At 53.2% G+C, this 57671-nt stretch carries 53 protein-coding genes and 2 tRNA genes (1 of these 55 only partly in view); 26 read left to right on the top strand and 29 right to left on the bottom strand.

The features are described from left to right. Nucleotides 1–158: 158 nt before the first annotated feature. From RA157_RS14765 to RA157_RS14775, 3 genes are all read left to right on the top strand, one after another. Entirely contained in the window at nucleotides 159–908 is a 750-nt protein-coding gene (locus RA157_RS14765) for an electron transfer flavoprotein subunit beta/FixA family protein (protein WP_350333893.1), read from the top strand. A gap of 20 nt (nucleotides 909–928) precedes the next feature. Continuing rightward, entirely contained in the window at nucleotides 929–1861 is a 933-nt protein-coding gene (locus RA157_RS14770; protein WP_350333894.1) for an electron transfer flavoprotein subunit alpha/FixB family protein, read from the top strand. A 474-nt stretch (nucleotides 1862–2335) separates the two neighbouring features. Then, entirely contained in the window at nucleotides 2336–4177 is a 1842-nt protein-coding gene (locus tag RA157_RS14775; RefSeq protein WP_350333895.1) for a BCCT family transporter, read from the top strand. 286 nt (nucleotides 4178–4463) lie between these two features. Here RA157_RS14775 and RA157_RS14780 read toward each other — a convergent pair whose 3' ends face one another. The 5 genes from RA157_RS14780 to RA157_RS14800 all read right to left on the bottom strand — a co-directional run bounded on the left by RA157_RS14780 (nucleotide 4464) and on the right by RA157_RS14800 (nucleotide 9726). Further along, the gene (locus tag RA157_RS14780; protein ID WP_350333896.1) at nucleotides 4464–4757 is read right to left on the bottom strand and encodes a DUF1330 domain-containing protein; all 294 of its coding nucleotides are present in this window, start codon (nucleotides 4755–4757) and stop codon (nucleotides 4464–4466) included. Nucleotides 4758–4875: 118 nt separating this feature from the next. Continuing rightward, a complete protein-coding gene (locus tag RA157_RS14785; protein ID WP_350333897.1) occupies nucleotides 4876–6771 on the bottom strand; it encodes a PhoX family protein in 1896 nt (631 codons plus the stop codon). A gap of 198 nt (nucleotides 6772–6969) precedes the next feature. Beyond that, entirely contained in the window at nucleotides 6970–7701 is a 732-nt protein-coding gene (locus RA157_RS14790; RefSeq protein ID WP_350333898.1) for a hypothetical protein, read from the bottom strand. Nucleotides 7702–7909: 208 nt separating this feature from the next. Next, nucleotides 7910–9319, bottom strand: a complete 1410-nt coding sequence (gene glnA, locus RA157_RS14795) for a type I glutamate--ammonia ligase (protein ID WP_350333899.1) — start codon at nucleotides 9317–9319, stop codon at nucleotides 7910–7912. Nucleotides 9320–9387: 68 nt separating this feature from the next. Continuing rightward, entirely contained in the window at nucleotides 9388–9726 is a 339-nt protein-coding gene (locus RA157_RS14800; RefSeq protein WP_350333900.1) for a P-II family nitrogen regulator, read from the bottom strand. Nucleotides 9727–10082: 356 nt separating this feature from the next. On the opposite strand from RA157_RS14800, the gene RA157_RS14805 reads away from it, so the two are divergent. The 3 genes from RA157_RS14805 (at nucleotide 10083) to RA157_RS14815 (ending at nucleotide 12337) form a co-directional block, all read left to right on the top strand. Then, a complete protein-coding gene (locus tag RA157_RS14805; protein WP_350333901.1) occupies nucleotides 10083–11633 on the top strand; it encodes an NAD(P)H-hydrate dehydratase in 1551 nt (516 codons plus the stop codon). Between the two features lie 359 nt (nucleotides 11634–11992). Next, on the top strand, nucleotides 11993–12139 hold the full coding sequence (locus RA157_RS14810) for a hypothetical protein (RefSeq protein WP_350333902.1): 147 nt from the start codon (nucleotides 11993–11995) through the stop codon (nucleotides 12137–12139). Between the two features lie 113 nt (nucleotides 12140–12252). Continuing rightward, nucleotides 12253–12337: transfer RNA gene (locus RA157_RS14815), tRNA-Leu, on the top strand. Nucleotides 12338–12384: 47 nt separating this feature from the next. Here RA157_RS14815 and ureG read toward each other — a convergent pair. From ureG to urtA, 12 genes are all read right to left on the bottom strand, one after another. Further along, complete coding sequence (ureG, locus tag RA157_RS14820; protein ID WP_350333903.1) at nucleotides 12385–12993, bottom strand: urease accessory protein UreG; 609 nt, start codon at nucleotides 12991–12993, stop codon at nucleotides 12385–12387. Continuing rightward, on the bottom strand, nucleotides 12990–13634 hold the full coding sequence (locus RA157_RS14825) for an urease accessory protein UreF (protein WP_350333904.1): 645 nt from the start codon (nucleotides 13632–13634) through the stop codon (nucleotides 12990–12992). The genes ureG and RA157_RS14825 overlap by 4 nt, the downstream gene beginning before the upstream one ends. A 20-nt stretch (nucleotides 13635–13654) precedes the next feature. Further along, nucleotides 13655–14101: an urease accessory protein UreE gene (locus tag RA157_RS14830; RefSeq protein WP_350333905.1), complete on the bottom strand. Its 447-nt coding sequence runs from the start codon at nucleotides 14099–14101 to the stop codon at nucleotides 13655–13657. A gap of 12 nt (nucleotides 14102–14113) precedes the next feature. Beyond that, nucleotides 14114–15823 (bottom strand): urease subunit alpha, encoded by a 1710-nt coding sequence (gene ureC / locus RA157_RS14835; protein WP_350333906.1) that lies wholly within the window; start codon nucleotides 15821–15823, stop codon nucleotides 14114–14116. Beyond that, the gene (locus tag RA157_RS14840) at nucleotides 15823–16128 is read right to left on the bottom strand and encodes an urease subunit beta (protein ID WP_350333907.1); all 306 of its coding nucleotides are present in this window, start codon (nucleotides 16126–16128) and stop codon (nucleotides 15823–15825) included. Before RA157_RS14840 ends, ureC begins: the two co-directional genes overlap by 1 nt. 9 nt (nucleotides 16129–16137) lie before the next feature. Then, nucleotides 16138–16440 carry an urease subunit gamma gene (locus RA157_RS14845; RefSeq protein WP_350333908.1) on the bottom strand — a complete coding sequence of 101 codons (303 nt, stop codon included), beginning with the start codon at nucleotides 16438–16440 and terminating at the stop codon, nucleotides 16138–16140. 9 nt (nucleotides 16441–16449) lie between these two features. Further along, complete coding sequence (locus RA157_RS14850) at nucleotides 16450–17268, bottom strand: urease accessory protein UreD (RefSeq protein ID WP_350333909.1); 819 nt, start codon at nucleotides 17266–17268, stop codon at nucleotides 16450–16452. Between the two features lie 19 nt (nucleotides 17269–17287). Beyond that, nucleotides 17288–17983, bottom strand: a complete 696-nt coding sequence (gene urtE, locus RA157_RS14855; protein WP_350333910.1) for an urea ABC transporter ATP-binding subunit UrtE — start codon at nucleotides 17981–17983, stop codon at nucleotides 17288–17290. Between the two features lies 1 nt (nucleotide 17984). Next, nucleotides 17985–18728: an urea ABC transporter ATP-binding protein UrtD gene (gene urtD, locus RA157_RS14860; RefSeq protein ID WP_350333911.1), complete on the bottom strand. Its 744-nt coding sequence runs from the start codon at nucleotides 18726–18728 to the stop codon at nucleotides 17985–17987. Continuing rightward, nucleotides 18725–19903 carry an urea ABC transporter permease subunit UrtC gene (gene urtC / locus RA157_RS14865; protein ID WP_350333912.1) on the bottom strand — a complete coding sequence of 393 codons (1179 nt, stop codon included), beginning with the start codon at nucleotides 19901–19903 and terminating at the stop codon, nucleotides 18725–18727. The genes urtD and urtC overlap by 4 nt, the downstream gene beginning before the upstream one ends. Before the next feature lie 4 nt (nucleotides 19904–19907). Continuing rightward, nucleotides 19908–21899: an urea ABC transporter permease subunit UrtB gene (gene urtB / locus RA157_RS14870; protein WP_350333913.1), complete on the bottom strand. Its 1992-nt coding sequence runs from the start codon at nucleotides 21897–21899 to the stop codon at nucleotides 19908–19910. 72 nt (nucleotides 21900–21971) lie between these two features. Further along, nucleotides 21972–23234 (bottom strand): urea ABC transporter substrate-binding protein, encoded by a 1263-nt coding sequence (gene urtA / locus RA157_RS14875; protein WP_434058508.1) that lies wholly within the window; start codon nucleotides 23232–23234, stop codon nucleotides 21972–21974. 203 nt (nucleotides 23235–23437) lie between these two features. On the opposite strand from urtA, the gene RA157_RS14880 reads away from it, so the two are divergent. Together RA157_RS14880 and RA157_RS14885 are read left to right on the top strand one after the other, a co-directional pair. Beyond that, a complete protein-coding gene (locus tag RA157_RS14880; protein WP_350333914.1) occupies nucleotides 23438–24334 on the top strand; it encodes a LysR family transcriptional regulator in 897 nt (298 codons plus the stop codon). Nucleotides 24335–24608: 274 nt separating this feature from the next. After that, a complete protein-coding gene (locus tag RA157_RS14885; RefSeq protein ID WP_350333915.1) occupies nucleotides 24609–30230 on the top strand; it encodes an SIR2 family protein in 5622 nt (1873 codons plus the stop codon). Here RA157_RS14885 and RA157_RS14890 read toward each other — a convergent pair whose 3' ends face one another. Further along, on the bottom strand, nucleotides 30231–31256 hold the full coding sequence (locus RA157_RS14890) for a LacI family DNA-binding transcriptional regulator (protein ID WP_350333916.1): 1026 nt from the start codon (nucleotides 31254–31256) through the stop codon (nucleotides 30231–30233). A gap of 136 nt (nucleotides 31257–31392) precedes the next feature. On the opposite strand from RA157_RS14890, the gene RA157_RS14895 reads away from it, so the two are divergent. From RA157_RS14895 to RA157_RS14945, 11 genes are all read left to right on the top strand, one after another. Beyond that, nucleotides 31393–31587 (top strand): hypothetical protein, encoded by a 195-nt coding sequence (locus RA157_RS14895; protein ID WP_350333917.1) that lies wholly within the window; start codon nucleotides 31393–31395, stop codon nucleotides 31585–31587. A gap of 11 nt (nucleotides 31588–31598) precedes the next feature. After that, nucleotides 31599–32747 (top strand): TRAP transporter substrate-binding protein, encoded by a 1149-nt coding sequence (locus RA157_RS14900; RefSeq protein ID WP_350333918.1) that lies wholly within the window; start codon nucleotides 31599–31601, stop codon nucleotides 32745–32747. Between the two features lie 129 nt (nucleotides 32748–32876). Continuing rightward, nucleotides 32877–33389: a TRAP transporter small permease gene (locus RA157_RS14905; protein WP_350333919.1), complete on the top strand. Its 513-nt coding sequence runs from the start codon at nucleotides 32877–32879 to the stop codon at nucleotides 33387–33389. A 12-nt stretch (nucleotides 33390–33401) separates the two neighbouring features. Next, nucleotides 33402–34730 (top strand): TRAP transporter large permease, encoded by a 1329-nt coding sequence (locus tag RA157_RS14910; protein ID WP_350333920.1) that lies wholly within the window; start codon nucleotides 33402–33404, stop codon nucleotides 34728–34730. A gap of 11 nt (nucleotides 34731–34741) precedes the next feature. Beyond that, nucleotides 34742–36049: a histidinol dehydrogenase gene (gene hisD / locus RA157_RS14915; protein WP_350333921.1), complete on the top strand. Its 1308-nt coding sequence runs from the start codon at nucleotides 34742–34744 to the stop codon at nucleotides 36047–36049. After that, nucleotides 36042–36803, top strand: coding sequence for an SDR family NAD(P)-dependent oxidoreductase (locus RA157_RS14920; RefSeq protein WP_350333922.1), 762 nt, complete (start codon nucleotides 36042–36044; stop codon nucleotides 36801–36803). Before hisD ends, RA157_RS14920 begins: the two co-directional genes overlap by 8 nt. Continuing rightward, nucleotides 36800–37780, top strand: coding sequence for an alcohol dehydrogenase catalytic domain-containing protein (locus RA157_RS14925; RefSeq protein ID WP_350333923.1), 981 nt, complete (start codon nucleotides 36800–36802; stop codon nucleotides 37778–37780). Before RA157_RS14920 ends, RA157_RS14925 begins: the two co-directional genes overlap by 4 nt. Nucleotides 37781–37807: 27 nt before the next feature. Beyond that, a complete protein-coding gene (locus RA157_RS14930; protein ID WP_350333924.1) occupies nucleotides 37808–38218 on the top strand; it encodes a universal stress protein in 411 nt (136 codons plus the stop codon). Between the two features lie 30 nt (nucleotides 38219–38248). Next, nucleotides 38249–38755: a sulfopyruvate decarboxylase subunit alpha gene (gene comD, locus RA157_RS14935; protein ID WP_350333925.1), complete on the top strand. Its 507-nt coding sequence runs from the start codon at nucleotides 38249–38251 to the stop codon at nucleotides 38753–38755. Then, entirely contained in the window at nucleotides 38752–39306 is a 555-nt protein-coding gene (gene comE / locus RA157_RS14940; protein WP_350333926.1) for a sulfopyruvate decarboxylase subunit beta, read from the top strand. Before comD ends, comE begins: the two co-directional genes overlap by 4 nt. Next, nucleotides 39303–40409, top strand: a complete 1107-nt coding sequence (locus RA157_RS14945) for an alpha-hydroxy acid oxidase (protein ID WP_350333927.1) — start codon at nucleotides 39303–39305, stop codon at nucleotides 40407–40409. The genes comE and RA157_RS14945 overlap by 4 nt, the downstream gene beginning before the upstream one ends. 11 nt (nucleotides 40410–40420) lie before the next feature. Here RA157_RS14945 and RA157_RS14950 read toward each other — a convergent pair whose 3' ends face one another. Continuing rightward, entirely contained in the window at nucleotides 40421–41410 is a 990-nt protein-coding gene (locus tag RA157_RS14950) for an AraC family transcriptional regulator (RefSeq protein ID WP_350333928.1), read from the bottom strand. Nucleotides 41411–41437: 27 nt separating this feature from the next. Between RA157_RS14950 and RA157_RS14955 the strand changes: the two genes are divergently transcribed. Both RA157_RS14955 and tig read left to right on the top strand, forming a co-directional pair. Then, a complete protein-coding gene (locus RA157_RS14955; protein ID WP_434058449.1) occupies nucleotides 41438–42193 on the top strand; it encodes a cysteine hydrolase family protein in 756 nt (251 codons plus the stop codon). 463 nt (nucleotides 42194–42656) lie between these two features. Next, nucleotides 42657–43997: a trigger factor gene (tig, locus tag RA157_RS14960; RefSeq protein ID WP_350336216.1), complete on the top strand. Its 1341-nt coding sequence runs from the start codon at nucleotides 42657–42659 to the stop codon at nucleotides 43995–43997. Nucleotides 43998–44164: 167 nt separating this feature from the next. Here tig and RA157_RS14965 read toward each other — a convergent pair whose 3' ends face one another. Further along, nucleotides 44165–44347 (bottom strand): chaplin family protein, encoded by a 183-nt coding sequence (locus tag RA157_RS14965; RefSeq protein WP_350336217.1) that lies wholly within the window; start codon nucleotides 44345–44347, stop codon nucleotides 44165–44167. Here RA157_RS14965 and RA157_RS14970 point away from each other — a divergent pair. The 4 genes from RA157_RS14970 (at nucleotide 44334) to RA157_RS14985 (ending at nucleotide 49627) form a co-directional block, all read left to right on the top strand. Next, a complete protein-coding gene (locus RA157_RS14970) occupies nucleotides 44334–44966 on the top strand; it encodes an ATP-dependent Clp protease proteolytic subunit (RefSeq protein WP_350333929.1) in 633 nt (210 codons plus the stop codon). The genes RA157_RS14965 and RA157_RS14970 overlap by 14 nt on opposite strands. Before the next feature lie 205 nt (nucleotides 44967–45171). Then, on the top strand, nucleotides 45172–46443 hold the full coding sequence (gene clpX / locus RA157_RS14975) for an ATP-dependent Clp protease ATP-binding subunit ClpX (RefSeq protein ID WP_350333930.1): 1272 nt from the start codon (nucleotides 45172–45174) through the stop codon (nucleotides 46441–46443). A 255-nt stretch (nucleotides 46444–46698) separates the two neighbouring features. After that, nucleotides 46699–49128 carry an endopeptidase La gene (gene lon, locus RA157_RS14980; RefSeq protein WP_350333931.1) on the top strand — a complete coding sequence of 810 codons (2430 nt, stop codon included), beginning with the start codon at nucleotides 46699–46701 and terminating at the stop codon, nucleotides 49126–49128. A 223-nt stretch (nucleotides 49129–49351) separates the two neighbouring features. Then, nucleotides 49352–49627, top strand: coding sequence for an HU family DNA-binding protein (locus tag RA157_RS14985; RefSeq protein WP_350333932.1), 276 nt, complete (start codon nucleotides 49352–49354; stop codon nucleotides 49625–49627). Between the two features lie 79 nt (nucleotides 49628–49706). On the opposite strand, the gene RA157_RS14990 is transcribed toward RA157_RS14985, so the two are convergent. The 7 genes from RA157_RS14990 to RA157_RS15020 form a co-directional block, all read right to left on the bottom strand. Beyond that, nucleotides 49707–50066 carry a translation initiation factor 2 gene (locus tag RA157_RS14990; RefSeq protein ID WP_350333933.1) on the bottom strand — a complete coding sequence of 120 codons (360 nt, stop codon included), beginning with the start codon at nucleotides 50064–50066 and terminating at the stop codon, nucleotides 49707–49709. 169 nt (nucleotides 50067–50235) lie between these two features. Further along, a complete protein-coding gene (locus RA157_RS14995; RefSeq protein WP_350333934.1) occupies nucleotides 50236–51159 on the bottom strand; it encodes a 3-hydroxyacyl-CoA dehydrogenase NAD-binding domain-containing protein in 924 nt (307 codons plus the stop codon). Then, complete coding sequence (locus RA157_RS15000) at nucleotides 51159–51902, bottom strand: SDR family NAD(P)-dependent oxidoreductase (protein ID WP_350333935.1); 744 nt, start codon at nucleotides 51900–51902, stop codon at nucleotides 51159–51161. Before RA157_RS15000 ends, RA157_RS14995 begins: the two co-directional genes overlap by 1 nt. Before the next feature lies 1 nt (nucleotide 51903). Beyond that, complete coding sequence (locus tag RA157_RS15005) at nucleotides 51904–53322, bottom strand: aminobutyraldehyde dehydrogenase (RefSeq protein WP_350333936.1); 1419 nt, start codon at nucleotides 53320–53322, stop codon at nucleotides 51904–51906. Nucleotides 53323–53353: 31 nt separating this feature from the next. Beyond that, the gene (gene kce / locus RA157_RS15010; protein WP_350333937.1) at nucleotides 53354–54283 is read right to left on the bottom strand and encodes a 3,5-dioxohexanoate:acetyl-CoA acetone transferase; all 930 of its coding nucleotides are present in this window, start codon (nucleotides 54281–54283) and stop codon (nucleotides 53354–53356) included. Between the two features lie 14 nt (nucleotides 54284–54297). Continuing rightward, nucleotides 54298–55074 (bottom strand): SDR family NAD(P)-dependent oxidoreductase, encoded by a 777-nt coding sequence (locus RA157_RS15015; protein WP_350333938.1) that lies wholly within the window; start codon nucleotides 55072–55074, stop codon nucleotides 54298–54300. After that, nucleotides 55074–56213, bottom strand: a complete 1140-nt coding sequence (locus tag RA157_RS15020; RefSeq protein ID WP_350333939.1) for an aromatic ring-hydroxylating oxygenase subunit alpha — start codon at nucleotides 56211–56213, stop codon at nucleotides 55074–55076. The genes RA157_RS15015 and RA157_RS15020 overlap by 1 nt, the downstream gene beginning before the upstream one ends. A gap of 120 nt (nucleotides 56214–56333) precedes the next feature. On the opposite strand from RA157_RS15020, the gene RA157_RS15025 reads away from it, so the two are divergent. Beyond that, nucleotides 56334–57344, top strand: coding sequence for a GlxA family transcriptional regulator (locus RA157_RS15025; protein WP_350333940.1), 1011 nt, complete (start codon nucleotides 56334–56336; stop codon nucleotides 57342–57344). 78 nt (nucleotides 57345–57422) lie between these two features. Here RA157_RS15025 and RA157_RS15030 read toward each other — a convergent pair. Both RA157_RS15030 and hemN read right to left on the bottom strand, forming a co-directional pair. After that, a tRNA-Val gene (locus tag RA157_RS15030) sits at nucleotides 57423–57498 on the bottom strand. A 102-nt stretch (nucleotides 57499–57600) separates the two neighbouring features. Further along, nucleotides 57601–57671 carry the end of an oxygen-independent coproporphyrinogen III oxidase gene (gene hemN / locus RA157_RS15035; RefSeq protein WP_350333941.1) on the bottom strand. It continues 1306 nt past the right edge of the window, so 71 of the gene's 1377 nt are visible here — the last part of the coding sequence; the start codon falls outside the window, past its right edge; its stop codon occupies nucleotides 57601–57603.

Here is a 57671-nt window from a genome sequence, read left to right on the forward strand (position 1 = left end):
TCACGCTCATTTTATGCTACGGATTACGGACTGGTCGCAATACGACCAAACTTGCTTATTCCATGTCGAAACGATAACAGCTTTGGGTTTACGGCCCGCGTATATCTGCTGCGGGTTTCGATTTATAACGTGCGACCGAAGTTTGGGAGCTTAGACGAATGAAGGTTTTGGTACCTTGTAAGCGGGTTGTTGACTACAACGTCAAAATTCGCGTGAAAAGTGACGGTTCAGGTGTGGATCTTGCCAATGTCAAGATGGCCATGAATCCGTTTGACGAAATTGCGGTTGAAGCTGCTCTTCGTCTGAAAGAAGCCGGCAAGGCTTCTGAGGTTGTCGTCGTGTCAATCGGCCCGGCTCAGTCTCAGGAAACGCTGCGGACCGGACTGGCTATGGGTGCCGACCGCGCTATTCTTATTCAGTCCGACGACGCTGTTGAGCCTCTTGGTGTGGCCAAGGCTCTGAAAGCCGTTGTTGATGAAGAACAGCCAGGCCTCGTAATCCTCGGCAAGCAGGCAATTGACGATGATGCCAACCAGACAGGCCAGATGCTTTCTGCACTGCTCGGATGGTCCATCGGCACATTCGCTTCCGAGATCGAGCTGGACGGCGACAAGCTGACAGTCACCCGTGAAGTTGATGCCGGCCTGCAGACCGTTGAACTGAAGACACCGTCAATCCTGACTGCTGATCTTCGTCTGAACGAGCCACGCTACGCGTCTCTGCCAAACATCATGAAAGCCAAGAAAAAGCCGCTTGATACCAAAGCGATTGCTGATCTCGGCGTTGATGTTGCCCCGCGTCTGACGGTTCTCAACACCGAAGAACCACCGGCACGTGCTGCTGGTGTGAAGGTCGGATCTGTTTCTGAACTGGTCTCCAAGCTTCGTGATGAAGCTGGCGTCATCTGATCGGGAAGGAGTGAACGATAATGACAACGCTTTTGTTTGCGGATCATGATAATTCCGCTCTTTCCGATGGCACTGCCAAAGCTCTGACCGCTGCTGTTGAACTGGGCTCTGACGTCCATGTTCTGGTTGCCGGTAAAGACTGTGGTGCTGCTGCAGAAGAAGCTTCCAAGCTGTCCGGTGTTGCCAAGGTTCTGGTTGCTGATGCTGCTGAACTGGAAGCACGTCTGGCCGAGCCGACTGCTGCTCTGATCGTTGGCCTCGCTGGCTCTTATGATGCCATCGTTGCTCCTGCGACCACAGACGGCAAAAACGTTCTGCCGCGCGTTGCTGCTATTCTGGATGTCATGCAGATCTCGGAAATCACCGCTGTGAAATCCGCTGATACGTTTGAGCGTCCGATCTATGCAGGTAACGCCATCCAGACAGTTCAGTCCGGTGATGCGAAAAAAGTCATCACGGTCCGGACCGCGTCTTTCGCAGCTGCTGAAGCTGGCGGTTCTGCACCGGTTGAATCCATTGCTGCTGCTGATAACCCGGGTCTGTCCTCTTTTGTTGAGAACAAACTTTCTGAAAGCGAGCGTCCGGAACTGACCTCTGCAAAGATCATCATCTCCGGTGGTCGCGCGCTGGGCTCTGAAGAGAAGTTCCAGGAAGTCATTCTGCCGGTTGCTGACAAGCTTGGTGCCGCTGTTGGTGCGTCCCGTGCTGCTGTTGATGCCGGTTACGCACCAAACGATTGGCAGGTTGGTCAGACCGGTAAGGTGGTTGCACCTGACCTCTATATCGCTTGCGGTATCTCAGGCGCTATCCAGCACCTGGCCGGTATGAAAGATTCCAAGATCATCGTTGCCATCAACAAGGACGACGAAGCTCCGATCTTCCAGGTTGCTGATTACGGTCTCGTTGCAGACCTGTTTGACGCGCTGCCTGAAATGGAAAAAGAACTCGGCTAACCAGCCGTTCCAGTTCTTTCACATCTTTGAAAAAGCCCGGCCTTGGTGGTCGGGCTTTTTTATTACCCGAGAGAATTTCCCTCTCAACGAGGCTGCGGTTGCTCACAAATCACAGGGTGTGAATAAAAATATTCTGTCGGATCGAGGCAATGCAGGACGGTCATAAATCAGGCTGTTTTCCGTCGGATATTCTGTCTGGGCAGCCCCTTAAAAACGTCGTTAAGAGTCGTAAATGGTACATTTGATGTGCCATTCAGGATGTTTTTTGAGGTATTGATCGGTTAAGAATAAGTTACCTCGGTGGAAGCAGCGAGGTATCAGTCAATGGGCACAGCGACAGTCACAAACATGACTGTATATTGACATAATATTTTCATAATTATAGCTGTGTGCATTCTGCGTATGCCCATGAGCGCAGAACCCCCGGAGTGATTTGGGGACAAGTTAAATCTGGGAACGCTCGCGGAGGAAACTATGAGCATTAAACCACCCTTTACCGATCTGGAGATCAAGAAGGCGCCTGGCGGCTTCTACGAAGGCTACAGCCTGCCGATCGCCCTGATCAGTAAAATCAGCATGGCCCTTCTGGTCATTTGGGCGCTGGTCTGGCCTGCAAACGCAAACAGCGTACTTGGCAGCCTGAACTGGCGTATTCTGGGAGACTTCAACGCGTTTTATATCGTGATTGTTGGCTTCTTCTTCTTCCTGGCCGTTGTCGCCATTCTGCCTCAGACCGGCAAGAAGGTGATGGGTCGCCCGGGTGAAGGAAAAGAATTCTCTGACTTTTCCTGGTTCTCAATGATGTTCGGCGCCGGCCTTGGCGTTGGTCTCATGGTTTTCGCGACCGCTGAACCGCTTAGCCTCTGGGGTTCCAACCCTGAGGTTGTTTCCGGTGCTGTTGCTGGCAAAACAGAAGCTGCTGTTGAGTCCGCATATCGCTACACATACCTGCACTATGGCTTCCATGCCTGGGCAATCTATGTGGTGACCGGCCTGTCTCTGGCATACTACGCTTACACACGCGGAATGCCGCTTACCATTCGTTCTGCTCTGACACCGCTCTTCGGTAAGCACGTCAATGGCCCGCTCGGCCATCTGGTTGACGTTCTCGGTGTTGTTGCAACGATCCTTGGTGTGTCCGTGACCATCGGTTTCGGTGTCGCCCAGTTCATCGACGGTGTCTATGCCATCACCGGCATGGAATGGATGATGGATACAAGTGGTGATGCGCCTAAGCCAGGCACTGTTGGCCTGATTGCTGGCCTTGTTGTCATCATGGGCCTGTCGATCATCTCAGCTGTTTCCGGTGTTGGCCGTGGTGTTAAATACCTCTCCAACCTGAACCTGGTTCTGTCGCTGATCCTGCTGCTGACCTTCGTTGTTTTCGGCTCCTTCCTGTTTGCCATGACAACCTATGCAACAGCGATGATTGACTACATCATCCACTTCATCTCGCTGAGCTTTGGTGCATACAATCCTCAGTCAGAAGCTGCATTCATTGCTGGCCTTCCTGCGGAAGCCAAGCCGTTTGCATCTGCTCTGAAAGAGGGTGCAACCAATGCATGGGGTTCTTATGATGCATTCAAGTCCGGTCTGACCGGTGAAGCAGCAGCCCTGTCTGAAGAAACCCTTCAGGCTGCATATGCTGCTGGTAACGAAGGCCGTCAGTTCGGCTGGCAGGCTGGCTGGACCACCTTCTACTGGGCTTGGTGGATCGCGTTCTCCCCGTTCGTTGGTCTCTTCCTCGCACGCATCTCGCGTGGTCGTACGGTCCGTGAATTCATCATCGGCTGTGTGATTGCTCCGGCTCTGGTCTGCTTTGCCTGGATGACCATCCTCGGCGGTACTGCAATTGATCTGGAACTGAACGGTGGTGCTGCTGGTGTCATCTCTGGTGCATCCAACACGGCGAAACTGTTCGTAACCCTGCAGCAGATGCTGTCTGGCGGTCTTCTGTCCGCTCTGACTGTCATGTGTGTGGTTCTGATCATGACCTTCCTGGTAACCTCAGCTGACTCCGGCATCCTGGTGATGAACACCATCATGTCCGGTGGTGAGCAGGAAACAGGCATCAAGCACCGCATCATCTGGGGTCTGATCCTGACTGCTGTTATCGGCACGCTTATCATCGCCGGTAAAACAGGCGGTGGTGCAGATCCGCTGGAAGCTCTGAAGAGCGCCATGATTATCGGTGCACTGCCATTCACCATGGTGATGGGTCTGATGTGTATCGCTCTTGGTAAGGCACTGTTCCGTGACAACCTGCGTGCAAAAGCAGGCGACACGCCAGTGGGCCAGGAAAGCGCTGCTGAATAAGCAACCGCTTGGTAACACGACGAAATAAAGAAGCCCCGCTCTTGCGAGCGGGGCTTTTTCTATGGGAATTCATTAAGCACCAAACCTCTAGCCTGAGTTTGTAGCGGTACTTTAGAGCGTGTTACGCCAAAGTGGGGACCGGTTTGGCGATAAACAACCCGTGTTATCAAAGGCATAGAGCATGCGCATGAATCCTGTTCATCGCAAAATGCTCTAAGAGTTCGTTTTTGCGCGAGTTTTTATCTGAAAAGTCGATCAACTTTTCTGAAACACGCTGTAAGAACAATCAAGATGCTTCGAGAATGAGAATCTCGGCAATCCCGGCATTCTCCCGATGGGCTTTCGCAGCCTGATATTCGTCTGAGTGATAACAGGCGAGGGCGGTCTCCATGTCCTCAAACTCAATGACGACGTTCCGTGGCCTGCCACCTGATCCTTCAAGATGTTCCACACGACCGCCGCGCGCCAGAACCCTGGCATTGTACTTCTCGAACGCTTTTGATGCTCCATCAGCATAGAGCTTGTAAGGCTCTGGATCGGTTACTGTCACATGTGCGATCCAGTAGGCTTTCTTTGGCATATTCCTTATCCTCTTTGGTTGGACCCTAAGAGGAATGATCAACCGACGCTGCACGAAACACAAACAAAAACGGCGGGGCATTGCTGCTCCGCCGTTTTCTTACTTCATGGTGTCGGGTTTAACCGATAATGCCACCGTCATCGCGGTTGATTGCAATGACACAGGATTTCGGCGCACGGCTGCCACCATCCGGGAAGTGGCTGTCGCCTTTTTCGCCTGGATGCTGAATGCCGACAAACAGGGTCTTCCGGTCCGGGCTCCAGGTGATGCCTGTCACTTCACATTCTTTCGGGCCAACCAGGAAACGTCGGATCTCACCGCTTGCGGGATCTCCAACCAGCATCTGGTTGTTGCCCATGCCAGCGAAATCGCCCTCATTGGAATATTTGCCGTCAGTCTGGATCCAGATCAGGCCGTTATTGTCGATGGCGAGACCATCCGGCGAGTTGAACATATTGTCCACATTGATGTTCTCTGACCCGGCATAGTCATCCTGATGAACGCTTGGATTCCCTGCAAGAACGAACAGATCCCAGGTAAAGTCTTTGCCCGTATGATCGCCATCTTTCGGTTTCCAGCGGACTATTTGGCCGTAATTGTTGCCTTCGCGCGGGTTCGGGCCACCAGCAGGGGTCTCGTCACCGCCTGCATTTGGTTTCTTGCCGCGGTTCTTGTTGTTTGTCAGGCAGCAATAGACTTCATTGCGCAGAGGATTAGCCGAGACCCACTCCGGGCGATCCATGGTGGTTGCGCCAACTTTGGAACCGGCCACACGGGCATAGATGCATACTTCAGCCTGAGTGGCGAAATCGGTTGTCTCCGGGTTCAGCTCCAGCCATTCACCAGTTCCATCCTCATTGAACCTGGCAACGTGCAGGGTGCCATCTTCGAGAAGGTCTGAATTGTCGCCACCTTCTGCATATTTGCCTGAAGAAACGAATTTGTAGAGGAATTCGCCGCGCTCATCATCGCCCATATAGACAACAATGTGACCGCTTCCATCCACAACAACTTCGGCATTTTCATGCTTGAAACGACCGAGGCCGGTCCGTTTCTTTGGCGTGCTTGTCGGATCAAGAGGATCGATCTCAACCACATAACCGGCGCGATGACACTCGTTCGGGTGTTTTGAGATATCGAAACGCTCGTCTGTCTTCGCCCAGGCATAGCCCCAGTCTTCGTTGCTGATGCCGTAACGGGTCATTTCTGCAGATGGCTTGTGTTCCGGATCACTGGAAGAGAAGTAACCGTTGAAGTTCTCCTCACAGGCCAGATAGGTGCCCCATGGCGTCCGGCCGTTGCCGCAGTTGTTCCAGGTACCGAGTGAACTCGTGCCGGAGTTGTCTGCTGTGGTTTTCATCAGATCATGTCCGGCCGCCGGTCCTGTGAGGATCATGGGAGTGTCCGGTGTGATACGGCGATTGTAGCGGGAATCTCTGACGATTGACCACTGGCCATCCTGTTCGGCGATCTCGCACACTGTAACACCATGTGCAGCCTTGCCCTTGCGGACGTCATCATCTGTTTCGGGCAAACCGGTTTCACGATTGCCATAAATGATCGGGCGATTGGTGTATTCGTTGTTCACAGCAAGGATCGTGCGATCACCATCAGCAAAAACGGCCATGCCGTCATTATTGTCACCAAAAGCGCGTTCCTGGCTGGCGCCTGTGCCACGTGTTTCTTCATCAAATGGAACACTGTCTGACCAGAGGCCGTCACCCCATTTGGCAACAATCTGCCATCGATAACCGTTCGGTACTGTAACGGTATCCAGTGTGTTGGCGGCTACAGCGTCAAAGCCCAGCCTGCTGGCAGCGCGTGCGCTTGTGGGTGTCAGGGCCGTGCTGCCCATGACAAAGGCCGTCGCGCCAAAAGCAATGGCGCCGGACAGAAAACCGCGACGAGACATGCGGGCGTCCACAACGGCATCAAAATCTGTTTCTTCCGCGCGTGGGAAGCGTTGATCATCAAAATCGTCAAAAGACAATTCATGGGTATCACGATGTGTCATAACCAGGCCTCTGTTTATTTTAAGTTGTACGAAAAGTTCTCCCAATTCCATTCCTAGTCTTAGAAACGGATTGTATCAGCTCTGTGACAACCTGGAAGTGTTCAAAAAATATACGATCCTTGCATGGCAGGTCTCTGCACAACCGGTCTTGAGCCAAGCGCGATTACAAATTTGATGAAGCCGAGAGAGGGGAAGGGATCAGCGTGGTGCCCGCATGACCTTGTAGAACGCGTCAAAAAGATCATCCATCTCTTTGACTTTGACAAACAGCAGACGTCTTTCGTCATTGGCGGGGCGTTTTTTAACCTCTCCATTGACAAGCAAGGTCAGGGCCTGGGCTGCTTCGCTGTTTTTGTTGTTCCGCTTCATAAGGCCGGATACATCGGTCATCAGGTTCTTGATATCCCGTGCGGCCCAATAGTCGACCGTGTCATTGTCGATATGAACGTCCTCATAGGCGGCAGAAATCTTGTTGACGATCCCGGCACCAATACGGGTTCTGATGTAATCTGCAAGAACCGTAGACAGGGCATTTACCCAGTCCTGATCTGCATGCGGCCACTGGCCCGGGCAGACTGCGGAGTAAATATCGGACACGAAATAGTGGACCAGTTTCAGGAAGATTCCTTCCGCGTCACTTGGACAGTCCGGGATAGCCACACGACCATCCGGAAGTGGCATATCACCGGCCTGAGCCAGAGTAGCCGCCGAGCAGGTCCGGAAACTGTTCTCATAAATGGGCGAAAAAATACCATCCGCTTTCAGGAAGGCCTTGGCAAAATCATGAATTTCTGAATGGCTGAGGGAGCCCGTACGTGCCCTGGCTTCGCGCTCAAGAGCGTCGAAGATAACTTCCGCAATCCGCCTGCCGATCATCGCACAATGATGCTGGCCCGGCTTGCTGAAATCTGGTTCCGCCTGTTCGCTCATATCCCTGAGCCCTTAATTCCATTCAGGTTAAATGAGATTAGCCGGAAAACGTTAATAATCTGCACACAAGGTAATTTGTTAAGATTGGCCTAATGAATGCGTCAAATATGTTGCGATGGACTGTGTCTAAATAACGCGCACTCTCGTCAAGGTAGAAAAAAGGCGCCGGTTAAAGGCGCCTTCTTCCAATAGTACTGTGTCTAGAATTTTAGACGGAGTAGTACATGTCGTATTCGACCGGATGCGGGGTCATTTCGTATCGGATGTTTTCTTCCATCTTCAGCTCGACATAGGCATCGATCTGATCATCATCGAACACACCACCGGCTTTCAGGAAGTCACGATCTTCGCTGACAGCTTCCAGAGCCTCACGCAGCGAGCCACAAACTGTCGGGATTTCCTTCAGTTCTTCTGCTGGCAGGTCGTAGAGGTTCTTGTCCATGGCATCGCCAGGGTGAATCTTGTTCTTGATGCCGTCGAGGCCAGCCATCAGCATGGCAGAGAAACAGAGATACGGGTTTGCGGTCGGATCCGGGAAGCGGATTTCGATGCGCTTTGCTTTCGGCGAGCTGGTGAACGGGATACGGCAGGATGCGGAGCGGTTGCTTGCAGAGTAAGCCAGCAGAACCGGAGCTTCATAACCTGGGACCAGACGCTTGTAAGAGTTGGTAGACGGGTTGGTGAATGCGTTCAGTGCTTTGGCGTGCTTCAGAATGCCGCCGATGTAGTAGAGGCAGTCTTCTGACAGGTCGGCATACTGGTTGCCAGCAAAGGCCGGGTTGCCGTCTTTCCAGACAGACTGGTGAACGTGCATGCCAGAGCCGTTGTCACCGAAGACCGGCTTCGGCATGAAGGTTGCCGTTTTGCCGTAAGCATTGGCGACCTGATGAATGACGTACTTGTAGATCTGTGTCTGGTCAGCCATGCGGGTGAGGGTGTTGAAGATGATGGCCAGCTCGTGCTGAGCTGCAGCAACTTCGTGGTGATGCTTGTCGATGCCAACACCCATGTCGCCCATGACGCTGAGCATTTCGCCACGGATGTCCTGAGCGGAGTCAACTGGCGGGACCGGGAAGTAACCACCCTTCATGCGAGGACGGTGGCCGAGGTTGCCGGATTCATAAGCAGCACTCGTGTTGATTGGCAGCTCATCCTGGTTGACCATAAAGCCCGTGTCATACGGCTCGGTGGAGAAGCGAACATCATCAAACAGGAAGAATTCCGGCTCCGGGCCGAAATAGGCTGTGTCACCAATGCCGGTTGACTTCAGATAGGCTTCAGCTTTCTTTGCGGTCATGCGCGGGTCACGGCTGTAGCCTTCACCAGTGCTTGGCTCAAGAATGTCGCAGAAGATAGCCATGGTGGACTGTGCGAAGAACGGATCCATGTGGGCTGTTTCCGGATCCAGCATCAGCAGCATGTCGGACTCGTTGATGGCTTTCCAGCCAGCAATGGAAGAGCCGTCAAACAGAACGCCATCAGCAAACATATCTTCATTGACGGAGTTGGTGTGCATGGTCACATGCTGCATCTTGCCGCGCGGGTCGGTAAAGCGCAGGTCAAGATATTTGATGTCGTTGTCCTTGAGCTGCTTCAGCACGTCATTTGCTGTGGTCATCTCTGATGTCCTTTTAAGACTTGTTACGTTGAAACAAACAGATCGGCAGGGCTTGCCGATTTGGGAGGTTAGACGGCGTCCAGACCGCTTTCGCCGGTCCGGATACGAATTGCGTTTTCGACGGATGAGATAAAGATCTTGCCATCGCCAATACGGCCGGTTTGTGCCGCATTGCGGATTGCTTCCACGGCGCGGTCGACCAGATCTGCAGGCAAAACGATCTCCACCTTCACCTTAGGCAGGAAGTCCACCACATATTCAGCCCCCCGATACAGCTCGGTGTGGCCTTTCTGGCGGCCGAAGCCCTTTGCTTCAGTCACCGTGATGCCCTGAAGCCCGATGTCCTGAAGAGCTTCCTTGACCTCGTCAAGCTTGAACGGCTTGATGATGGCTTCGATCTTTTTCATAGCGTCAGAATCTCCATCTGGCATTGACTACCGTGGTGGTTCGGGAATCTCGACAACCTTTAAAGCACGAAGCGTGCCAAGTGTACCTGGCTGTTCGGTTCAGCAGAAAACGCGGAAAGCATCGCCACAATAAGCGCGGTAAAATCAAGTCGTCAGATGCGAAATGCCTAAAAAATAGGCATGTGCCGCAAAAACAGACAGTGGGGCATTTTTACCCTTAAAGTACCGGACCTTTAACCTGAATTGCCGGTAGGTCTGCAAAGCACGCCGTTAGGTGCATCACAAGGCAGGTGCAACTGCTATGTGAACTTGGTATAGAGAGGAAGCCTTTGTACAGCGTAGCAGGTTCTTTCTTTATGCGTTCTTCCTTTCTTTCAACAGAGACAATCCTGCTGACACCCGGTGAGATGAACAGGGCAGACGCTCTGACGATCGATGCTGGAACCCCCGGTATTGATCTGATGGAGCGGGCAGGACAGGCCATTGCCGATACCGTTGAATCTCTCGGTCCTCAGACTGGCGGGTCTGTTCTGGTTTGCTGTGGCGGCGGCAACAATGGTGGTGATGGTTATGTGGTGGCCCGGCTGCTGAAGGAAACAGGCTGGTCTGTTACCCTTTGCACAAGCGTTGAGCCCGCAAAGCTTAAGGGGGATGCGGCACTTGCCGCAAAAGCCTGGACAGGCGATGTGCTGACACCGGATCAGATAGCGCCTGAGGCTTATGGTGTTGTGATTGATGCCTTGCTTGGGGCCGGGCTGGACCGGGATGTCACAGGACCTCTGGCGGATCTGATAGGGGCAATTAATAACGCCCGTCAAAACCATGGCGCAAAAGTCATTGCCGTTGACCTGCCCAGTGGCATTGACGGGGGCACGGGGCTCTGTCGGGGCATTGCGGTTGAGGCCGATATTACAGTCACGTTCTATCGCAAGAAGCCCGGTCATTGCCTGTTTCCAGGGCGAGGGCATTGCGGGAAAATAGACGTCGCCGATATCGGCATCAGCGATGATGTTCTAAGTGCAGTCGCCCCCTCCATTGCTGAGAACAGACCTGGTGTTTTCCCAAATCCTGCCAATCTGACAACGCATGATACGCACAAATACAAACGCGGCCATGTGATGGTCACCAGCGGCCCGATGATCAGAACAGGAGCCGCTCGCCTTGCCGCAGAAGCTGCATTGCGGAGCGGGGCCGGACTGGTCACTGTGGCAAGTCCGCTGGATGCCCTCATGGTCCATGCCGCACATCTGACTGCTGTTATGATCAGGCAAGTTGATGAAGCTGACGAGCTTCGCAGAACCCTTGCGGACGGAAAGTGTACGGCTCTCGTTGTCGGACCTGCCAATGGGGTTGGGGAAGAGACCCGGGCCAGGGTCGCCGTGGGTCTTATGAGCGGGCTACCGGTTATTCTGGATGCTGATGCACTGACCAGCTTTGAACGTGAGCCGGATTGTCTTTTTGAGGCTTGTGAAACCGCGCTAACGCTCTCGGATATATCCGAAGCCTCAGTTGTGATGACGCCTCACGAAGGAGAGTTTCGCCGTCTTTTTCCTGACCTTGCTTTACGCCTTGGCTCAAAAGGGCGGGTTGACTGCGTGCGGGAAGCGGCGGAACGCGCCTCAGCCGTGATCGTTCTGAAAGGACCGGATACCGTTATTGCTGCTCCTGATGGTCGCACCGCCATCAACACCAATGCGCCGCGCTGGTTGGCTACCGCTGGGTCTGGAGATGTCCTGGCTGGGATAATCGCAGGCGTTGCGGCTCAGGGACTGTCAGTGTTTGAAGCCGCCTGTGCAGGTGTCTGGCTTCATGGTGAAGCGGGCAATGAGGCCAGCTGTGGTCTGACAGCAGAAGATCTGGCAAGGGCTGTGAGCACAATTATGCGCAGGCTTTCAGACGACGGCTGATTCCTTAGGGTCAAAACTCATTGCTGACGTCCATTCTGCGATAGTCATTTTTTCGTCCGGCACGGCGAAGGTCCGCAGGAAACCTTCCGGTTTTCAAGGACCTCCAACAAAGCCGGGTAGTAAAATGACCCTAAAATTCGAATGAAATGGATAAGTCATTGGTTACGCGGAAACGATGTTCAGCGGCATTTTCCCGATGATTTTGCTATACTGAAGCGTGCTGCACCAAGGTAGGAACCGGTTTGGTGAAAACAACTCGCTTCAGCAAAAGCGGTGAGCATGTTGCACGAATTCCATTGAACGCAACCTTGCTCGCGCAACCTGAACTGATGACGTAGAGAAGCAAGGCAGGTGTGCGAATGTTCCAACTGTTTATCATTCTGACCATCGGTTTAGCCGGGGTCTATTATGTGGATCCGACAATCCTTCCCGCGGATGTTCCGGTTCCTGGCCTTCTGTTTGGCTGGGCGACGGTTCTTCTGATCTGGATACTCAGGCGCATCTGAGACGCTTCATCCACAAGGAGAACAAACGCAGGCAGCCAAATGAGTTTTCCCTTGCGTTCCCGAATGTCAGTGCTATAGAAGCCACGCTCTGCCGGTTTTACCGGAAGACATGTGCGGGTGTGGCGGAATTGGCAGACGCACTGGATTTAGGTTCCAGCGCCGCAAGGCGTGGGGGTTCAAGTCCCTCCACCCGCACCATTTTTCTGCTCATTGACACGGTTACCCCGAAGCATAACAGCTTTTGATCAAAGTCCGCCGATTGTCTTTAGCTCAGTAATTATTTCACTGCCTCCAAGCCCGGATCTTATATCTGTAAAAATAACCGGCTTACCCTTTCTCTGCTTGTCCGCATCACGACGCATAACGTCTATGGAAACGCCCACGTGAGGGGCGAGGCTGGTTTTGTTTACGATGAGCAGATCGGATCTCGTGATTCCTGGGCCTCCTTTACGTGGAATCTCTTCCCCCATTGCAACATCAATCACATAGATGGTTATGTCAGCCAGTTCTGGACTAAAGGTTGCAGCAAGATTGTCCCCGCCGCTTTCAATAAGAATTAGCTCCAGATCGGGGAACGCCTCGTTCAGGTCATCAATTGCGGCGAGATTGATAGACGCGTCTTCGCGAATGGCCGTGTGAGGACATCCCCCGGTTTCAACGCCTCGGACCCGGTCGAGTGGTAAAACCTGTTTCCGCATCAGATACTCAGCATCTTCTGATGTGTAGATATCATTAGTAATCACGGCCATGGAATGATCTGAGGCCATAGCCTTGCAGAGATATTCGGTAAGGGTCGTCTTGCCTGCGCCAACCGGACCGCCAATCCCAACGCGCAAGGGGCCATTTGTTTTCATGTCCGATAAATCCTTGTCGTCATGGTTTCGTGTTTCATGGAGGCCAGGTCAGCCAGAAAACAGATCCCGCCCAGATCGTTAAGGCTGGCGGTCAGAGCCTGATGTGAAATCCGGTCAATCCGGTCAAACAACGAGGCCAGCACTTTCTGGCCATCGGTTTGCCCTATGGGGACATGGCGCACGCCAGCCGCAATAATATTGGCGATAAAGCCATGCAGATAGAGTGGGAGAAGAGTATCCAGTGGAATACTCTGCTGGGCTGCTGCCTGACCTATGCAGACGGGCAATGGTGCGGGATCAAGCTCGAGACCCCAAACCTCATGTGTGACTTTGGCAAACGCAGTCCCCTGCGCCATGGTTTCCAGATGCAACTCGCGGCTGGCGGACAGAGCCTCGGTCAGTCTGGCCAGTTCTTTCAACTCTCTTGATGATCTCGCGCGAAAGGCGTGGCAAAGCAGTATCGCATCATTCCAGCCGCTTCCGCGCTCAAGAATATCAGTGAGCCAGAGGCGTAGTTCTTCGCCATTACGGACATTTTCAGCCTCAATGGCATACTCAAGACCATGGCTGTAAGAGAAGGCCCCGATGGGATAGCTCGGGGACAGCCATGCCATCAGCTGATGTAATGCCTGATCAGACATGGTATGTCTCGCAAAGTTTCCTAGTGCTCATGGCTGTGTGTTCTTCCCTGACCATAAGCTCCACCTTCCGGGTTGAAGGGAGCATCCAGAAACTCGACATCCGTTCCCAGTTTGACAAGCATCTCTGCGATGACGTGATCATGCCGCAGGATCAGATGATCCGGGTGGATTTCACAAGGCAGGTGCCGATTGCCAATATGCCAGGCAGTGCGGATCAGGTGATGTTTGTCTCTGGCTGTGGCTTTCATCAAGCGTTCGGGGGCAGCTTTTACCCTGATGTGGCGACCATCTTCCAATAGAAGATCATCACCGTCACGCAGTTCAGTGGCCTGTGGGAGATCCAGAAGAAAAGCCAATCCATTGTCGCAGGTAAGAGCGATCCGCCGACGAAACCGATCATCATAACTGAGGGTGACGATACCTGACGGACTCTCGTGTCGTTGGCTGACATGTGTTGCTCTAATCATAGTTTCATCCTGTCAGAACATGAAGTAGCGCTGCGCCATCGGCAGTTCCGAGGCTGGTTCACAAGTCAACAATTCCCCATCAGCACGGACTTCATAAGTCTCTGGGTGTACCTCGATCTGAGGCCGTGCATCATTGAGGATCATTGAGGACTTGCCGATCGTACGCGTGCCAGATACCGGTAACGTTTTTCTGGATAGGCCAAGTTTACTGGCAATATTTGCGTCCTGTGCAGCCTTGGATACGAACGAGACAGCGGATCGTTCGACAGACCGGCCCATGCTACCAAACATGGGACGCGTATAGACAGGTTGAGGTGTCGGAATGGATGCGTTCGGGTCTCCCATCTGAGCAACAGCTATCGTCCCGCCAAGCAGAACCATTTCTGGTTTCACGCCGAAGAAAGCTGGTGACCAGAGCACAAGATCAGCGCGCTTGCCTTCTTCAACGCTGCCAATGTGCTTGCTTATGCCATGTGCGACAGCCGGGTTGATGGTGTATTTGGCGATATAGCGTTTGACCCGAAAATTGTCGTTCTCTCCGCTTTCTTCAGTCAGACGACCCCTTTGTACCTTCATCTTGTGGGCCGTCTGCCAGGTACGAATGGCAACTTCGCCAACCCGACCCATCGCCTGACTGTCAGAAGCGATAATGCTGAAGGCGCCCATGTCGTGGAGGATGTCTTCTGCCGCAATGGTCTCCTTGCGTATGCGGGATTCTGCGAAGGCAACGTCCTCAGGGATAGACTTGTCCAGATGATGGCATACCATCAACATATCGAGGTGTTCTTCCAGCGTATTGATGGTGTAGGGACGTGTTGGATTAGTCGAACTCGGGATCACATGTTCTTCGCCGCAAACCCTTATAATGTCAGGGGCATGACCACCACCAGCGCCTTCAGTATGGAACGCATGAATCGTGCGTCCTTTCATGGCAGCGATAGTATTTTCCACAAAGCCGCTTTCATTCAGTGTGTCGGTGTGGATCATCACCTGCACATCCATGTCGTCAGCGACAGAGAGACAGCAGTCAATGGCCGCCGGCGTTGTGCCCCAGTCTTCATGCAGTTTGAGGGCGCAGGCACCGCTGTTGACCATTTCCACAAGGGCAGCAGGTTGGCTTGCATTGCCCTTGCCTGAAAGGCCAATGTTCATTGGAACTGTGTCCATGGCCTGTAACATCCGCCCGATATGCCATGGTCCAGGTGTACAGGTTGTTGCCAGTGTTCCATGGGCTGGCCCCGTGCCGCCACCGAGCATGGTGGTGATGCCCGAATGAAGCGCATCCTCGATCTGTTGTGGACAGATGAAATGGATGTGGCTGTCAAAGCCGCCCGCTGTGATAAATTTCCCCTCACCAGCAATCGCTTCCGTGCCAGGCCCGATGATAATATCCACATTAGGCTGGGTATCAGGGTTGCCAGCCTTGCCGATTTTGTGGATCAGACCATCCTTGAGGCCGATATCAGCCTTGTAGATTCCTGTAACATCAACAATAAGGGCATTGGTGATAACAGTATCAACTGCTCCGTCAGCACGGGTCACCTGCGATTGGCCCATGCCATCGCGAATGACCTTGCCACCACCGAACTTAACTTCATCCCCATAGGTCGTCAGATCACGTTCGACTTCAATGATGAGGTCAGTATCTGCGAGACGAAGCCTGTCCCCGGTGGTCGGGCCATACATATCTGCATAGGCGGCGCGAGAAATTCTTGCGGGCATTACAACGCTCCCATGACTTTTTGGTTGAAGCCGAAAACCTTGCGATTGCCGGTGAGGGGAACGAGCGCTACGTCACGTGATTGACCGGGTTCAAAACGTACCGCTGTACCTGCTGCAATATCCAGACGCATTCCGTGTGCCAGGTTGCGATCAAAATCGAGCGCCGCGTTGGTTTCGGCAAAATGGTAATGGCTGCCGACCTGTACCGGCCTGTCACCGGTATTGGACACGGTCAGACTGACGGTCTCGGCCCCTTCATTAAGGATGAGATCACCATCAGCGGGAAAGAGCTCTCCGGGTATCATTGGTCTCTCCTAGCGAACTGGGTGATGAACGGTGACGAGCTTGGTGCCGTCAGGAAAGGTTGCTTCGACCTGAACGTCATGGATCATCTCTGCAATGCCTTCCATACATTGCTCTGCTGTTATGATCTTGCCTCCTTCTTCCATCAACTGCGCGACGGGCTTGCCATCTCTGGCTCCCTCGACGACAAAATCAGTGATAAGTGCAATGGCTTCCGGGTGATTGAGCTTGACGCCTCTCTCCAGTCGACTGCGAGCAACCATAGCCGCAAGGCTCACCAGCAATTTGTCTTTTTCTCTGGGGGTCAATTGCATGACAGCTCCTTACATAAGCCAGACGCGCGGCAGGGGATGAGCGCGAAACCGGGATAGTGTTTTGATCAGGGCAGCGCGCAGGGCCTGCGCATCAGAAGAAATGAAACGAGTAACCAGACAGCCATTCCAGGCACTGGCGGCAGCATGAACATTGTCAAAATCCAGAAGCCGGCGCATGGAATCGAGCCGTTCCTCAGCCTCGGGTGCAATATAGACAAGAGTGGCGAAGGCATTCATGCCATCAAGCGTGGCTTTACTATTCAGATTTCGTGGATCCGTAATGCGCAGGGCATCAGCATAAATCAGTGTGCCATCTCGTATGATACGCCACTGGTCTGACATACAGCATGCGGTCAGTATTTCTCCCATGGCCTTACGACCCAGAATGACTGGCTCCAGCAGAAGAGCCCTTGATGATCCGTGCATGATGACGTCAAGCTTTCGGTCCAGAGCACAACCATCGAACAGGATTGTTTCCTGCGGCAACCAGTCAAGCGAAGATGAAGGACCGAGCTCAAGGCGAGTAGAAATCCGCCCGACCCCTGACGAAGATTTATAAATGCGTTCGGCAGTCTGCGTGGTCAGGCAAAGTGAAGTTTGCTCCTCAAGTGAAGCGGAATATGTAAGGGCATCTCCTCCCGTAACACCACCTGCCGTGTTGATCAGAACGGCATCGGGTCGGCTTGCATGATTGGCGGGGAGAAGTGCCTTGACGCATCCGGACTGGTGCAGGTCCGTGAGAACTGTTTTGCCATTGCGCAAGGCAAAACCAAGATGAGCTCTGCCTTGTGCTCTTTGCAGTTCGATTGTTGGAGATGGGTTCAACATGTTTCGCCGGGCCTGCGCGCTAAACACTAAGTGTGTTCAGAACGTCTTTTTTTGCGACCATTTCCTTGGCACCATCAAGAATGATTTCTCCCCGTCGCATGGAATAGAAATGATCGGCCAGTTCATAGGCAAATTCGAAATATTGCTCCACCAGAAGAATTGCCATATCTCCCTGGTCCTTCAGGAACGAGATGACCCGTCCGATCTGCTGGATAATGTTGGGCTGAATGCCTTCAGTCGGCTCATCCAGCAGAAGCAGTCGGGGTTTCGTAATCAAGGCACGGGCAATAGCCAGCTGTTGTTGCTGGCCACCTGAGAGGTCTCCACCGCGCCGGTGCTGCATTTCCTTAAGAACAGGGAAGAGTTCAAACATCTCTTCCGGAACTGTCCGTTTCGATGTGTCGAGACAGGCAAAAGCCGTCTCCATGTTCTCCCGTACGGTCAGTAGAGGAAAAATGTCACGCCCTTGCGGTACATATCCAACACCGCGCCTGGCCAGTACATATGCAGGTTGTCTGCCTTGGTCCTCTCCATCCAGTCTGTAATTGCCGGCAGAGTGATTATGGGTTCCAGAGACGACCTTTAGCAGGCTTGTTTTTCCGACACCGTTTGTTCCCATCAGGCAGGTGATCTGTCCCCGCTCAGCTTTCAAATCAACGCCGTTGAGGATTTGACTCTGGCCATAGTGAAGTGTGATCTTCTCAAGTTCCAGCATGTTAGCGCCCCAGATAGACGTCGACCACGTTCCGGTCTTTCGTCACGTGATCAAGACTGCCCTCGGCGAGTACCGATCCTTCATGCAGTACTGTCACCTTGCAGTTGAGGTTACGGATAAATTCCATGTCATGTTCTACGACTACGACAGCGCGGGTTTTGGCAGCTTCCTTGAGCAGGGACACTGTATGGTTACGCTCATCAACAGTCATGCCAGCCGCTGGTTCATCTACCAATAGCAACTGAGGGTCCTGAGCCAGTAGCATGCCGATTTCGAGCCATTGTTTCTGACCGTGACTCAGGTCTCCTGCGCGGTGTTGCAAATGCTCGTGCAGGCCAATATCGCGGGCAAGTTCTGACACTTTTGCCCGGTCTTCCACGGTACTTTTGTAAAACAGCACCGCAAAAGGGCCACGTTTGTTTTTCAGCGCCATGGTCAGATTGTCGGTTACGGACTGGTCTTCAAAGACGGTAGGTTTCTGAAACTTCCGACCGATGCCAAGACGGGCAATTTCACTTTCCGATTTGCCAATCAGGCTGGTGATGTTATCTCCCCAGAGAACCTTGCCGCTGTCAGGACGGGTTTTACCCGTAATAATATCCATGAATGTTGTCTTGCCCGCTCCATTGGGGCCAATAATGGCACGCAACTCTCCGGAAAAGATGTTGAAAGACAGGTTGTTTATGGCCTTGAAGCCATCAAAGGACACCGAAATGCCGTCAACCTCCAACAGGGCGCTGGTCATCGGTCATCTCCTTTGGCAAATCTTTCAAAGAGGCCGCCAATGCCTTTGGGAGCATAGAGTGTGACCGCCACAAAACTAAGCCCCAGCAGAACCAGCCACCAGTCAACCCACTTGATTGTATAGACCCCGAAACTGACATCGGGTGCCTGTCCACCGGTAAACCAGCTTGATAACAGCGAGACGATTGCCGCTCCGATAGCAGCACCGTAGAGACGCCCACGTCCGCCGATTGCGACCCAAACCGCTAGATAGATTGAGGCAATGGGAGCAATCTCGGCGGGATTGATAATTCCTGCCTGGGGGTAGTAAAGCGCTCCGGCAATCGCTGAGATAATCGCCGTCAAGGTGAAGATGAAAAGCTTGTAGGTCTCAACATTGTAACCAAGGAAACGCACGCGCGATTCATCGTCGCGAATCCCACGAATAACATTACCGAGCTTGCTCTCGACAATTAACTTTAAGCCAAGATAACCAAAGACAAGCGCAAGGGCTGAGCCCCAGAAGAACCAGAGTGAAATCTGCGCTTGTGGTGTATGCTCCAAGCCCGGCAGGTTCTGCAAACCTGACAAGCCGTTATTGCCTCGCAGACCACTGTCGTTCTGGAACAGGTAGAGAGATAGTGCCAGTGTCATGGCCTGTGTCAGAATGGAGAGGTACACTCCGGTCACGCGAGATCTGAAGGCCAGCCAGCCAAAGACGAATGCCAGCAATCCTGGCACCAGAACCACCAAGATCAACTGTACAGACAGCAGATGGGAAAAAGCCCAGATCGCTGGAAAGTCAGAGCCTCCAACGACTCCAAAGATCTGGGTGCCAATGGCATCAGATATTTCCTGTTGCGTGGGGGGCAGGGGCGCCTTCTGTGCCGCTTCGACCACAATCAGTCGAGTGCGCTCATACATCAGCCACATGCCGACCATATATCCGCCAAGACCAAAGAAGGCAAAATGACCCAGGCTGAGAATGCCGCAGTAGCCCCAGACCACATCCATGGCAATTGCGATCAGACAGAAACAGAGTGTCTTGCCCAAAGTTTTGACAAAGGATGTAGAAATAAAACCGTAACCCAGTGCTTCGCTGCCGAGTGTGATGAACAGGGTGAAACCTGAAACCAGGGCCAGAAAGATTAGGGTACTCGGGTGTTTAATCAGGAATCTTGTCAGTGGTCCGCCCATAATCTCAGTCTCCTGCCGCCCGGCCCTTAAGGGCAATGATGCCGCGTGGTTTGAACTGGATGAAGATGATTATGAAAACGATCATGAAGGTTTGGGCTGCGAGTGTGTTGGAGGGGTTGAACCACTCAATGCCTTTCTGAAGGATGCCGATCATCGCTGCACCTGCCAGTGTTCCCCAGATATTGCCCACGCCACCAACGACCACTGTCATGAACGACTGGACTATGTAATCAGATCCCAATTCGGAAGTTACCTTGGCAAACAGACCGATTGCCACACCTGCAATTCCGGCGATTCCAGAGCCCAAGCCGAAGGTCAGCATATTGATCCTGTCCGGATTGATGCCCATGGATGAGGCCATACGCGGGTTTTGTGTTACCGCGCGGGTCTCAAGACCGAGACGCGTTTTGTTGAGGGTAAACCACAACATGGCAAGAAAGAGAGCTGACAGGCAGAAGATAGCCACGCGTATCCAGCTGATTGAAATAACATCATTAATGACCAGTGCTCCATCCAGCCAGTTAGGTGATGTCAATGGACGGGCCTGGGTGCCGAAGATGTTCTTTGCCAGTTGCTGAAGCGCGATAGACACCCCGAATGTTGCCAGCAGGGTTTCAAGCGGCCGGTGATAGAGATGACGGACCACCAGTCGTTCCATTGCAACGCCAGCAAGAAATGTCACACCGAAAGCCGCCGGGATCGCGAGCAGAATGGAAAGCGTGTAGTTTGTGACAAACTGCTGGACAACGTATCCGGTGTAGGCACCCATCATAATAAACTCGCCATGGGCCATGTTGATGACACCCATTACGCCGAACGTGATGGCAAGGCCAATGGCTGCGAGGAAGAAGATGGAAGCGAGCGACAGACCATCCAGAAACAGATCTATTGCTTCAGACAGTGCTACTCTGGTTTGAATCGCGGACAGGGTTGACCTGGTCGCTGCGATAACATCTGCGGATGGCTCCAGATATTCCTCATAAAAGAAAACTCCTTCGAGAGCGTCCTGGATTTCTTTATCACTTGGATCTCGAGGTGCCAGGCCGTCCTTGACCAATTGCGAGTAAACGGCGTCACGTGCCTCCTGCGTGTCCAGCTCGGCAACCGGTCTTTCGCCAATGCGATCATTTTCAATACGTGAAACAAGTGTTCTTTTTTTGTGGTCCAAAGTGATATCAGGATCTGCCCAACTTTTTAAAACGAGCATGTCGTAGGCTGTATTTATTGGCAAAATGACATCATAGCCGGGCTTAAGGATACGGGCGTAAGTGCCTTCAGTCGGCGCTGTTTTTGAGACCATCAGTCGGGTTTTGAGTATCGGATTAAGGCGGGCTCGAACGTCTAAACCTAAATCATCGGAAAAACTCTCGATTGCCGAAATACGGGCCTCAATATCCTCGTCATGCTGCATCGTCAGGAGGCGTTCCAAGCGCGTCATGCGCTCAACGAGCATGCTGTCATTTTCTCTAGCAATTGCAGTGCGCAGAATTGCCAGATGTGAAGGTTTGGGATCACGAGCAAGGCTGTCTAGGCTTTCTCGGCGGAGATTGGGATCATTGCTGGCGAGCTGAGAGGCCACCAACGATGCACCGAGCAGGGCGCGGAGGCCGGAATTCGGCTTGATTTGTTTGATTTCTTTTTTGGTTGCCTGACCGATCACCTCATTACTGGCGAGGTCAAACAGGATATAGGTCTTTTTGTCGTCGGTCTTGACCGTGACGATCCGCTCATCCGCTTTTCTGTACCAAAGCGCCTTGGACTGCCAGTTTTTCAGAAACGCGCTGGCCGCTGGATGGTCGGTTGCCTGTATTGCGTCGATAACGGGTTGCGCCGTTTTGACCGAACCTCTTTTAATCTTGGAAAAATGGGCCTGCACCACGTCTTGAAAGGAAGGCATGGGGTCAAGTTCTTCGGTGGTTTGGGCAAAGAGAGAAGAGGCAGCAAAACCCGTCTGAAGCAGGACAACAACCAGAAACGCTGCAAGAATACGGAACATGCGGTAGAGACTCTCATTGATGCAGGGGCTGACTGAGCCCCTGCATGTCCTGACCTGATTGAACATTTGATCCTAGTAGTTGGATTTGAGCTGGACGCAGGTCTTGGTCTCGATGTTGTACATTCCACAGCCGAGGCCTTTCCAATCAGCCTTCAGAACCGCAGATTCCGGCAGATAGTCGGTCCAGGCATCGCCTTTCACTTCCTCAGTCTGGCTGATGATGTCGAACTGACCATCTTCCTGTATTTCACCAATGAGAACCGGCTTGGCCAGATGATGGTTCACAAGCATCTCTGCTGTGCCACCCGTCAGGTTGGGGAATTTCTGACCGTACATTTTCTCGCGCACCTGATCGACGTCTGTCGTGCCAGCCTCTTTCACCGCGTTTACCCACATGTTGAAACCGATATAATGCGCTTCCATCGGGTCATTGGTTACACGTGCATCGCCCATCTTCGCTTTCCACGTATTGATGAATTCGGCATTGGCGTCGCCTTCGGCAGACTGGAAATAGTTCCAGGCAGCAAGATGGCCAACGAGATTCTTGGTATCCAGACCCGCCAGCTCTTCTTCTCCGACTGAAAAGGCGACGACCGGGATATCGTCGGCTGACACACCAGCGGCTGCCAGTTCTTTGTAGAACCCGATATTTGCATCGCCGTTGATTGTGGAGATAACACCAACTTTCTTGCCATCAGCGCCGAGTGCTACCACATCCGCGACAATCTTGGACCAATCTGAATGGCCGAACGGTGTGTAATTGACGAAAATATCCTCTGCGGGAATACCTTTGTCTTTGAGATATTGCTCAAGGATCTTGTTGGTTGTGCGCGGATATACATAATCAGTTCCGAGCAGTGCAAATTTCTCCACACCCAGTTCCTCAAGATAGTAATCGGTGGCTGGAATAGCCTGCTGATTAGGAGCTGCGCCGGTGTAGAAAACGTTTTTGGAACTTTCCTCGCCTTCATACTGAACCGGGTAAAAGAGCAGGCCATTCAGCTCTTCAATCACTGGAAGGACAGATTTTCTGGAAACGGACGTCCAGTTGCCGAAGATGACATCAACTTTTTCGACGGTTAGAAGCTCGCGGGCTTTTTCTGCAAAGAGTGGCCAGTCGGATGCCGGATCAACCACAACCGGCACCAGCTTCTCACCAAGCAAACCACCTTTTTCATTCTGCTGCTCAATAAGCATGAGCATGGTGTCTTTCAATGTGGTCTCAGAAATGGCCATTGTCCCGGACAGAGAATGCAGAATGCCGACCTTGATATCAGCCATCGCGCCGCTGGTCATAACGACGGTCAAGGCGGTGGCAAGAAGCAGTTTTTTCATCATGAAGTTCCTCTTGAACTGGACGCGGGAGGATGCGCCTGTTGTTGATTGGTCTTGATTTCAGATCATGCTTTTGAGCGTGATCCCGAGGCTTGGAGAGGAAACTAAGATCAAAATACTGGTGCAGTCTGCCTCAAATATATCAGAAGGCTGTTGCGTTTTTTGCACCGCAAGTGCATTTTCCGCAGAAATAAAGGACTATCATGCGCCATTTACAATCATTCAAGTACGTGAAAGCGATCGCTGAAGCGGGTTCAATCCGGGGAGCGGCAGAAAATCTTGCCATTTCACCATCAGCATTGAATCGGCATATCCAGACGTTGGAGCAGGACCTCGAAATCCAGATTTTCGATCGTTTGACTAAAGGTGTTCGCTTGTCAGTGGAAGGTGAATATTTCTTCCGTTTCGCTCAGAGGCAATTGGCTGGATTTGATAAATTAAAAAGCGAAATCAATGATATAAAGGGGTTGCGCACAGGGCGTGTGCGTATTGGCATCAGTGCGGACCTCGGGCAAAGGTTTATTCACAGCCAGATTGCCACCTATCTGGGAAACCACCCCCAAGTCTCGTTTACACTGACAACAATCAGTCAGGATAACCTTGATCAGGCTTTCGATCGTAATCTGATTGATCTCGCTCTCTTCTACCAGCCGATCCTCAATCGTAATCTGCAGGTCATCCACGCTATTGAGATTTTACCTCATGCAGCATTGCCGAATGGTGCTCCGATCAGGGACAAGTCCGGACTGAGGCTCCACGAGCTGATTGATCATCCTATCGTTATGCCAGATGCAGATACTGAGCTGCGACGCAAGATAGAGGCCGCGTGTGAAAAGCAGGGTCTTGAACTTCGGATTGTCCTGGAATGCACTGATCCGCTCCTCCATCTCAGCGCAACCATGCAATCGCGGATTGCTTTTTTCCTGCCCTTTGAGGATGATTTTGAAGATTTTGCGTTGCGTGGTTACAAACTTGTACCGATGTCCTCACGAGAAATGCTGAATGGTTATGTCAACGTTGTCACATCAACCCATAACCTTTTATCTGTCGCGGCTCAGAAATTTACTGAACAGCTTGTGTCCATTCTGGAAAGCAGGTGAACATAATATGGATCAAAAGTAACTATCTGCGCCGTAAAAAGAGACCGTTACGATGGGCCGCTTTGCCCACGTCGTCTTATAAGGCGAGCAGAACCACCTCATAGCCTTGGTTTGGGTTATTTTCGGTTGTGATGTTTTCCAAAACTACAAATGGTTGACGAAACGGAACTGTTGAAGGAAACTCCCTCAAGTACCGGGGGCATCAGTTTTGTTTACTCACTTACATCCGGAATTGAATCGGGAGAACACAGCAACGTCAATTCGCCGGGAAGGCATGATAGCGATTTGGCGTGCAATCAACCTCAAACGTCTCGTGGCTTTTACCGGCAGTGGCACCAGCATGGTATATGGTCTGCCAGCCTGGAATGAGCTCCCCTTTGTCTATGCCAGATGTGTTAATGAGCAGATTGCGCAAGCATTGCCCGATGTCGGCAATGATGGGCCGAAATCCCAGGCAGAACGCATCAAGCGTACTGAACTGCTGAGACGGATTCAGCCGACGCTTGCACAAATCAATGCAATTACATCGGGCACACAGGAGTCAGTGAACAGGGCTAATCCTGATGCAATAGAGATCTCTTTTTCAAAGCCGTTTGATGGAGATGTTCTGACTTTCTTTGCGCTTTGTGATGAGGTTTTGGCACGATTGCCTGACGATGAAAGTCAAGGTTTGAGCCGCCGCTATCTTGCCCGAGAGGCCTTTGGTCAGACCGTGAGAGCAGAAGAGGCTCTGGTCGTTCGAAACAAATTATCCAAGGTGCTGCGAACTGATTTCAAAGCACCTGAAAAACCAACAACTCATGTCAGAACTGATTGTTATGAAGGACGGTTCCTCCGTAGCATCAAACATCTCATTACCGATGTGAATAATGGGCAGAATCCAAGCGCGCCCAAGTATGATCTGCCAAAGGATTTAAAAGAGCTGTTCCAATCCATTGGGGACCCGGGTGGTCAGACTGGGGATTATGAAAAGAAGCCGGATATCTATGGAACCAAACTAGAAGAGAATAGTGAAAAATCAGAACGCGATATGATCAAGGTTCTGATGTCCGACCTTGGTATTTCGCGGTTTGTGACACTTAATTACGATGTTCAGATCGAGCGCCTTATCCTGCGTGACCAAAGGATGCTTGAGGATGGCGAGACAGAAGCGTTTCGGGATCTGTGCGACGAAACCAAAACCTCCAGGCCACACAAGAAACGACTGGTTATAGAAAGCGGCATCGAAAAAGGAGCCATATCCGGCACTCTGGATCAGGACAACATTGCCGAGGTTGTCAATTTTTCCGCCTATTCAAGACGTTATGCACGACAGGTCATGCATTTGCATGGGCGGTTTGATGACCCTGAAAACCTGATCCTGGCCGGAAGTGACTACCGTAATCTTTATGAAATAAAATCTGTCGCGCGTGACAGTTTCAGTAATGCACAAAGGACCCTGTTTGACGGCAACGATGTTATCTTCGTCGGCATCGGAATGTCAGAGGACGAAATAAAGCGTCCGCTGAAACGTTTTCTGGCTACTGAGAAGTTCGGACAGCAGCACTCTCGCCGCGCGTTTCTGCTGTTTTCTTCCTCATCATGTAAAGAGTGCACAGTCAGCAGTCAGTGCAGTTCCTGTAAGATCAAGGATGAGGAATTCGTGCTCAACATGCACAATCAGTTGGGTGTGAGCACAATTCTCTATGGTGGCCCGCGAGCGGGATATATGTCCAACCGGTGGAAAGCCCTGGCAAAGACTTTCGAGGGGCTGAGTGATGACTGGGACAAGGATGTCGATACGCTTGGCAAGACACCAGAAGAGATCACACTTGAAGCAGAGAAGAGAGCAGAAAAGGTCAAGGAAAAGCAGCCCCATGTCAGAGAAGCCCTTTCTGATCTGTGGAGCTTCATTGAGGGGGACGCCTTACAATCCGGGGTTTTTGACGTCAAAGATACCTTGGGGGATTCCGTCGAGCTCCTCACAAGCAATGAACATACCTTCTTTGTAAATCTGCTTGCCGGTCTGCCTCGTGGTGATGAAACACTGCCCAGATATGCGTCCAGACTTGCAGCGCTCCTTGGGGCGGCTTGCTCGGAAATGGGGTCTCGCGTTACGGCACGTTCCGCATGTGCAGAGCTTAAAATGCTCAAGCATAATGCGGAGAAATGGTGGGATGCCTGGAATGAACAGCCATTTGAACGGCGCGCAGTCTATCATATGGCCTCCGAAGAGGTGTCCGGGCAGGCAGGCTACCTGTGGGTGCGGCATTGTCCGGTTGTTCGTTTCGACAAGACGATAACGCCCAACCAATGGCCTCTATTGAACGAAGTCAGGTCTTCAATCAAAGAACAGGTTGAAATTCAACGATCTAGAAGCATTGAGGAGGAAAGGAAAAACCGCCTTTCCATTGCACGATTTGCCATTGAACGTGGTGGTGGGCAAGGGTCGATGGTTCGCCTTCTGCTCCGGAAGGAAGTCCAGAAGTATATTTTTGCGCATGACAAGACGGACGCTTATCAGGCCGCTTTCATTGCCCATCTGTCGTTCTCAATGGAATTCGCCTCGGTCTCAAAAGCTCTGACGCGTTTTCTTGCGCGGCGTGTCGCCGAGGTTCAGTTGCGAGATGCAAAGCTCCGCGATGACGTCGCCGGACCAAATGGTGTTTTGACCAGGCTTGTAAGCGAATTGAACAAACCGAGTGGAGACAGAACGTTTCAAGACAAGCTACAGGCCAAGAGCCTGGCCAAAGAGTTGGCGGCCAAGGAAAGAGATGACCTTGGAGATGTCTATGAGAAGTTCAGGGGCCTTGCCAGCGATGGGAATATACTGACATCGGACGAGATGCAGCGTGTCGCCAGAGCTCTTTTTGTGTCTCGACGAGAGATCGAGCCACGGCTGCTGTTTGAGCCAACAGCAAGTTCCTATGTTGAATTGGAGCCGGTGGTGGAACGGCTTCATCGTCTGGATATGCTGCGGAAAGTCATTCTGAAATATCAGGAACTGGTATCCGACGAGAGGCTTTTCATCTGCCTTGGCGGGCTGGATCGATTGTGTGATCGAGATGGGGATGCCCACAATCCGATGCATCGCGCATTGTTCCGGTTGCTCACGGGTACCCATGAGCACCAGGATCTGGATCCCCCATTCGACCTTGTTCTGTTGTCCGGCAAACCGGATGCACCAATCTGCTTTCTAAGCGAGGTTCTTCCAGAAGAGGATGTTAAGAAGCTTAAATCCCACCATTATAAGGAATATTCGCGGCACTCGAAAACAAAGCAGGTTCTGTATAAGTGGCCCAGGCTTGGGCGCCTTTCCTGGCCGGAACGAATTGTGCTGACACCTGATTTCTTTGGCAACGGGGACTTTGAGAGACCATTAAGAAGTTCGGTCTGCCTGGATAAATCCGGAGTGGTCAAGGAAGAGGCTGCTTCGCGTTTTATCGAATGGGCAAAACGGTGTGATGCGTCTTCACTGACGATTACAAGCGATATGGGTAAGGTCGTTACCGGTATGCACCGTGCCTTGTGGAAGAATGTCGGCCTTACCAATATGCTTTTCACATGTTGGCTGCGCGCTTATTCACGCGATTCATCTATTAGCATCAATGAATTCATGATGGCCTTTGAAAGGCGGTTTAATCGCGATGAAGAGAGCGGCATCCTCTCCGGGATCTTTTCATCATACAGGCAGGGCGCAAACAATGAGTCTGATCGGGATGTCCTGCATGATCTCGTCTTGCGGCACCTCGTTCTCTATGCATTGCCAGTTGAACCCTGGGTCCTAATGGGATGCCCCCGCATCTATCGCGCGTTGCTCAAGAAGTTTGGAGATGAGGGACATAAGCCAGCTCCTGACCTGAAGGAGCAGCACAAATACGACATCGAGGAAAGGACCTGGATGCTCGTAAAACTGAGAGGTGTCCTGGAAGAGCTCTGCAAACGGGGAATGCTCATCCAGATTCACTGTTCCAGCTCACCGGAACACAGTAACGGAGATGAAGAGGCCTTCCTTCATCATCGATTTGCCCTGCATGGCCGGATCAGAGAATTCATTGCGTATCGTATGCAGTTGAATGTCTTTGATCAGGGAGATACCAATCATCACCAAATATCGCTCTATTGCGATCAGCCCAAGGACCTGCCAACGCCGTCTCCACTCCATTTTGAAATGGTCAAAGATATTCTGGACTATCAGCGCGGCAAAAACCGGGAAACGCTCGAGCTGACATATCGGCATTCGCGCGCCGGTCGGCAAAACCGGATTGGAATCTGGGATCCACCAGAAACCCGGCCACCCCATCATAATGAAGAACATTCTGAACATGCCGCAATGCGGTTGTTCACGACAGATGATTGCAAGGCAATTGGCTGCTCAATGGGACAGCTTCATGCGGTGGCACAACGGATTCGTTCCAATTTCAGTCTGGTGCGGAGCGCGTTTTCTGCCGGGTCGCTATCGCGGATGGATGTTGCTCCTCTCACCAATGGTGCCATGCCACCATTTGAACTCTACAGCGGATGGCTGCGCAGTATCCTGAATGCTGCGACCGGAATCCGGGTGAACAACGTGGAACTCTCCGGAACACTGGACGGAACTTTGCTGCCGGAATTTATTAACTCTGGAGAGCGAGATGACATTAGCAAAGGGCTCATTGAATTCAGGGATCAATTGGAAGATGACACAAATCCCATCTCTGACGAGTTAAGAAAGAAAGTTGCAGCCGGGCTGGACAGGCTCGGTATCGGACCTCTGGATACATCTGACCCGGAGGATCGTGAACGAGACAGAAATCACATCGCCGCCGGATTTGACGCCCTTGCTATTCTGGATGCAGCGGACAAAATGGGCCTGACTTGCCGTCAGGTTTCAGGCTTCAATCGTGTTCGGCATCCGCTGTATCGTGATGAAATTGCCTGGCTTTTTAATGAACGTGCTCTGACCAGCCTTATTCAGGGTCGGATGTTTGATGCGATGCCCTTGTATCGCAAGGCTCGTGAAGTCATGAGCCACAAGGTGACCCCGGACAGTGATACGAAAGCGTTCAATGCTGTCGAACGCCGTATCAACCTGAATTACTCCGTTGCCAAGATTGAGCGGGGCAAGATCCGTGATGCCCGTATAATTCTGGAGGATCTGGCGCGTTCTTCAGTTTCTGTGCGGTTCTCCACACCCAGTCGCCTGGAGCCATACATCATTGGCTATACGGCATTGTGCGATCATCTGGGCGGGAGTTTCGAGACTGCCCGACTGGGTTATGCTGAAGCCCTGTCATATCTTTCAAAGGTACAGGAACTTAGGGCTGTTGCTGTATTCAAACGGCATCTTGCCGATCTCTATCGGACAATCGGCGATCTGGACCTGGCGCAAAACGAAATACAGCTGGCAATCAACGCCGCGTCTCAGGCGCAGCAGCGCGACGTTCTTCATCTGGCATATGCAAGTCGTGCTCAGATTCATCTGGTGCTGGGCAAGCGGGATGAAGTCGAGGAAATCCTGCCGCAGTTGACAGAATATGCGGAACGAATGGGGCTCTACCGACATCAGTCAGATGCGTTGATGGTCAAGGCAAGATTGAATATTGCCGACGGCGATTTAGGGTTGGCGGCAGATGCTATCGCAGGGTCTATCGCCATATGTACGCGTCATGGACTGCGTCTGCGCAAGCTGTCAGGTCTCGTTGCCTATGGTGGAATTCAGTATTTGCGCGAACAGGACAAAATCGCCCACTCCGTTCTGAAGAATGCCAAGGCTGAAGCTGAGCATATCGGATATCAGTTGAAAGCATCGCGGGCATCACAAATCATGGCTCAGAAGGGCAAGGATCAGCCAGTAAGAGTCAATCTGGGCATGTATCCGCACTTTGCAACAGATCGAGAAACGAGTGGTGCAAAGAACAGCGGAGAACAGACTTGATCACGCCTTCACGCGGGCTCCCAGTGACTGGCGCCATTTGATACTGGTCTTGAGGCAGGTAGATCGGACTGTGCCCTTCTTCTCGACCGTATCGACAAGGGCGCGGCCGGCCTTGCGACCCATCTCCCTGTGAGGCACATGAACTGTCGTCAGGGCAGGGGCGACGATACGAGCCAGTTCGATATCATCAAAGCCGGTAATAGACACATCGTCCGGCACCGTCAGGCCCATCTGCTGCGCACCGATAAGCGCACCTGCTGCCAGGACATCATTGCCACAGAGGACAACACTGGGCGGGTTCCGGCGTTTCATCAGCCGGACAAATTCCTCGGTACCCCGTTCAATGTCATAGGGTACTTCGCTTACTGCAAGGCTTGCAGGGTCGAGCCCGTGTTTTCCAAGAGCATCCCTGACACCATCAAGGCGCAGCCGGGCTCGGTCATTGCCCTGAATGATGCCTGAAATCATGGCCAGATTGGTATGCCCGAGTGCCAGCACTTCCTCGGTCAGGGCAAACATTGCGTCATGATTGTCAAAGCCGATGGACGGAATCCGGGCGTCATTCCGATAAGTCCACGCAGCCAGTGCGGGCACATTCTGCCGTTCCAGATAATCATAGATCGCATCTTCACGGTCATGGCCGATAAGAAGCAGACCATCAGCGCCACGAGAGACAAGTGCGCGGATCTGTTCCTGCTCGATCTCCGGTTTATAGGCCGAACTGGCAACGAGCAGAGTATAGCCCAGCTGATGCAATTCTTCCTGAAAGGCCTGAAGTCCGCGAGCGAAAATGGCGTTTTCCATCGTGGGAATGATGGCACCGATGGTGAAGGTGCGTTTGGCTGCCATCACCCTGGCGGCGAAATTCGGCGTGTAACCCAGAACATCCACCGCGGCCAGCACGCGCTTGCGTGTGCTTTCAACCACACGCTCCGGCGCATTGAGGCAACGGGATACGGTTGCGGTGGAAACGCCAGCCTCTCTGGCAACATCACCAAGGGTCGGAGTGGTTTGTGTCGTTGGCATTCTTGATCTCTGACTTCAGCTTTCCCGAAATTATATCACATGCATGGACAACAGACATACAAAAATGTAAACGCTTGCATTATGAATGTAAGCGTTTACATTAGGCAGTGAACCAGATCATTCAGGAGATCCGTTCATGTTCCTCGTCGCCTCAATCGTCGTGTTTGTCATCTACTTTGCCAATGTGGCTCTGGGGGCTTTTGCGAGTAGCGCATTCCTTGGGGATACGAACGAAATGCTGGTTCTGTTCGCCGCATCGATCCTTTTCGTGATTGCCATCCTGAAAAGGGAAGCCGATCGCAAGAACAATGACGGGAACGAAACTGTCTAGGGAGGACAATCATGACTAAAGAGATTGACGAACTGTCGTCAGCTGAGCGTCGTAATTTTCTGAAACTCAGTGCTGCAGGAGGCTTCACCGCAGCACTTGTTGCCGGAGTGGGGGGAGTGCTCTGGTCAGATGAAGCCGTAGCCCAGACAGCGAAGGAAGAGCGCGCTCGGGAAAAGGCCGCAGCTCATGTCATGACCATCGCCACGGCTTATGTGCTTGGGGCATCACGCAGCTATCCCATTATGCAGCTTGATCTGAAGGAAAACATTCAGAACGCCACCAATGGCAAGATCTATGTAAAACTCGCGCCTGGTGGTCAGCTTGGTGCTGGTGGTGCTCTGGTGCAGAAGGTGCAGGGAGGCACCATTCAGGCGGCACAGCATTCACTGTCCAACTTTGCACCATTTGCCTCAACGGTCGATCTGATCAACATGCCATATCTCTGTGGCTCCAATCAGCGTTTCACCAATCTGGTCAATTCCGATCACTGGAAGTCGGAAGTCCACCCGAAAGTCGAGGCCGCCGGTTTCAAGGCGTTGTTCTATGTCAATATTGATCCGCGCGTCGTCGCAGTGCGCAAGGGTGGGGCTGGTGCTGTTCTCAGTCCGGGCGATCTGTCTGGTGTAAAGTTCCGCGTGCCAGGGTCAAAAATGCTCCAGCAGTATTACCGTATGGTCGGAGCAAACCCGACACCTGTAGCCTGGGGTGAAACACCATCGGCCATCAAGCAGGGTGTTGCTGATGCGCTTGACCCATCTGTTGGTGCCCTGTTCGTCTTTGGCTTCAAGGATATCCTCAGCCATGTGACCTTCACCCAGGCCGTTCCTGACAGTCAGGTCTATTCCTGTAATCTTGAATGGTTCAACTCCATGCCGAGTGATGTGCAGGATGGCATTATGTGGGGCTCTGAAATGACCGCGCACCAGAACCTGTCGAAAGTTCCTTCCGCCCGGGCCTATGCCATGGCGGAACTGGCGAAAGCCGGAGTTGAATTCCACAGCCTCAGTTCAGATCAATTGGCTGAATGGCAGGCAGAAGGCGGCTATCAGCGCTCCGAATGGGATCCGTTCAAGAAAGAACTGGCGGGCTCCATGGATGCCTTTGCCAAGCTTGAAGAGGCAGCAGGCACCCAGGGTAAATACTACGTCCATGACGCTTGATGGGGCATGACCTGACGGTGGGCGCTCTCTGAGCGCTCATCGAAGAATGATCATGCATGGATGGAGGCTCTCGCCGTTTTCTGCGGGAGTGGCCAATCCGTCAATCGCTGCTGGAGCTTGGGGCGAGATATGGATTTACTCAGGAAAATAGATCGGGATGCAGAGCGCTGGCTTCTGCTCGTCTTCTACGTCATGCTGGTTATCACGATGGCGATTGAGGTGCTGCGGCGTGAGCTGTTTGCCTACTCGTCTATCTGGGGCGAGGAAATCGTTCGCTACTCTTTTATCTATCTGGCGTGGATTGGCGCAGCCGCTGCGGTCAAGGAGAGAGCTCATATCCGCATTGATGTGGTGATGCATTATCTCGGACCACGACCGAAAGCCTTACTCTATATCTTTGGTGACCTGGTTATGTTTGCGGTCGCGCTGGTCGCACTCTACTGGTCGTTCGAAACGGTTCTGGTTTCAGCCAAATTCGGCTCCGTAACAGATGGACTGCGGGTCTCCAAAGTCTGGTTCCTGATGGCCGTGCCATTGGGTTTCGCATTGATGGTCTGGCGGCTGGTCCAGTCATTCCTTCGTGATATCAAAGCCTTGCGAGACGGTTCTGCCGTCTTCGAAGGCGACAAGCTGTTTGATTGAGGGGGGGCTGATATGCTTTGGAACACACTCAATCAAACCGTTGAACTGGGCTGGGATTTCTACGTACCGGTCATCATGTTCGTCGTGCTCATTGCTCTGGCCGTGCCTGTCTGGGCCGCGATTGGCGCAGCGGCCACCACCATGCTCATCATGTCTGGCGACCTGCCGCTCAGTCTGGTCGGCGAAAGCCTCTTTGCCGGCATTGATGCATTTGCCTTGACGGCGGTACCTCTGTTTATTCTGACGGGCGATGTGCTGGTACGAACCGGATTGTCGCGCAAGTTTCTGGATGTGGCTGAGGCTCTGACATGCTTTGCCAAGGGTGGTTTCGGCTCTGCGACAGTGCTGGTCTGCGGTATGTTTGCGGCGATCTCGGGTTCTGATGCTGCGGGCGCTGCCGCTGTTGGTCGAATGACCATCGACCGGCTTGTGGAAAGCGGATATCCGCGTCCCTATGCCTGCGCTCTGGTTGCTGCAGGGGCTTGTACCGGCATTCTGATCCCGCCATCAATCGCCTATATCATCATCGGTCTTGTGCTGGGAATATCAGCATCGACCCTGTTTCTTGCAGCCCTTATTCCCGGTCTGGCCATCCTGGTCTCCATTCTGATTACCAACATCATCATGAACCGGCTCTATCATTATGAAGGCGGCGGAATGATGAGCATGAGTGAATGGCTGGCCAATCTTGGGCGTGCCCTCAAATCCGGCTGGTATGCCTTCATCGTGCCGGGCATCATCTTCTACGGAATTTTCTCCGGCAGATTGACCCCGACAGAAGCCGGTGCAACCGCTGTTGTTGTGACAATCGCAATGGGATTTATCCTGCGGACCCTGTCGCTGGCTGATTTCCCGGCCATGCTGGTCAGTTCCGCCAAGGTCAACGGTGTCATCCTGCCGATTATCGCGTTTTCCGCGCCTTTGGCAGAAGCGCTGGCAATTATGGGTGTGCCGCAAGGCTTTGTGGCTTCAGTGACGTCACTCACGGAAGATCCCTATCTGCTCATCCTGCTGATGATTGGTATTCTGATCGCTGCCGGGTGTGTGATGGAGACAACACCGAATATCGTTATTCTGGCACCTATTCTGAAACCGCTTGCCGACAATATCGGTATGAACGAAATTCAGTTCTGCATCATGATGATTACAGCGCTGGGTGTGGGTTTCATCACGCCGCCACTGGGGCTTAATCTCTTCGTTGTGTCCGGCATTACCGGCGAATCCATTCTCAAGATCGCCGCCCGTGCTGTACCCTTTGTTCTGACCATGCTGATCGTGGTTCTGCTGATTGCCTATGTTCCGGCGCTCTCCACCACGCTGCTTCCTGAAATCTATCAATAGGAAACCGACTTATGACCCGCGAATACCTGAAGAAAGCGACACTGACATCTGAATCGGATGCGTCGCAGGTTCATGAAACGGTCCAGACCATCCTGGCTGATATTGAAGCAGGAGGGGATGCAAAGGCACTGGAATATGCTGCAAAGTTCGACAAGTACGAAGGAAACATTCTTCTGTCAGCGGAAGAAATTGAGGCAGCCTGCGCTCTGGTACCGGAGAGGCTGAAGGCGGATATCCGGTTTGCGCATGACAATGTGCGCAGGTTTGCCGAAACCCAGAAACAGACCGTCATGGATGTTGAAACCGAGATCGTGCCGGGCTTCATTGCAGGCCAGAAGGCAATCCCGGTCGACGCTGCCGGTTGTTACATACCCGGCGGGCGGTACAGCCACATTGCCAGTGCAATCATGACGGTGACAACAGCCAAGGTCGCAGGCTGTCGTCATATCATGGCCTGCTCACCACCAAGACCAGGTGTCGGTGTCGCACCAGCCATCATCTATGCCGCTCATATCTGCGGGGCAGATACAATTATGGCCATGGGCGGCGTGCAGGGCGTTGCGGCAATGACGTTCGGTCTTTTCGGCCTGCCCAAGGCCAATATTCTGGTGGGGCCGGGCAATCAGTTTGTTGCAGAAGCCAAACGCATTCTGTTCGGTCGTGTGGGGATAGACATGATCGCCGGGCCGACAGACAGTCTGATCATTGCCGACAAAACAGCCGATGCCTTTGTTGTTGCCACCGATCTGGTGAGCCAGGCGGAGCATGGCTATAATTCCCCGGTCTGGCTGGTCACCGATGATCGTGCGCTTGCCGACAAGGTGATGGAGCTGGTTCCCGGCCTGATTGATGACCTGCCAGAAACCAACCGTGATAACGCCTTTGCAGCCTGGCGGGATTATGCCGAAGTCATTCTCTGTGATGACCGCGAAGCCATGGCGGCCTGCTCTGATGACTATGCTCCGGAACACCTGACTGTGCAGGCTGATGATCTCGACTGGTGGCTCGAGCGTCTCACCTGTTACGGGTCACTGTTCCTGGGCGAAGAAACCACCGTCTCCTACGGGGATAAGGCATCAGGCACCAACCACGTTCTGCCGACATCGGGTGCGGCCAGCTATACAGGTGGTCTGAGTGTGCATAAATACATGAAGATCGTCACCTGGCAGAGGTCAACGCGGGAAGGCTCAAAAGCTGTTGCAGAGGCAACCGCACGGATTTCCCGTCTTGAAGGAATGGAGGGGCATGCCCGGTCTGCCGATGTGCGCCTTGCCAAGTATTTCCCTGATGAGACCTTCGATCTGACCTCTAATGGATGATCCGCGCGCACTTTTTGATCTGTCGGGTCGGGTGGCTTGCATAACCGGTGCCAGCTCTGGACTGGGGCGGCGTGCCGCGCTCATTCTGGCATCGGCCGGGGCAAGGGTGGTTGCTGTTGCCCGCCGCGAGAGCGCCCTGAAGAGCCTGAAAACCGAGATTGGTGATCACGCTGATTATGTTGTGGCCGATGTGGCAGACAGGGACAATGTCGGCGCCTTGAGAGATGCCATCTCAACGCCGTTCGGCGCGCCGGATATTGTTGTTCATGCAGCCGGTGTCAACACGCGGGAAACCGCTGATGATGTCACGGTGGAGGGATGGGACAGGACAATCGCGCTCAATCTGAACGCGCCGTTTTTTCTGAGCCAGGCTCTGGTACCTGCCATGAAGGCAAAAGGATGGGGGCGGATTGTAAACTTTGCGTCCCTCCAGACCACACGGGCCTTTCCTGGCGGAATAGCCTATGGAGCGACAAAGGCAGGGATCGGTCAGCTGACGCGCGCTATGGCGGAAGCCTGGTCACGGGATGGGATTACAGCCAATGCAATCGGCCCAGGATTTTTCCCGACAGAACTGACACAGGCCGTATTTGAAGACCCGGAACGGGCAGCGCGCAATGCGGCCCAGACCTGTATCCAGCGGAACGGGCGGATGGAGGATCTGGATGGTCCGTTGCTGTTTCTCTGCTCAGATGCGTCCGGTTATGTGACCGGACAGGTTCTGATGGTGGATGGAGGCTTTACCGCGAAATGAAGGCGCTTGTTTATGACGGGGTCGAGACACTGGGTTATCGGGAGGTTCCTGATGCAGAATCTCAGACTGGTGAACACCTGATCCGTATCGAAGCTGTCGGCATTTGCGGCTCTGATATGCATGCTTATCTCGGCCATGATGCACGACGCCCCGCGCCTCTGATCCTGGGCCATGAAGGAGCAGGTATCATCGCCGGAGGCGCACAGGACGGACGGCGGGTGACGATCAACCCGCTGGTAACCTGCGGGATCTGCCCAGCCTGCAAGAGCGGTCGTGAAAATCTTTGCCCGGACCGGCAGATTATCTCAATGCCGCCAAGGGAAGGGGCCTTTGCACAGTTCGTTTCCATGCCGGATCGCAATCTGGTGGATGTGCCCGACCACATTCCTCTGACGAGGGCAGCGTTGGCGGAGCCTCTTGCCGTCAGCTGGCATGCTGCGCGGCTGGCACTTGAAGCACTTGGTGCTGATATGGATCGACAGGCGCTTGTCCTCGGTGGCGGTGCGATTGGTCTGGCAGCGGCGCTAGCACTCAGGGCAATGGGTGTGGAAGACGTAACCATTGCAGAGCCCAATGCGGCCCGCCGGGCATTTTTGTCTGAAGTCTGTGGTCAGCAGGTGGTCGCAGAGGCCACGGTAACCTGTGCCATCGTCATTGATGCGGTTGGATATGCTGCCACGCGTGCCACAGCGTCCGCGCTCGCGGCACCAGGCGGGGTTATTGCTCATGTGGGGCTTGGAGAAGATACCGGCGGGCTGGATATCAGACGGATGACCCTGCAGGAAATCAGCTTCATCGGCACGTATACGTACACGGCGCAGGACTTCCGGGATACGGCGGGCGCTATTTTCGATGGTCGCCTCGGCCCGCTAGACTGGTTTGAAGAGCGCCCCTTATCGGATGGGGCACAGGCCTTCTCTGACCTGCGGGCAGGCCGGGTTGCCGCACCGAAGATCATCCTTAACCCATGGGCCTGATCTGCGCCGAAAGAATGGAGACAGCGCATGTACCAGAAAATTCTTGTTCCGATGGCTCTTGATCACGGAGTTTCTCCGCAGACCATTGAAATCGCTCGGGCCCTTCTGGGAGAGGGCGGCGAGATCACCGCCCTTCATATCCATGAAGCGGCGCAAGGGTCGGTCAGTGTTTATCTGGACGAAGATGTGGTGAAGGAAGGATACACTCGCGCGAAAGCCCTTCTTGAAACCAAGACAGAAGCCTATCCCGACATCAAGACTCAGATCATCAAGGGACATACAGCCCGCAGTATCATCGACTTCGCCAACAGTAACGATATCGACTGCATTGTCATCGGGTCACACAAGCCGGGCCTGAGCGATTACTTTCTCGGCTCAACAGCCTCCCGCGTTGTGCGTCATGCCAAATGCGCGGTCCATGTCTATCGAAGCTCCTGATCCTCTCTTTACAGGAAAGGCCAAACAGAGATGAATATCGACAAGAAGATCGCTGATGATCTTGTTGCGAACGACATTTCCTTTGTCACCACTGTGCCCTGCAAGCAATTGGCCGGTGTGATTGAGGAAATCGACCAGCGAGATGATATTTTCCATATCCCGTCCAACAAAGAGGACGAGGGCATGGGGCTGTGTGCCGGTGCATGGATGGGGGGCAAGCGACCTGCCATCATCATGCAGAACACGGCAATTGGCGTGACGATCAACACGCTGGCGACGCTGATCCAGTATTATCGCATGCCATTGCCGATGCTGATTTCCTATCGCGGTGAATTGCGTGAACCCGTGGCCTGCCAGGTGGAAATGGCAGTGCACACCAAAGCCCTTCTGGCTCAGCTGAACATACCGACCTATCACTTCCACAAGCAGTCTGATGTGGAAGAGCTGGACATGATCCTGAAATATACCTTCATGTGCAACAAGCCGGTGGCGATCCTCACAGACGCCAATTTCTGGGGAGGCTATGGCGACCAATGATCCGTTCTGAAATCCTTAAAGAAATCGCCCCGATCCTGCGCAATCAGCTTGTGGTCTGCAATATCGGCATTCCGAGCCAGGAACTGCATGCAATTGATGATCAGCCGACCAACTTCTATATGCTCGGTACAATGGGACTGGCATCCAGCATCGGCTTCGGGCTGGCTCTGGCACAGCCCAAACCGGTTATTGTCATCGATGGAGATGGATCCGTTCTGACCAATATGGGCACTTTGCCGACGATCGCGAATAATCCGACCGGCAATTATATCCTGATGATCATCGATAACGGCTCATATGGGTCCACCGGCGATCAGCCAACCTATGCAGGCCGGAAAACATCCCTGGCCAAGGTTGCGGAGGCCTGTGGCTGTGAGAATGTCATCGAGTGCCGGGATGTGGATACGGGAGACGTTCTGCAGAAAGCACTGGATAGCGGCGAGATGCATATCATTGTCGTTAAATGTGACAGCGGCAATGCCAAGATGCCGGTGATTACCATGGACCCTGTGGTGATCAAGGACCGGTTCATGAAGGCCGTACAGGCGTGATCGGATCAGGCACCATCCATAGTACAGAGGATGCGCGTCGCATTGCGCGTCGCCGTCTTCCATGGATGGTGTTTGATTATATCGATGGAGCTGCAGGGCAGGAGACCGGCGCAGAACGGAACCGGACAGCGCTCGACCAGATGACCCTGCGGCCTCGTATTCTCAAGGATGTGAGCGGGCGGTCTCTCACTGCCTCCCTCTTTGGACAGGATGTTCTCCGCCCATTTGGCATAGCCCCGATGGGCATGTGCAATCTGTCCGGTCCGGGCGCCGATCTGATGCTGGCGCGTCTCGCCGCTCGCTACAAGGTGCCACTGGGCGTCTCGACTATGGCCTCGACGCCCATGGAAAAGCTGATTGAGGTGGCGGAGGGTCATGCCTGGTTCCAGCTTTATTTCAGCGGTGATGGCACAGGAACATTCAAACTTGTAGAACGCGCCAAATCTGCTGGCTATGAAACTCTGGTCCTCACTGCAGATGTGCCGGAACTGGGACGTCGTCCCCGCGAGTTACGACATGGCTTCAAAATGCCGTTTCAGCTTGGTGTGCGGCAGTTCATCGACTTTGCGCTTCATCCACGCTGGTCGCTTGCTACATTGCTGAATGGCAAGCCGGAACTGGCCAATTTCCTGATGGATGGATACGCGTTTGACCGCACAGAGAGCAGAGCCAAAGCGACCTGGCAGACGCTCGATCAGCTGCGCGCGAGATGGCCTGGCAAGCTGGTGGTGAAGGGTGTACTGGATGTAGACGACGCTATCCGGCTCAAGGCTTCCGGGGTTGATGCCATTCAGGTCTCAAGCCATGGTGCCCGCCAGCTGGAAAGCGCACCGGCTCCATTCCAGATGTTGCCGCATATCCGGGAATCCTTGGGAGCGGACTATCCGGTTTTCTATGACAGCGGTGTCAGAAGCGGTGAGGATGTTCTGAAAGCGCTTCTAAGCGGCGCTGACTTCGTCTTCCTGGGCCGAATTCTGCAATTTGCCATCGCAGCAGGTGGAGAGAACGGATTGAATGAGCTCTGGTCTGTTCTGAGCAGTGAATTGAGCACGGCAATGGCACAAACTGGAATGACCAAGTTGAAAGACAATAATATTTTATGAGAAATGAAATATTATGTAATCCTCGGTTTCTTCGTATCTGAACGATAGCTCAGCGCTGATTTTCCTGCGAATTTCCGGAATGTCCGGTTAAACGCGGCATCCGACATATAACCAACCGCCTCGCCGATTTCAGCAACAGACAGATCGGTGGTCCGCAACATATTTGCGGCCTGCCGCATACGCAGGTCGGTCAGATAAGTGAACAGCGGCATGCCGGTCAGCGTGGTGAACCGTTGCGCCAGGCTGGCCCGCGACATGCCAAGTGTCTGGGCCACATTGTCCAGGGTCCACGCTTTTTCCGGCTCTGAATGGAGCAGCTGCAGGGCAGGACCGATCTTCTTGTCAAAAAGGGCCGCAACAAATGTGGTCTGCTCTGGATCAAGAGAGATGAAACAGCGGAAGAACTGCACCAGAAGGACTTCTGTCATCCGGTTGAGAATATGGGGCGTGCCGGGGCTGGGTGAACTGGTTTCGTGAACCAGATAATCAAGGCTCGACTTGAGCCAGACGCTTTTGGCTACCTCTTCCTCACGCAGAATCAGAACCGGTGGGAAGGCCTGGAACAATGGATGGGGGAAATCCTGCCGAAAGCTGAAATAACCGCAGACCAGCAATGTATCCACATCCCGCTGGAAGGACGGCGCTGCTGCCGCTTGCCCATCAATGATGTGAGGTTCGCCTTTCAAAACAATCGCCACGTCACCCGGGCCAAGCCAGTGTGTGGTGTCGCCCATTTTCAAACTGCATCCACCCCTGCGAACACAATGAAAGCTGGCAACTTTCTTGTCAGAGAAATCCAGAGACCAGGGCGGAGACATCACTTCACAGAAGTAGACGCTGCCTTCAACTTCAAACTCACTCAGGATTTTGCTCAAAACGGGCATGGTGGCTGGCCTTTGGCGGGGCGATATGGAACGTTCAGTCTTAATAAATAGACGATCTGCACGTAAAATAAAGATAACTGTGATTGATAAGATCGTGATGGGAGCAGATCTTTGCATTATCCACAAAGCAAGGGAGAAATCATCATGAACTTGAAAGCTTTGACATTGGGTGTTGCGTTGAGCGTTTTTGGTGCGGTTGCCATGGCATCCGCTGAAGACAAAAGCGGCCTTCCGGTACCTGGTCTTGAAATCACACCAGGGCAAACCGCTCTTGTGATCACAGATCCGCAGAATGACTTCCTGAGCCCGGATGGCGTGACCTGGGGCGTTGTTGGCGAAAGTGTTACGGAAAACAACACGGTTCAGCACATCGAAGATCTGATGAAAGCAGCCAAGAAGGCTGGCATGCCGGTTTTCGTTTCTCCACACTACTATTATCCGCACGATCACCAGTGGAAGATCGAAGGCGCGCTTGAAAAAGTCATGCACAAGATCGGCATGTTCAACCGCAAGGGCCCGCTGGATACAGAAGGCTTTGAAGGATCCGGAGCTGACTGGCTTGAACGTTACAAGCCATACATCAATGACGGCAAGACCGTTGTAACCAGCCCGCACAAGGTTTACGGCCCGGAGACAAACGATCTGTCCCTGCAGCTGCGCAAGGCTGGCATCAGCAAGGTTATCCTGGCTGGCATGTCCGCGAACCTCTGCACCGAATCTCACATGCGTGAACTGGGCGAGCAGGGCTTTGATGTGATGGTGGTCTCTGATGCGACCGCCGGCGCGAAACTGCCTGGCCTCGATTCCTATGCCGCTGCTCTGGTCAACTATCGCATGATCGCCAGTGAAGTGGCCAAGACAGACGTCGTCGTCGAGCGTATCGGCGCTGCCTATAAGTAAGACAGGCAAAAGTGTGAATAGTCGACGGGCCTGAATGGCACAGACCCTCCATCATCGGGTCCGTCGTGCTCGCCGAGCAATCGGCAACACTCCATCCGGCTACCGAAAGGTGGTCGGATGTTTTTATGTCCGGGGCTTATGGCCAAGGGCCTGATCAGCAGGTTTTTCCTGTGCTGGCCCCGGTCACAATGTATATGGGGCTGAGGCGCTGAAAACCGCTCTTGACTGGTCTATGACAGGGGTCTATACCCGCCGCACTATGAACCTTTGTTCTGTCGTCGGGTTTGCTGCGTGAATTAGATGCTGAAACCCTCTGACAGAACCGGACAGCAGCCCCCATTTCGCGAAGCTGCCGCACCGTTTCAAAGCCGGTGCCCTTCGTGAGATGTGACGCGAGATTGTACGGTTCTGTGCGACATGGAACTGAGACAGCAACAGATTGAAAGAAACGAAAGCGGATACAATGCAGGTAACGGAAACCCTGTCCGAGGGACTGAAACGCGAACTGAAGATTGTCGTTCCTGCCTCCGAGCTGGATTCGAAGCTTCAAACCCGTCTGACGGAACTGAAAGACCGCGTTCGCCTGAACGGCTTCCGTCCGGGCAAAGTGCCGGTGGCCCATCTCCGTAAAGTTTACGGCAAGTCCGTTATGGCCGAGATCGTGCAGGAAACGATCACCAACACAAGCCGGTCGACCCTTGAAGAGCGGAACGAAAAATCCGCAATTCAGCCGGACTACAAAATGACCGAAGATGAAGCAGAAGCCGACAAGATTCTCGACGGTCAGGCCGACCTCGAATTTTCCATGGCTTACGAAATCCTGCCAGCCATCGAAATCGGCGATTTCAGCTCCATCACCATTGAGCGTCCGATTGCTGAAGTAACCGACGAAGACATGGATGCCCGCATCAACCAGATCGCAGACGGCTCCCGTTCTTACGACGCAAAAGACGGCGCTGCTGAAGATGGCGACCAGGTACATATGTCTTACCTGGGTAAAGTCGACGGTGAAGCGTTCCCGGGCGGTGCTGACGAAGATGCACGTCTGGTTCTTGGTTCCGGCCAGTTCATCCCGGGCTTTGAAGAGCAGCTGATCGGCTCCAAGGCAGGTGATGAGAAAACCGTCAAGGTTACCTTCCCGGAAGAGTACCACGCCAATCATCTGGCCGGTAAAGACGCCGAGTTTGACGTTGTCGTCAAAGAAGTTGCTGCACCGGGTGCTGTCGAGCTGAATGACGCATTTGCCGAAAAGTTCGGCCTTGAGTCCCTCGACAAGCTGAAGGAAATGGTCAAGGAACAGATCGAAGGCGAATTCGGCACCTACACCCGTCAGAAAGTCAAGCGTCAGCTTCTTGATCAGCTTGATGAGCAGTACAAGTTCGATGTGCCGCCAAGCCTGGTTGAGCAGGAGTTCGATTCCATCTGGCAGAACGTCAATGCCGAGCTGGAACAGGCTGGCAAGACGTTTGAAGATGACGACACCACCGAAGAAAAGGCTCGTGAGGAATACACCACGATTGCCGAGCGTCGGGTTCGTCTTGGTCTTCTGATGTCTGAAATCGGCGAGAAGAACGAAGTCAAGCTTGAAGACAGCGAAGTTCAGCGCGCTCTGTTTGCCCAGGCTCGCAACTTCCCGGGTCAGGAACAGATGGTCGTTGACTACTACCTGAAAAACCCACAGGCTATGGCATCTATCCGGGCACCTCTGTTCGAAGAGAAAGTCGTCGACTATCTTCTGGAGCAGGTAAGCGTTACCGACAAGACCGTCTCCAAAGACGATCTGATGAAGGAAGACGAAGAGTAAAATCGTCTTTCAAAGAGAGAATCAGGGGCTCCGTTTCTGTCGAAACGGAGCTCTTTTTGTATGGTCATCCACCATTTCCAACAGGTTTTACAAAAATATTTGGTCCTGATGACGAAAGTCCCTATATGGGACTTGTATTCGCTACGAATGGCTGTAAACAGCCATTTTTACGGCATTGAACCTGGCCCAGTGAGGCAAGCTTTCCGGACTTGGTTCAGACGCGTCAACGAAATATTTATTGGGACATGCAACGGACTTGGTATCGAGTTTCCAGTTGCTATTCCGGGCTGTGTCTCACGAAGATCATGATCCGGCTTAACGCAGAAGGCTTTCAGAATGCGCGATCCGATTGATACCTACATGTCCACGCTGGTTCCGATGGTGGTGGAAACCACCAACCGGGGTGAGCGCGCCTACGACATTTATTCCCGCCTCCTGAAGGAGCGGATCATCTTCGTTACAGGCCCGGTTGAAGATCACATGTCGGCACTCATATGTGCCCAGCTTCTTTTCCTTGAGGCGGAAAACCCCAAGAAAGAGATCAACATGTACATCAACTCCCCGGGCGGAGTGGTGACATCCGGCCTGGCGATCTACGATACCATGCAGTTCATCAAGCCGGCCGTATCCACTCTGTGTATCGGTCAGGCGGCCTCTATGGGCTCTCTGCTGCTGTCTGCCGGTGAAGCAGATCAGCGCTTTGCCTTGCCGAATGCGCGGGTTATGGTGCATCAGCCATCTGGTGGTGCCCAGGGTCAGGTCAGTGATGTTATTCTGCATGCGCAGGAAATGACCAAACTGAAGCAGCGTCTCAACGAAATCTACGTCAAGCATACCGGACGTGATTACGAGACCATCGAGAATGCGCTTGATCGCGATAACTTCATGACAGCCGACGAAGCCAAGGAATTTGGCATTGTCGACAACGTAATTAATGCGCGTGAAGGCGGTGAAGAAGACGCGAGTTAATCATAAAGTGAAAGAGAAGATGCCTTTTTCTTCGCATTAAGGCTCTCTTGAAACTTCTGTGACTAACTTAAATGTGTTGAGTGGAGGCCTTGAGTCTCCCCTCAATCGGGATAGATCACGAAGAGGGGATATTGCCGCCCCCTTCAAAACGGCTTAAAAGTAGACTGACAGCAGTTTCTGCTTGCAAGAGAAGACGGAGTTACGCATGAGCAAGACCAGCGGTGGTGACGGAAAAAATACGCTCTATTGCTCGTTCTGCGGCAAGAGCCAGCATGAAGTCCGGAAGTTGATTGCCGGTCCGACCGTATTCATCTGTGATGAATGTGTCGAACTGTGCATGGACATCATCCGGGAAGAGAACAAATCCTCTCTCGTTAAATCCGCGGACGGCGTGCCGACCCCGCAGGAAATCTGCGATGTGCTGGATGATTATGTCATTGGCCAGATGCATGCCAAACGGGTGCTGTCTGTTGCGGTTCATAACCACTACAAGCGTCTGAACCACGCCGCCAAGAACAATGACGTGGAACTGGCGAAGTCCAACATTCTCCTGATTGGCCCGACCGGTTGCGGTAAGACCCTTCTTGCCCAGACCTTGGCACGCATTCTGGATGTACCGTTTACAATGGCTGACGCCACCACACTGACCGAAGCCGGTTATGTGGGTGAAGACGTTGAGAACATCATCCTGAAGCTTCTTCAGGCTTCCGACTACAATGTGGAACGCGCCCAGCGCGGTATCGTCTACATTGATGAGGTCGACAAGATTACCCGCAAGACAGACAATCCATCCATCACTCGGGACGTATCCGGTGAGGGCGTTCAGCAGGCTCTGCTGAAGATCATGGAAGGGACTGTGGCATCCGTACCGCCTCAGGGTGGTCGTAAGCATCCGCAGCAGGAATTCCTGCAGGTGGACACGACCAATATCCTGTTCATCTGTGGTGGTGCCTTTGCGGGCCTCGACAAGATTATTTCCAACCGTGGCCGCAAGACATCTATCGGCTTTGGCGCAATGGTTGCCGCTCCGGAAGATCGCCAGACTGGTGAACTGTTCCGCGAAGTAGAGCCGGAAGATCTGCTGAAATTCGGCCTGATCCCGGAATTTGTCGGCCGTATGCCGGTTCTGGCCACACTGGAAGATCTGGATGAAGATGCTCTGGTACAGATCCTGACAACGCCGAAGAACGCGCTTGTTAAACAGTATGAGCGTCTGTTCAACATGGAAGAAGTCAAGCTGACCTTCCAGGAAGAGGCTCTGTCCGGCATCTCCCGCAAGGCAATTGAGCGCAAAACCGGTGCTCGTGGCCTGCGTTCCATCATGGAATCAATTCTTCTCGATACCATGTTCGACCTGCCGGGTCTGGAAGGTGTTGAGGAAGTTGTTATCTCCGGTGATGTGGTCGATGGCGATGCACGTCCGCTCTACATCTACGCTGACAAGGCAGAAGAAACTTCCGGTGCTTCAAGCGCCTGATTATTCTTCCATAGATTTTCGAAGCTGGCCGAACTTTGTTTGGCCAGCTTATTTTTTGTCTATAGGTCTTTTGGCCCTCCTGCAGGGCTTGACTTGCTCTGACCATAGTCCCACGTAAGACTAAATCAGTTGATTATGCCCTCCGACGCTTGAGAATGTCTGCCGAATCCGGCCTTATAGACAGAAAGGTCGAGGGGTCTTTCGACTCTGCTCACTCTGCACTCTGAGCGAGTGCTTTCAAGGAAGGATTGGATCATGAGCGATTATGAGGCCGGTCACGTTGATGCCGGGGAAACCGGGTCAATCTATCCGGTGCTGCCGCTGAGGGACATCGTTGTTTTCCCTCACATGATCGTACCGCTGTTTGTCGGGCGTGAGAAATCTATTCGCGCGCTTGAGGAAGTCATGCGTGATGACCGCCAGATCCTGCTGGCGACCCAGGAGAATGCAGGCGATGACGATCCGTCACCGGATGCGATCTACACTGTGGGTACGCTCGCCAGCGTTTTGCAGCTCCTCAAGTTGCCGGATGGAACCGTCAAGGTTCTGGTGGAAGGATCTGACCGTGCTGAAATCGTCGGCTTCACAGATCGCGAAGAGTATTTTGAAGCCGAAGCCGCCATTCTTCGTGAAGAAGAGGGCGATGAGGTTGAGCTGCAGGCTCTGGCTCGTTCTGTCGTGGCCGAATTCGAGAACTATGTGAAGCTGAACAAGAAAGTTTCTCCTGAAGTTCTGAGCGCTGTGACGCAGATTGATGATCAGTCCAAGCTGGCGGATACAATCGCCTCTCATCTGGCGATCAAGATCCCGGAGAAGCAGTCCATTCTTGGCATCGTCAGCGTCTCCGAGCGTCTCGAAGCCGTTCTTGGCATGATGGAGAGTGAAATCTCCGTCCTTCAGGTCGAAAAACGCATCCGCTCCCGCGTCAAGCGACAGATGGAGAAGACACAGCGCGAGTACTATCTGAATGAGCAGATGAAGGCCATTCAGAAGGAACTGGGCGATTCAGAAGACGGTCGCGACGAGCTCCAGGAACTGGAAGAGCGCATCGGCAAGACCAAGCTCTCCAAGGAAGCTCGCGAAAAGGCTGAAGGTGAGCTGAAGAAGCTCAAGCAGATGAGCCCGATGTCGGCGGAAGCCACCGTAGTCCGCAATTACCTTGACTGGCTGCTGGGTATTCCCTGGGGCAAGAAGAGCCGCGTCAAACACGATCTCGGTTATGCTGAGAACGTCTTGAACACGGATCATTATGGGCTTGAAAAGGTCAAGGAACGGATTGTCGAGTATCTTGCTGTTCAGCAGCGGACCAACAAACTCCGTGGACCGATCCTCTGTCTGGTTGGCCCTCCAGGTGTTGGTAAGACGTCTCTCGGCAAATCAATTGCCAAGGCAACCGGTCGTGAATTCTGCCGCATGTCTCTTGGTGGTGTGCGCGATGAAGCCGAGATTCGCGGCCATCGCCGGACCTATATCGGCTCCATGCCGGGCAAGGTCATTCAATCGATGAAAAAGGCCAAGAAGTCCAATCCGCTGTTCCTTCTCGATGAGATTGACAAGATGGGCATGGATTTCCGCGGTGATCCGTCTTCGGCCCTGCTGGAGGTTCTTGACCCGGAACAGAACAGCACGTTCATGGATCACTATCTGGAAGTGGAATATGACCTGTCCAATGTGATGTTTGTCACCACGGCCAACTCTCTCAATATTCCGGCTCCGCTGATGGATCGTATGGAAGTGATCCGTATCGCTGGCTATACGGAAGATGAGAAACTGGAAATCTGCCGTCGTCATCTCATTCCCGAGGCAATTCGGGATCATGGCCTGCGGGACGATGAATTCTCCATCGGTGATGATGCACTGCGCACTGTCATTCGCCGTTACACCAGAGAAGCCGGCGTGCGTAACCTGAAACGTGAAATGGCGACACTCGCCCGGAAGTCGGTCAAGACTCTGCTCACCTCGAAGAAGAAGAGCATCAAGGTCACCGACAAGAATATCGAGGAATTCCTCGGTGTTCCGAAATTCCGCTATGGCGAAGCCGAATCCGAGAATCAGGTTGGTGTCGTAACCGGTCTTGCGTGGACTGAGGTGGGTGGCGAACTGCTGACCATCGAAGGTGTTATGATGCCGGGCAAGGGCAAGATGACCGTTACCGGCAACCTGCGCGATGTGATGAAGGAATCAATCTCCGCAGCCGCATCCTATGTGCGGTCCCGTTCGGTGGATTTCGGCATTAAGCCAACGGATTTCGACAAGAAAGATATCCACGTTCACGTGCCAGAAGGTGCAACACCGAAGGATGGCCCGTCTGCCGGCATTGCAATGGCAACGGCTATTGTGTCGATCATGACAGGTATCGAGGTCCGTAAGGACATCGCCATGACCGGTGAGGTCACATTGCGGGGACGGGTTCTGCCGATTGGCGGTCTGAAGGAGAAGCTGCTGGCGGCCCATCGCGGTGGTATCAAGACAGTGCTTATTCCGGAAGACAATGCCAAGGATCTGGCCGACATTCCTGATAATGTCAAAAGCGGCCTCGACATCATTCCGGTCAGCCGGATGGATGAAGTTCTGAGCCAGGCTCTTGTATCCGAACCGGAACCCATCGAGTGGGATGGCTCTGAAGAGGACACATCCGGCACGGTCCTTGATGACGAATCAGGTGAGAATCTAACGGCTCACTAAGCCGAAACGGCTTGTGGAAGAGGGGGCTCAGCCCCCTTTTTTCATGCACAAGTTCCACATTTTGCAATGCACATTGGGGAAAATACCTCACGCATTGATTTTTTTGGAAAAAACCACGGAAAACTGCCATTTTTAGCTTGATAAAAGTGCAGATTCTATCAAAGTTTGCACGACAGGTCGCGCTTAGGAATCAGCGATCTAGCGACAGAAAGGGTGCTGTCTTATGAACAAAAATGAACTTATTGCAAAAGTTGCCGAGACGTCTGAATTGTCAAAGGCGGCTGCTGGCCAGGCTGTAGAAGCAACATTTGATGCCATCGCGGATGCTCTGAAATCCGGCGATGAAGTCCGCATCATCGGTTTCGGCAACTTCTCCGTTACCGAGCGTGCTGCCAGCGAAGGCCGCAATCCGCGGACAGGTGAGCCGATCCAGATCCCGGCTTCCAAAACTCCGAAATTCAAGGCTGGTAAAGGCCTGAAGGATGCCGTCAACGGTTAATCGTTACGCATCTTGAATTTAAAGAACCCCGCTTTTTTAAGCGGGGTTTTTTGTTGCCGGAACGCAAACGCTGGGCATTTTAGTTCGTGACAGGCACCAGCGTTACCGTAACATTGGCATCATATTTGTTGATTGCCCCGGATCCCGCATCAATTGCCAGTCCGACAACTCCACCGAAGATCAGATTGCCAGCAGTCATGGCTTCCACATCAGACGGGATCTGATGGATAGCGGTCTGATAACCGTCCTTGTTACAGGTCAGATTGAGATCATGCTTGCTTTTCGAAACGGTGATGATCTGCGGTGTCGACGGAATGTCGGCAATACGGGTGCCATTCTGGTCCACAGTACACTGGGCTCCAGCAGGGTTGCTGGAAATTGTGATTTGCTGGGTAGTTCCCCGCGTGATCGACGCGCAGCCTGCCAGGGTCAGTACCAAAATCAAACTCGCACTCGTTACTTTTGAAGTCATCTCTATCCCCTTATACACGTCATGGTTACCTATCCGGTTCCCATATGTATGTCAAAGTGGGGAAGGGCTGTGTTCACAGCTACATTTGACGACGCATCAAAGTGCCTGTAAGTGCCCGGCTGGATATACCTCATATTTATGCTCTCTTTGCTCTCAGCATGTCTGTGATCATCCTGTCCCTGTGTTGCGACAGGGCGACCGAGGATTTCCCGTCGGCTTCAGCAATGACCCCGTTGCAGAGGATTTCAGAGACCTCTCCAGAGAGACGCGGGTCGCCAAGATCATCCCACCAGCGATTGAAACTGTCGCTGTACCGGTCGCAGAAAGCCTCAAGGCCTCCTTCGCCCGCACCCAGATGAAACAGCATGGTAGGTCCCATCGCGGCCCAACGCAGACCTGGTCCGGCCCAGACAGCCTTGTCGACGTCCTCAACGCTGGCCACACCCTCCCTGATCAGATGGATTGCTTCACGCCATAATGCGGCCTGAAGCCGGTTTGCAACATGACCGGGAACCTCCTTGTGAAGCCGGATCGTTGTCTTACCCACAGCCGTGTAGAATGCCTCGGCCCGCTCAAGGACATCCGCATCCGTCGCATCATTGGCCAGTAATTCAACCAGTGGGATAAGGTGAGGCGGATTGAAGGGATGCCCCAGAATCAGGCGTGCCGGATTTTTCCAGCCCTGCTGCATTTCCTTCAGCATCAGGCCGGATGCCGATGAGCTCACAATAGCTCCATCACTCAGAACCGGCTCTATCTCGGCAAAGGTTGCATGTTTGATGTCCAGTCGTTCCGGCACATTCTCCTGAATGAACTGCGCACCTTGCACGGCCTCTGCAGCCGTTTTGAGGAAACGGATTCCTCCCTTCCGGCCTTCAACGGCCAGCCCAAGCTCAAGAAGCGTATCCCAGGCGCGGTCCACATAAGCCAGAACGTCCTGTTCTGCTGTGGAGGACGGATCATAGACCTGAACATCCAGTCCAGCGGCTGTAAACAGAGCGGTCCAGCTTGCACCGATAACACCAGCACCCAGAACTGCGGTTGTCTTAATCTCTGTCATCAGAATAATCCCGGATTGAGAGATGAGGCTGCCGTCAGGCCACCATCAATAGTAAAGCACTGGCCAGTGGCAAAGCTCGATGCGTCTGATGCCAGCCAGACAGCCATTTTCGCGATATCGCCAGGCTGACCGAAACGTCGCATGGCATGGCGGGCAAGGGCGTCTTTTCTGGCTGTTACCGGATCATCAGCAAGATCGAAACCGGCGTCCAGCATGCCAGTTTCAATCCACCCGGGGCAGATGGCGTTACACCGGAGATCGGGGCCATGATCAACAGCAATGGAGCGCGTCAGACCATGAACAAAGGCCTTTGAGGCATTGTAGAGCGCCATGCCCGGATCAGCGACATTGCCGGAGATGGAACCAATATTGATGATCGAGCCAATGGGTTGGATCAGAGGGATGAACGCCCGACACATGTTGAACACACCGCGCGCATTTGCACCCATCAGCGTATCCCAGTCCTGATCAGTGGTCTCGGGAACGATTTTCTCAATCTGGACCCCGGCGTTGTTGACGAGGATGTCCAGAGACCCGATGGATGTCGCGAGCCGGGCAACCTCATCCGGATTGGCCACATCAAGCCGATGCCAGATAACCTGTTCCGGCAGGCCTTCAGGCCGGTCGCTGCGCCCACAGGTTATCACTGCTGCACCTTCGGCCAGAAAGGCATCGACAATCCCGCGACCGATACCCTGGCGTCCGCCCGTTACAAGGGCTGCTTTTCCGGAAAGTACAGTCATATCAATGCGCAATCATAACGTGGCGGATAGAGGTGTAAGCATCCAGCGCATAAACGGACATGTCACATCCGGTACCGGACCCTTTCATAGCTGCCCAGGGCATCTCAGGTGTACCCACACCATGCGTATTGACCCAGGTGAAGCCATAGCGCAGAGACGAGCTGACCCGCATGGCACGGCCGACATCTTTGGTGAAGATCGATGAGGCAAGGCCATACCGTTCGGCATTGGCGGTCTGAAGGGCTGTTTCCTCATCGGAAAATCGGGACAGCGTAACAACAGGGCCGAAGACTTCTGAACAGGCTATCTCGGCATTGTTGTCCACATTGGCGACAACAGTCGGCTGATAGAAAAAGCCCGAGCCATTCCCTTCAGCACCCCCGCAGACAATCTCCGCAGCGCCTCGGGCACGCTCTACAAAACCGTGGACCCGATCCCGCTGGACTGCAGAAACAATCGGACCCATCTCTGTACCGTCATCTTTGGGTTTTCCGATCTGAATTTCTTTCACCTGCGCTTCAACCGCCGCAACCACCTGATCGTAAACCGTATCCTGAACCATGATCCGGCACGGCTGGGCACAGTCCTGACCGGCATTGAAGAAGGATCCATACCGAACCACTTCGGCCACTGTGTCGATATCCGCATCATCAAACACAATAACAGGAGCCTTTCCACCGAGCTCCAGATGAACGTGCCGGATCTGATCTGATGCAGCCTTCATGGCGGCTTTGCCGGTTTCCGGTGACCCGGTTATCGAAATTCCCTCAACGGATGACGCATTGATTAATTGACTGCCGACGCCAGCGCCACGTCCGTGGACGATGTTGACCACACCCTTAGGCACGATATCGGAAAGCAGTTCTGCCATACGCAGTGTGGAGAGGGGGGTGATTTCTGATGGTTTGAGAACAACAGTACATCCAGCGGCGAGCGGGGCCGCCAACTTCCACGCAGCCATCATCAGCGGATAGTTCCAGGGCGCAATGGCAGCCACAGGACCAACCGGATCACGCCGGATCATGGATGTATGGCCGGCCACATATTCCCCGGCAGCGGTTCCTGTCATCGTACGCGCAGCACCTGCAAAGAACCGGAACGTATCAATAGTCAGTGGCATTTCGTCGTCATGAGCAGATGGCCAGGGCTTCCCGACATCAAGACTTTCAAGCTCTGCCAGCTCTGTGGAATTCGCCTCCAGACAATCCGCAATCTGCGACAGGAGCGCAGACCGCTCTGCCGGTGTTGTCTTTGAGTAAGCCTTAAAAGCCTCTTCGGATGACCGGGCCGCAGCGTCGACCTGTTCGCTGGACGCTTCTGCGACTGAGGCAATTTCTTCTCCGGTCGCAGGATCGATGATTGCCAACGCATCACCATCACCGGTAACCAGTTCCCCATTGATCAGCAGTTTGGTCTGCATCGCTTTCCTCCTCAAAAACTGTGCGACGAGATTAGAACTTCACCAGATCTCCGCCCTTCAACGCCAAACGCTCCCGGGCCTGTTCCGGTGTCGCAATGGTATGGCCAAGATTTTCGATGATGGACCGGATCTTTCGCACCTGATCCGCATTGGACCGGGCGAGTTGTTTCGGGCCGATATAAAGAGAATCCTCCAAACCGACACGCAGGTTCCCGCCCAGCATGGCGGACTGGGTCGCGAAACTCATCTGGTGACGCCCGGCGGCCAGGACTGACCATTCATAAGCATCACCAAACAGTTTCTGGGCAATGGTGTGCAGGTGCATCAGATTGTCGAGATCGGCACCGACACCACCAAGAATGCCAAACACCATCTGTATGAAAAATGGCGGCTTGATCAGGCCTTTATCGACAAAATAGGCCAGATTGTAGAGATGGCCGAGATCATAACACTCAAACTCAAACCGGGTACCGTGCCCGTCTCCCAGCTCCTTCAGGGCATATTCGATGGTTTGGAAGGTGTTCGGGAAGATGAAGTCTCGCGTCATTTCCAGAAAGGGTTTTTCCCAGTCATGTTTCCAGTCCGAATATTTCTCTGCCATGGGGAAAATGCCAAAATTCAGCGAGCCCATATTCATACTGGCCATTTCCGGGCTGGCCGTTGTGGCAGCGCGCAAGCGCTCCTCGATTGTCATTCCAAGACCACCGCCCGTGGAAATATTGATAACGGCATTGGTGGACTGTTTGATGATTGGCAGAAACTGCATGAAGGTTTCCGGTCTCGGGTCCGGTTTGCCAGTCTCCGGGTCGCGGGCGTGGAGGTGGATAATAGAGGCTCCTGCCTCAGCCGCTTCTATTGCCGCAGTGGCAATCTCCGACGGCGTTACCGGCAGGTGCGGAGACATGGTCGGCGTATGAATGCCGCCGGTCGGTGCACAGGTAATAATAACGGGCTTTGACATGGGAACCTCTAGATCTAGAGTTTCATCTGCTGGACCTGGGCCGAAAGCCCTCCGTCAATGACCCAGAGTTGTCCCGCTGCATAGCGGGCTTCATCTGAGGCCAGCCAGTTGACAAGATTGGCGATATCTTCCGGCTTTCCATAGGTTCGCATGGGGTGAACATCGCGCACAGCCTTCTGCAGACTGTCGATATTACCGCCGCTGCCACCGGAGCCATCTCCCTCAAAGAAAGACTGGAGCATGGGCGTATCCACATAGCCCGGACAGATGGCATTGACCCGAATACCTTCGGGCCCGTGATCACAGGCCATCGCGCGGGTGAGGGCATGCACGGCACCCTTGGTCGCGCAATAAGCGGCAAGGCCGGGATCTGCGATAAAGCCATCGTAGGATCCGAAGTTCACCACACTTGCACCGCCCTTGGACCCTGAAGCGTTTCGGAGAAGGGGCAGCGCATATTTCGAGGTCAGGAACATGCCGGTCACGTTGATTGCGAAAATCCGATTCCATTGCTCAAGCGTGGTATTCTCAATCGTTTCCTCGATTTCAATTCCCGCAGCATTGACCAGAATGTCGAGTTTGTCCCATCGGCTTGCCAGTCCCTCGAAGGTTTGGATAATTCCTGCTTCATCAGTCACGTTATAATGGTGGAATGTGCCTGCGCCGCCATGATCTGTAAGGTCTGCCGCAATCACTTCAGCGCCTTCCCGTTCAAAGCGGGCGCAGATTGCTGAGCCGATGCCACCTGTTCCGCCTGTGACGAATGCAGTTTTTCCATCAAGCACGCCCATCAGGAAACAGCCTCCCGGTAAGCATCAAGAACAAGGCCATGGAAATGATGGACGGCATGTTCCGACTTGCCGGATCCGGATGGGTCATGAACGATCCGGCCCTGATCAAATGCCGGTGTGCTCATGCCACGCTGGACACTTTCAACCAGATTGATGTCTTCAACCTGCAAAACCTCATCCAGATAACGGATGGCATCCAGCTCCATCTCATTTGCGTCTGGCGTTTCAAGGAAGAAGTCGTAGGTCTCGAAGGTCCGGTCGGGGCCAAGCGGGATAATGTTCAGGATAATCATGGACGATCGCCCCGGATAACGCATCAGGCAGGTATTCGGCCAGAGCCACCAGACCGCATGGGTTTTGACGGTCGCATTCGAGACGTCATAGGCAGAGTTCGGCGTATTCCCGGCATCTGCCATATGGCTTGAATAAATACCGTGCGTGGTAACCTTGTAAGTATCCATATCCACTAGGTCACAGAAATCCTTGTGCGCCGTCGGGCAGTGGTAACATTCAAGGAAATTGTCGACCACATTCTTCCAGTTGGACTTGATATCGTAAGTGAGGCGATGACCAAAAGTCAGCTTCTCAATGTCAGGTGCCCAATGCCGAATCTCAGTCTCAAGGTCTCCTGATATTTCCCTGAGAGGCGCTGCATGCGGATCAAGATTGACGAAGATGAAACCGCAGAATTCTTCCACCTGAACCTGATCCAGACAGATATCCCCGGTGCTGAAGTCCTCTAGATGGTCTGTCTCCGGTGCCCGCGCCAACTGACCGTCAAGCTTGTAGACCCAGGCATGGTAAGGACACAGGATTCTGGTCGTATTGCCGTCACCGGACAAGAGCTCATGAGCCCTGTGCTTGCAGACATTGTAGAAAGCACGCAAATTCCCTTCACGATCCCGGACAATGGCAATCGGCTGCCCCGCGATGGTGATGGTCGTATAGGAACCGGGATCCCGGACCTTCTCCACATGACAAACCCACTGCCAGGTTTTTGCAATGACAGCATTCTGGTCCAGCACATGCCAGCGCGGGTCGGTATAGGCTTCAGCCTTCAATGACATCGATCTGGCTGGATTATCATCATATCCATGCGACAGCCGCTGAAAATCTTCTCGTGAGAAAACAAGGCTCATGACTGACCTCCCTGGCAGGTCTGACGGATCTTTTTGCTCGTGAGGTTGATGGTAGTTGTGTTTTTCATCATCAATTTGATATTATCAGCCAGATTTTTGCTGTTAGTGGCCTTTTGTCCGATGACTCACGATCCAGATACGAGCTTCAGAATTGGAATGCTGCTGCTGGATGGCTTCAATGCAATGGCTATGCAGGCTTTTCTGGACCCGTTTCGAGCATCAAATTATCTGCGCAGCCGCAACCTGTATTCCTGGTCTTTTCTTGGCCACGATTCTGCCAGTGTCACCGCCAGTAATGGCTTGACTGTCTCGAAACTTTCCGCGTTTCCATCAGAAAAGGATGCGTTTGATCTTCTCGTGGTCAATGCAAGTTGGGGGGCGGAACGCTTCCGGAAGCCGGAACTTTTGAAAGGTCTGCGTTCAGCGGCCCATAAGGGCCTAGCAATATGCGGAGTTGATACGGGTGGTTTTCTGCTGGCTTACGCCGGGTTGCTGACGGGTAGGCGGGCCGCTGTTCACTACGAGCACATTGCAGCGTTCAGAGAACTTTTTCCGGATACCCGGATGGATGAGGATCTCTTTGTTATCGACGGAGAGATTCTGACCTGCTGTGGTGGTCTTGCCACCGCCGACCTGGCACTGGAAATTGTTCGTCTGCAGCAGGGGTTGGAGCTAGCCAATGCAGCGGGCAGATACATCTTTCATGACCGTCTGCGTGCCGGAGATGAGAAGCAATTGCCCGAGCGCCAGGAACCCGTTGGCTATGCGGCACCTGTCAAACTTCGTGAAGCCATCATCATCATGGAACGCAATCTTGAACACCTGATCGGCATTACCGAGATCGCAAAAGCCGTCAATCTGTCACAGAGGCAACTCGGCAGGCTGTTCCAGCGCCATACCGGTGTTTCTCCCGTCAGGTATTACCTCGATGTAAGACTGGACAGGGCAAGGGGACTTCTGACCCAGACAGAACTCCCCATATTGGAAGTCGCCATAGCCTGTGGATTTACAAGCAACGCGCAGTTTTCCCGCGCCTACAAAACCCGGTTTGGCTTGTCTCCCAGCAAGGATCGCCTGGAGGGGCGTATTCCATTCCAGTTCCGGTCCTATCCCAGTCACGCCGGTGTCTAGGGTCAAGACTCATTGCTAACAGGGCCCGGCGGGATCGGCATTCGATCCCGTTACATACATTGTTGGATTTTAGGAAAATGGTGGGCGGTGAGAGACTCGAACTCCCGACATCCTCGGTGTAAACGAGGCGCTCTACCAACTGAGCTAACCGCCCGGGAGACAGCGTCTGTTTAGTCGGTTCGTTTCGACATTTCAAGCATAAGACGCTGCTTTATGATTTTTTTTTGAGCCTGTTTATAACTTCTGTGAAAACAGGCTAGACAGCCACCGAATGGCGCGCTGCTCCCTGATGCAGATAGGCATCGAAACAGGAAGCAACGAGCCGCA

The organism is Coralliovum pocilloporae (genome assembly GCF_030845175.1).
GTDB lineage: Bacteria > Pseudomonadota > Alphaproteobacteria > Rhizobiales > Cohaesibacteraceae > Coralliovum > Coralliovum pocilloporae.

Coding starts and splice junctions, on each gene's coding strand:
- RA157_RS14765 (WP_350333893.1), top strand. CDS start 159: ATGAAGGTTTTGGTACCTTGTAAGCGGGTTGTTGACTACAACGTCAAA.
- RA157_RS14770 (WP_350333894.1), top strand. CDS start 929: ATGACAACGCTTTTGTTTGCGGATCATGATAATTCCGCTCTTTCCGAT.
- RA157_RS14775 (WP_350333895.1), top strand. CDS start 2,336: ATGAGCATTAAACCACCCTTTACCGATCTGGAGATCAAGAAGGCGCCT.
- RA157_RS14780 (WP_350333896.1), bottom strand. CDS start 4,757: ATGCCAAAGAAAGCCTACTGGATCGCACATGTGACAGTAACCGATCCA.
- RA157_RS14785 (WP_350333897.1), bottom strand. CDS start 6,771: ATGACACATCGTGATACCCATGAATTGTCTTTTGACGATTTTGATGAT.
- RA157_RS14790 (WP_350333898.1), bottom strand. CDS start 7,701: ATGAGCGAACAGGCGGAACCAGATTTCAGCAAGCCGGGCCAGCATCAT.
- glnA (WP_350333899.1), bottom strand. CDS start 9,319: ATGACCACAGCAAATGACGTGCTGAAGCAGCTCAAGGACAACGACATC.
- RA157_RS14800 (WP_350333900.1), bottom strand. CDS start 9,726: ATGAAAAAGATCGAAGCCATCATCAAGCCGTTCAAGCTTGACGAGGTC.
- RA157_RS14805 (WP_350333901.1), top strand. CDS start 10,083: ATGCGTTCTTCCTTTCTTTCAACAGAGACAATCCTGCTGACACCCGGT.
- RA157_RS14810 (WP_350333902.1), top strand. CDS start 11,993: ATGTTCCAACTGTTTATCATTCTGACCATCGGTTTAGCCGGGGTCTAT.
- ureG (WP_350333903.1), bottom strand. CDS start 12,993: ATGAAAACAAATGGCCCCTTGCGCGTTGGGATTGGCGGTCCGGTTGGC.
- RA157_RS14825 (WP_350333904.1), bottom strand. CDS start 13,634: ATGTCTGATCAGGCATTACATCAGCTGATGGCATGGCTGTCCCCGAGC.
- RA157_RS14830 (WP_350333905.1), bottom strand. CDS start 14,101: ATGATTAGAGCAACACATGTCAGCCAACGACACGAGAGTCCGTCAGGT.
- ureC (WP_350333906.1), bottom strand. CDS start 15,823: ATGCCCGCAAGAATTTCTCGCGCCGCCTATGCAGATATGTATGGCCCG.
- RA157_RS14840 (WP_350333907.1), bottom strand. CDS start 16,128: ATGATACCCGGAGAGCTCTTTCCCGCTGATGGTGATCTCATCCTTAAT.
- RA157_RS14845 (WP_350333908.1), bottom strand. CDS start 16,440: ATGCAATTGACCCCCAGAGAAAAAGACAAATTGCTGGTGAGCCTTGCG.
- RA157_RS14850 (WP_350333909.1), bottom strand. CDS start 17,268: ATGTTGAACCCATCTCCAACAATCGAACTGCAAAGAGCACAAGGCAGA.
- urtE (WP_350333910.1), bottom strand. CDS start 17,983: ATGCTGGAACTTGAGAAGATCACACTTCACTATGGCCAGAGTCAAATC.
- urtD (WP_350333911.1), bottom strand. CDS start 18,728: ATGACCAGCGCCCTGTTGGAGGTTGACGGCATTTCGGTGTCCTTTGAT.
- urtC (WP_350333912.1), bottom strand. CDS start 19,903: ATGGGCGGACCACTGACAAGATTCCTGATTAAACACCCGAGTACCCTA.
- urtB (WP_350333913.1), bottom strand. CDS start 21,899: ATGTTCCGTATTCTTGCAGCGTTTCTGGTTGTTGTCCTGCTTCAGACG.
- urtA (WP_434058508.1), bottom strand. CDS start 23,234: ATGAAAAAACTGCTTCTTGCCACCGCCTTGACCGTCGTTATGACCAGC.
- RA157_RS14880 (WP_350333914.1), top strand. CDS start 23,438: ATGCGCCATTTACAATCATTCAAGTACGTGAAAGCGATCGCTGAAGCG.
- RA157_RS14885 (WP_350333915.1), top strand. CDS start 24,609: ATGATAGCGATTTGGCGTGCAATCAACCTCAAACGTCTCGTGGCTTTT.
- RA157_RS14890 (WP_350333916.1), bottom strand. CDS start 31,256: ATGCCAACGACACAAACCACTCCGACCCTTGGTGATGTTGCCAGAGAG.
- RA157_RS14895 (WP_350333917.1), top strand. CDS start 31,393: ATGTTCCTCGTCGCCTCAATCGTCGTGTTTGTCATCTACTTTGCCAAT.
- RA157_RS14900 (WP_350333918.1), top strand. CDS start 31,599: ATGACTAAAGAGATTGACGAACTGTCGTCAGCTGAGCGTCGTAATTTT.
- RA157_RS14905 (WP_350333919.1), top strand. CDS start 32,877: ATGGATTTACTCAGGAAAATAGATCGGGATGCAGAGCGCTGGCTTCTG.
- RA157_RS14910 (WP_350333920.1), top strand. CDS start 33,402: ATGCTTTGGAACACACTCAATCAAACCGTTGAACTGGGCTGGGATTTC.
- hisD (WP_350333921.1), top strand. CDS start 34,742: ATGACCCGCGAATACCTGAAGAAAGCGACACTGACATCTGAATCGGAT.
- RA157_RS14920 (WP_350333922.1), top strand. CDS start 36,042: ATGGATGATCCGCGCGCACTTTTTGATCTGTCGGGTCGGGTGGCTTGC.
- RA157_RS14925 (WP_350333923.1), top strand. CDS start 36,800: ATGAAGGCGCTTGTTTATGACGGGGTCGAGACACTGGGTTATCGGGAG.
- RA157_RS14930 (WP_350333924.1), top strand. CDS start 37,808: ATGTACCAGAAAATTCTTGTTCCGATGGCTCTTGATCACGGAGTTTCT.
- comD (WP_350333925.1), top strand. CDS start 38,249: ATGAATATCGACAAGAAGATCGCTGATGATCTTGTTGCGAACGACATT.
- comE (WP_350333926.1), top strand. CDS start 38,752: ATGATCCGTTCTGAAATCCTTAAAGAAATCGCCCCGATCCTGCGCAAT.
- RA157_RS14950 (WP_350333928.1), bottom strand. CDS start 41,410: ATGCAAAGATCTGCTCCCATCACGATCTTATCAATCACAGTTATCTTT.
- RA157_RS14955 (WP_434058449.1), top strand. CDS start 41,438: ATGAACTTGAAAGCTTTGACATTGGGTGTTGCGTTGAGCGTTTTTGGT.
- tig (WP_350336216.1), top strand. CDS start 42,657: ATGCAGGTAACGGAAACCCTGTCCGAGGGACTGAAACGCGAACTGAAG.
- RA157_RS14970 (WP_350333929.1), top strand. CDS start 44,334: ATGCGCGATCCGATTGATACCTACATGTCCACGCTGGTTCCGATGGTG.
- clpX (WP_350333930.1), top strand. CDS start 45,172: ATGAGCAAGACCAGCGGTGGTGACGGAAAAAATACGCTCTATTGCTCG.
- lon (WP_350333931.1), top strand. CDS start 46,699: ATGAGCGATTATGAGGCCGGTCACGTTGATGCCGGGGAAACCGGGTCA.
- RA157_RS14985 (WP_350333932.1), top strand. CDS start 49,352: ATGAACAAAAATGAACTTATTGCAAAAGTTGCCGAGACGTCTGAATTG.
- RA157_RS14995 (WP_350333934.1), bottom strand. CDS start 51,159: ATGACAGAGATTAAGACAACCGCAGTTCTGGGTGCTGGTGTTATCGGT.
- RA157_RS15000 (WP_350333935.1), bottom strand. CDS start 51,902: ATGACTGTACTTTCCGGAAAAGCAGCCCTTGTAACGGGCGGACGCCAG.
- RA157_RS15005 (WP_350333936.1), bottom strand. CDS start 53,322: ATGCAGACCAAACTGCTGATCAATGGGGAACTGGTTACCGGTGATGGT.
- kce (WP_350333937.1), bottom strand. CDS start 54,283: ATGTCAAAGCCCGTTATTATTACCTGTGCACCGACCGGCGGCATTCAT.
- RA157_RS15015 (WP_350333938.1), bottom strand. CDS start 55,074: ATGGGCGTGCTTGATGGAAAAACTGCATTCGTCACAGGCGGAACAGGT.
- RA157_RS15020 (WP_350333939.1), bottom strand. CDS start 56,213: ATGAGCCTTGTTTTCTCACGAGAAGATTTTCAGCGGCTGTCGCATGGA.
- RA157_RS15025 (WP_350333940.1), top strand. CDS start 56,334: ATGACTCACGATCCAGATACGAGCTTCAGAATTGGAATGCTGCTGCTG.